Origin of the sequence: Phenylobacterium sp. (assembly GCF_030651755.1) — a bacterium.
Classification (GTDB): Bacteria; Pseudomonadota; Alphaproteobacteria; order Caulobacterales; family Caulobacteraceae; genus Phenylobacterium.
In genome coordinates this window covers 1-52,428 of record NZ_JAUSBZ010000011.1, presented here as the reverse complement: position 1 = coordinate 52,428, position 52,428 = coordinate 1, and the positions used below count along the sequence as shown (strand labels likewise).

The 52,428-nt window shown below is 68.6% G+C and carries 52 protein-coding genes and 1 tRNA gene; 27 read left to right on the top strand and 26 right to left on the bottom strand.

Annotation, left to right across the window (positions count from 1 at the left end):
• Window positions 1–187 precede the first annotated feature (187 nt).
• The 5 genes from Q7V15_RS00960 to Q7V15_RS00940 form a co-directional block, all read right to left on the bottom strand.
• Window positions 188–505 carry a GNAT family N-acetyltransferase gene (locus Q7V15_RS00960; RefSeq protein ID WP_304753028.1) on the bottom strand — a complete coding sequence of 106 codons (318 nt, stop codon included), beginning with the start codon at window positions 503–505 and terminating at the stop codon, window positions 188–190.
• A gap of 129 nt (window positions 506–634) precedes the next feature.
• Window positions 635–919, bottom strand: coding sequence for a hypothetical protein (locus Q7V15_RS00955; protein WP_304753025.1), 285 nt, complete (start codon window positions 917–919; stop codon window positions 635–637).
• Between the two features lie 192 nt (window positions 920–1,111).
• On the bottom strand, window positions 1,112–1,699 hold the full coding sequence (locus tag Q7V15_RS00950; RefSeq protein WP_304753023.1) for a histidine phosphatase family protein: 588 nt from the start codon (window positions 1,697–1,699) through the stop codon (window positions 1,112–1,114).
• A 22-nt stretch (window positions 1,700–1,721) separates the two neighbouring features.
• A complete protein-coding gene (locus Q7V15_RS00945; RefSeq protein ID WP_304753020.1) occupies window positions 1,722–2,480 on the bottom strand; it encodes a class I SAM-dependent methyltransferase in 759 nt (252 codons plus the stop codon).
• Between the two features lie 3 nt (window positions 2,481–2,483).
• Window positions 2,484–2,873: a PaaI family thioesterase gene (locus tag Q7V15_RS00940; protein ID WP_304753019.1), complete on the bottom strand. Its 390-nt coding sequence runs from the start codon at window positions 2,871–2,873 to the stop codon at window positions 2,484–2,486.
• 179 nt (window positions 2,874–3,052) lie between these two features.
• On the opposite strand from Q7V15_RS00940, the gene Q7V15_RS00935 reads away from it, so the two are divergent.
• Window positions 3,053–4,084 (top strand): aspartate-semialdehyde dehydrogenase, encoded by a 1,032-nt coding sequence (locus Q7V15_RS00935; protein WP_304753017.1) that lies wholly within the window; start codon window positions 3,053–3,055, stop codon window positions 4,082–4,084.
• A gap of 145 nt (window positions 4,085–4,229) precedes the next feature.
• Window positions 4,230–5,150, top strand: a complete 921-nt coding sequence (gene rarD / locus Q7V15_RS00930; RefSeq protein ID WP_304753016.1) for an EamA family transporter RarD — start codon at window positions 4,230–4,232, stop codon at window positions 5,148–5,150.
• 134 nt (window positions 5,151–5,284) lie between these two features.
• On the opposite strand, the gene Q7V15_RS00925 is transcribed toward rarD, so the two are convergent.
• Complete coding sequence (locus Q7V15_RS00925; RefSeq protein ID WP_304753034.1) at window positions 5,285–5,548, bottom strand: zinc-finger domain-containing protein; 264 nt, start codon at window positions 5,546–5,548, stop codon at window positions 5,285–5,287.
• A gap of 178 nt (window positions 5,549–5,726) precedes the next feature.
• Between Q7V15_RS00925 and Q7V15_RS00920 the strand changes: the two genes are divergently transcribed.
• Both Q7V15_RS00920 and Q7V15_RS00915 read left to right on the top strand, forming a co-directional pair.
• Window positions 5,727–6,677: an ABC transporter ATP-binding protein gene (locus Q7V15_RS00920; protein ID WP_304753013.1), complete on the top strand. Its 951-nt coding sequence runs from the start codon at window positions 5,727–5,729 to the stop codon at window positions 6,675–6,677.
• Between the two features lie 83 nt (window positions 6,678–6,760).
• Window positions 6,761–6,837: transfer RNA gene (locus tag Q7V15_RS00915), tRNA-Arg, on the top strand.
• Window positions 6,838–6,847: 10 nt separating this feature from the next.
• Here the strand turns inward: Q7V15_RS00915 and Q7V15_RS00910 are convergent.
• Window positions 6,848–7,132, bottom strand: coding sequence for a type II toxin-antitoxin system RelE/ParE family toxin (locus tag Q7V15_RS00910; RefSeq protein ID WP_304753010.1), 285 nt, complete (start codon window positions 7,130–7,132; stop codon window positions 6,848–6,850).
• Window positions 7,129–7,398 (bottom strand): CopG family ribbon-helix-helix protein, encoded by a 270-nt coding sequence (locus tag Q7V15_RS00905; RefSeq protein WP_304753009.1) that lies wholly within the window; start codon window positions 7,396–7,398, stop codon window positions 7,129–7,131. Before Q7V15_RS00905 ends, Q7V15_RS00910 begins: the two co-directional genes overlap by 4 nt.
• A 129-nt stretch (window positions 7,399–7,527) precedes the next feature.
• On the opposite strand from Q7V15_RS00905, the gene Q7V15_RS00900 reads away from it, so the two are divergent.
• The 5 genes from Q7V15_RS00900 (at window position 7,528) to Q7V15_RS00880 (ending at window position 15,225) form a co-directional block, all read left to right on the top strand.
• Window positions 7,528–10,965, top strand: coding sequence for a DNA methyltransferase (locus Q7V15_RS00900; RefSeq protein ID WP_304753007.1), 3,438 nt, complete (start codon window positions 7,528–7,530; stop codon window positions 10,963–10,965).
• A gap of 114 nt (window positions 10,966–11,079) precedes the next feature.
• The gene (locus tag Q7V15_RS00895; RefSeq protein ID WP_304753005.1) at window positions 11,080–12,366 is read left to right on the top strand and encodes a cytochrome P450; all 1,287 of its coding nucleotides are present in this window, start codon (window positions 11,080–11,082) and stop codon (window positions 12,364–12,366) included.
• Window positions 12,367–12,513: 147 nt separating this feature from the next.
• On the top strand, window positions 12,514–13,344 hold the full coding sequence (locus tag Q7V15_RS00890; protein ID WP_304753002.1) for an outer membrane protein: 831 nt from the start codon (window positions 12,514–12,516) through the stop codon (window positions 13,342–13,344).
• Window positions 13,345–13,651: 307 nt separating this feature from the next.
• Entirely contained in the window at window positions 13,652–14,218 is a 567-nt protein-coding gene (locus Q7V15_RS00885) for an AAA family ATPase (RefSeq protein ID WP_304753001.1), read from the top strand.
• 134 nt (window positions 14,219–14,352) lie between these two features.
• Entirely contained in the window at window positions 14,353–15,225 is an 873-nt protein-coding gene (locus Q7V15_RS00880; protein ID WP_304752999.1) for a hypothetical protein, read from the top strand.
• A gap of 70 nt (window positions 15,226–15,295) precedes the next feature.
• Here the strand turns inward: Q7V15_RS00880 and recQ are convergent, their stop codons facing one another.
• Entirely contained in the window at window positions 15,296–17,122 is a 1,827-nt protein-coding gene (gene recQ / locus Q7V15_RS00875; protein WP_304752997.1) for a DNA helicase RecQ, read from the bottom strand.
• Window positions 17,123–17,202: 80 nt separating this feature from the next.
• A complete protein-coding gene (locus Q7V15_RS00870; RefSeq protein ID WP_304752995.1) occupies window positions 17,203–18,942 on the bottom strand; it encodes an amidohydrolase family protein in 1,740 nt (579 codons plus the stop codon).
• 104 nt (window positions 18,943–19,046) lie between these two features.
• Between Q7V15_RS00870 and modA the strand changes: the two genes are divergently transcribed.
• Genes modA through Q7V15_RS00855 form a run of 3 tightly spaced genes read left to right on the top strand, consistent with a single transcriptional unit; the run spans window position 19,047 to window position 21,317 of the window.
• Window positions 19,047–19,907 (top strand): molybdate ABC transporter substrate-binding protein, encoded by an 861-nt coding sequence (gene modA / locus Q7V15_RS00865; RefSeq protein ID WP_304752992.1) that lies wholly within the window; start codon window positions 19,047–19,049, stop codon window positions 19,905–19,907.
• A complete protein-coding gene (gene modB / locus Q7V15_RS00860; protein WP_304752990.1) occupies window positions 19,907–20,575 on the top strand; it encodes a molybdate ABC transporter permease subunit in 669 nt (222 codons plus the stop codon). Before modA ends, modB begins: the two co-directional genes overlap by 1 nt.
• Window positions 20,568–21,317: an ABC transporter ATP-binding protein gene (locus Q7V15_RS00855; RefSeq protein WP_304752988.1), complete on the top strand. Its 750-nt coding sequence runs from the start codon at window positions 20,568–20,570 to the stop codon at window positions 21,315–21,317. Before modB ends, Q7V15_RS00855 begins: the two co-directional genes overlap by 8 nt.
• A 3-nt stretch (window positions 21,318–21,320) precedes the next feature.
• On the opposite strand, the gene Q7V15_RS00850 is transcribed toward Q7V15_RS00855, so the two are convergent.
• On the bottom strand, window positions 21,321–21,668 hold the full coding sequence (locus tag Q7V15_RS00850; RefSeq protein WP_304752986.1) for a winged helix-turn-helix domain-containing protein: 348 nt from the start codon (window positions 21,666–21,668) through the stop codon (window positions 21,321–21,323).
• A gap of 169 nt (window positions 21,669–21,837) precedes the next feature.
• On the opposite strand from Q7V15_RS00850, the gene Q7V15_RS00845 reads away from it, so the two are divergent.
• Window positions 21,838–21,969 carry a hypothetical protein gene (locus Q7V15_RS00845; RefSeq protein ID WP_304752985.1) on the top strand — a complete coding sequence of 44 codons (132 nt, stop codon included), beginning with the start codon at window positions 21,838–21,840 and terminating at the stop codon, window positions 21,967–21,969.
• A gap of 15 nt (window positions 21,970–21,984) precedes the next feature.
• Here Q7V15_RS00845 and Q7V15_RS00840 read toward each other — a convergent pair whose 3' ends face one another.
• On the bottom strand, window positions 21,985–22,512 hold the full coding sequence (locus Q7V15_RS00840; protein WP_304752984.1) for a COG3650 family protein: 528 nt from the start codon (window positions 22,510–22,512) through the stop codon (window positions 21,985–21,987).
• Between the two features lie 47 nt (window positions 22,513–22,559).
• Between Q7V15_RS00840 and Q7V15_RS00835 the strand changes: the two genes are divergently transcribed.
• The 3 genes from Q7V15_RS00835 to Q7V15_RS00825 all read left to right on the top strand — a co-directional run bounded on the left by Q7V15_RS00835 (window position 22,560) and on the right by Q7V15_RS00825 (window position 25,282).
• Entirely contained in the window at window positions 22,560–23,702 is a 1,143-nt protein-coding gene (locus Q7V15_RS00835) for a DNA cytosine methyltransferase (protein ID WP_304752981.1), read from the top strand.
• A gap of 75 nt (window positions 23,703–23,777) precedes the next feature.
• Complete coding sequence (gene cysK / locus Q7V15_RS00830) at window positions 23,778–24,767, top strand: cysteine synthase A (RefSeq protein WP_304752978.1); 990 nt, start codon at window positions 23,778–23,780, stop codon at window positions 24,765–24,767.
• A 17-nt stretch (window positions 24,768–24,784) separates the two neighbouring features.
• The gene (locus tag Q7V15_RS00825) at window positions 24,785–25,282 is read left to right on the top strand and encodes a very short patch repair endonuclease (RefSeq protein ID WP_304752976.1); all 498 of its coding nucleotides are present in this window, start codon (window positions 24,785–24,787) and stop codon (window positions 25,280–25,282) included.
• Window positions 25,283–25,381: 99 nt separating this feature from the next.
• Here Q7V15_RS00825 and Q7V15_RS00820 read toward each other — a convergent pair whose 3' ends face one another.
• From Q7V15_RS00820 to Q7V15_RS00810, 3 genes are all read right to left on the bottom strand, one after another.
• Complete coding sequence (locus Q7V15_RS00820) at window positions 25,382–25,837, bottom strand: OsmC family protein (protein ID WP_304752973.1); 456 nt, start codon at window positions 25,835–25,837, stop codon at window positions 25,382–25,384.
• Window positions 25,837–27,624: an acyl-CoA dehydrogenase C-terminal domain-containing protein gene (locus Q7V15_RS00815; RefSeq protein WP_304752970.1), complete on the bottom strand. Its 1,788-nt coding sequence runs from the start codon at window positions 27,622–27,624 to the stop codon at window positions 25,837–25,839. Before Q7V15_RS00815 ends, Q7V15_RS00820 begins: the two co-directional genes overlap by 1 nt.
• 79 nt (window positions 27,625–27,703) lie before the next feature.
• The gene (locus tag Q7V15_RS00810) at window positions 27,704–28,183 is read right to left on the bottom strand and encodes a MerR family DNA-binding transcriptional regulator (RefSeq protein WP_304752967.1); all 480 of its coding nucleotides are present in this window, start codon (window positions 28,181–28,183) and stop codon (window positions 27,704–27,706) included.
• A 199-nt stretch (window positions 28,184–28,382) separates the two neighbouring features.
• Between Q7V15_RS00810 and Q7V15_RS00805 the strand changes: the two genes are divergently transcribed.
• Window positions 28,383–30,839: a zinc-dependent metalloprotease gene (locus Q7V15_RS00805; protein ID WP_304752965.1), complete on the top strand. Its 2,457-nt coding sequence runs from the start codon at window positions 28,383–28,385 to the stop codon at window positions 30,837–30,839.
• Window positions 30,840–30,850: 11 nt separating this feature from the next.
• Here Q7V15_RS00805 and Q7V15_RS00800 read toward each other — a convergent pair whose 3' ends face one another.
• From Q7V15_RS00800 to Q7V15_RS00790, 3 genes are all read right to left on the bottom strand, one after another.
• Window positions 30,851–32,533 carry a lysine--tRNA ligase gene (locus Q7V15_RS00800; protein ID WP_304753031.1) on the bottom strand — a complete coding sequence of 561 codons (1,683 nt, stop codon included), beginning with the start codon at window positions 32,531–32,533 and terminating at the stop codon, window positions 30,851–30,853.
• A 212-nt stretch (window positions 32,534–32,745) separates the two neighbouring features.
• Window positions 32,746–33,171, bottom strand: a complete 426-nt coding sequence (locus tag Q7V15_RS00795) for a PaaI family thioesterase (RefSeq protein ID WP_304752963.1) — start codon at window positions 33,169–33,171, stop codon at window positions 32,746–32,748.
• Window positions 33,168–33,623 (bottom strand): PaaI family thioesterase, encoded by a 456-nt coding sequence (locus tag Q7V15_RS00790; RefSeq protein WP_304752961.1) that lies wholly within the window; start codon window positions 33,621–33,623, stop codon window positions 33,168–33,170. The genes Q7V15_RS00795 and Q7V15_RS00790 overlap by 4 nt, the downstream gene beginning before the upstream one ends.
• A 358-nt stretch (window positions 33,624–33,981) precedes the next feature.
• Between Q7V15_RS00790 and Q7V15_RS00785 the strand changes: the two genes are divergently transcribed.
• The gene (locus Q7V15_RS00785; RefSeq protein WP_304752958.1) at window positions 33,982–34,992 is read left to right on the top strand and encodes a ligase-associated DNA damage response exonuclease; all 1,011 of its coding nucleotides are present in this window, start codon (window positions 33,982–33,984) and stop codon (window positions 34,990–34,992) included.
• Between the two features lie 11 nt (window positions 34,993–35,003).
• Here the strand turns inward: Q7V15_RS00785 and Q7V15_RS00780 are convergent, their stop codons facing one another.
• The gene (locus Q7V15_RS00780) at window positions 35,004–35,270 is read right to left on the bottom strand and encodes a DUF3892 domain-containing protein (RefSeq protein WP_304752955.1); all 267 of its coding nucleotides are present in this window, start codon (window positions 35,268–35,270) and stop codon (window positions 35,004–35,006) included.
• Window positions 35,271–35,353: 83 nt separating this feature from the next.
• On the opposite strand from Q7V15_RS00780, the gene Q7V15_RS00775 reads away from it, so the two are divergent.
• Entirely contained in the window at window positions 35,354–36,976 is a 1,623-nt protein-coding gene (locus tag Q7V15_RS00775) for a cisplatin damage response ATP-dependent DNA ligase (protein WP_304752954.1), read from the top strand.
• A 144-nt stretch (window positions 36,977–37,120) separates the two neighbouring features.
• Here Q7V15_RS00775 and Q7V15_RS00770 read toward each other — a convergent pair whose 3' ends face one another.
• Window positions 37,121–37,651, bottom strand: coding sequence for an HAD family hydrolase (locus Q7V15_RS00770; RefSeq protein WP_304752951.1), 531 nt, complete (start codon window positions 37,649–37,651; stop codon window positions 37,121–37,123).
• A 108-nt stretch (window positions 37,652–37,759) separates the two neighbouring features.
• Between Q7V15_RS00770 and Q7V15_RS00765 the strand changes: the two genes are divergently transcribed.
• The 4 genes from Q7V15_RS00765 (at window position 37,760) to Q7V15_RS00750 (ending at window position 42,622) form a co-directional block, all read left to right on the top strand.
• The gene (locus Q7V15_RS00765) at window positions 37,760–39,631 is read left to right on the top strand and encodes a dipeptide ABC transporter ATP-binding protein (RefSeq protein WP_304752950.1); all 1,872 of its coding nucleotides are present in this window, start codon (window positions 37,760–37,762) and stop codon (window positions 39,629–39,631) included.
• A gap of 81 nt (window positions 39,632–39,712) precedes the next feature.
• On the top strand, window positions 39,713–40,822 hold the full coding sequence (locus Q7V15_RS00760; RefSeq protein ID WP_304752947.1) for a GNAT family N-acetyltransferase: 1,110 nt from the start codon (window positions 39,713–39,715) through the stop codon (window positions 40,820–40,822).
• Between the two features lie 82 nt (window positions 40,823–40,904).
• Window positions 40,905–42,113 carry a threonine ammonia-lyase gene (locus Q7V15_RS00755; protein WP_304752945.1) on the top strand — a complete coding sequence of 403 codons (1,209 nt, stop codon included), beginning with the start codon at window positions 40,905–40,907 and terminating at the stop codon, window positions 42,111–42,113.
• Window positions 42,114–42,139: 26 nt separating this feature from the next.
• A complete protein-coding gene (locus Q7V15_RS00750; protein WP_304752942.1) occupies window positions 42,140–42,622 on the top strand; it encodes an FKBP-type peptidyl-prolyl cis-trans isomerase in 483 nt (160 codons plus the stop codon).
• A gap of 9 nt (window positions 42,623–42,631) precedes the next feature.
• On the opposite strand, the gene Q7V15_RS00745 is transcribed toward Q7V15_RS00750, so the two are convergent.
• Window positions 42,632–44,350, bottom strand: coding sequence for an ATP-binding protein (locus Q7V15_RS00745; RefSeq protein ID WP_304752939.1), 1,719 nt, complete (start codon window positions 44,348–44,350; stop codon window positions 42,632–42,634).
• 202 nt (window positions 44,351–44,552) lie between these two features.
• Between Q7V15_RS00745 and argE the strand changes: the two genes are divergently transcribed.
• Window positions 44,553–45,731 (top strand): acetylornithine deacetylase, encoded by a 1,179-nt coding sequence (gene argE, locus Q7V15_RS00740; RefSeq protein WP_304752937.1) that lies wholly within the window; start codon window positions 44,553–44,555, stop codon window positions 45,729–45,731.
• Here the strand turns inward: argE and Q7V15_RS00735 are convergent.
• Window positions 45,691–46,728 carry a glycosyltransferase family 2 protein gene (locus Q7V15_RS00735; RefSeq protein WP_304752934.1) on the bottom strand — a complete coding sequence of 346 codons (1,038 nt, stop codon included), beginning with the start codon at window positions 46,726–46,728 and terminating at the stop codon, window positions 45,691–45,693. The two genes, argE and Q7V15_RS00735, sit on opposite strands and share 41 nt — an antisense overlap.
• A gap of 36 nt (window positions 46,729–46,764) precedes the next feature.
• Here Q7V15_RS00735 and rfbC point away from each other — a divergent pair, with 36 nt between their 5' ends.
• From rfbC to Q7V15_RS00720, 3 genes are read left to right on the top strand one after another with little or no spacing between them, the layout of a single operon-like run.
• A complete protein-coding gene (gene rfbC / locus Q7V15_RS00730) occupies window positions 46,765–47,322 on the top strand; it encodes a dTDP-4-dehydrorhamnose 3,5-epimerase (protein WP_304752932.1) in 558 nt (185 codons plus the stop codon).
• Window positions 47,322–48,158 carry an acyl-CoA thioesterase II gene (locus Q7V15_RS00725; RefSeq protein WP_304752930.1) on the top strand — a complete coding sequence of 279 codons (837 nt, stop codon included), beginning with the start codon at window positions 47,322–47,324 and terminating at the stop codon, window positions 48,156–48,158. The genes rfbC and Q7V15_RS00725 overlap by 1 nt, the downstream gene beginning before the upstream one ends.
• A 59-nt stretch (window positions 48,159–48,217) precedes the next feature.
• On the top strand, window positions 48,218–49,036 hold the full coding sequence (locus Q7V15_RS00720; RefSeq protein ID WP_304752927.1) for a crotonase/enoyl-CoA hydratase family protein: 819 nt from the start codon (window positions 48,218–48,220) through the stop codon (window positions 49,034–49,036).
• A 156-nt stretch (window positions 49,037–49,192) separates the two neighbouring features.
• Here Q7V15_RS00720 and queG read toward each other — a convergent pair whose 3' ends face one another.
• From queG to Q7V15_RS00700, 4 genes are all read right to left on the bottom strand, one after another.
• The gene (gene queG / locus Q7V15_RS00715) at window positions 49,193–50,326 is read right to left on the bottom strand and encodes a tRNA epoxyqueuosine(34) reductase QueG (protein WP_304752926.1); all 1,134 of its coding nucleotides are present in this window, start codon (window positions 50,324–50,326) and stop codon (window positions 49,193–49,195) included.
• A complete protein-coding gene (locus Q7V15_RS00710; RefSeq protein ID WP_304752924.1) occupies window positions 50,307–50,993 on the bottom strand; it encodes a glutathione S-transferase family protein in 687 nt (228 codons plus the stop codon). The genes queG and Q7V15_RS00710 overlap by 20 nt, the downstream gene beginning before the upstream one ends.
• 116 nt (window positions 50,994–51,109) lie before the next feature.
• Window positions 51,110–52,060 carry a cation diffusion facilitator family transporter gene (locus Q7V15_RS00705; protein WP_304752921.1) on the bottom strand — a complete coding sequence of 317 codons (951 nt, stop codon included), beginning with the start codon at window positions 52,058–52,060 and terminating at the stop codon, window positions 51,110–51,112.
• A 69-nt stretch (window positions 52,061–52,129) separates the two neighbouring features.
• Window positions 52,130–52,428, bottom strand: a 299-nt coding sequence (locus Q7V15_RS00700; RefSeq protein ID WP_304752919.1) for a citrate/2-methylcitrate synthase, incomplete at its 5' end; no start/stop codon positions are given.

Here is a 52,428-nt window from a genome sequence, read left to right as displayed (position 1 = left end):
GTCATCGGCGGGCGCGGAGGCGCCCGCGCCGCCCGCCGGCGCAAGGATCAGCATCGCCGCCAGAACCGCCGCGGCCCAAAAATCCCGCAAGGTTCGCCCCCGAACAAAACAGAAACAGCCCGACCTATCTACAATAGGTTGTCCGCCCCCGCCAAGTCTGATCAACGGGCGCGTGTGCGGCCCCGGCTCAGTCGAGGCCCAGGCTCTTGCGGTAGTCGGGATGGAGCAGGTCCTGATACTCGGCGTGCCGCTTGATGTAGCTGGCGAAAAACGGACAGACCGGCATCACGGGCTGATTGTGCGCCCGGGCGTAGTCCAGGGCCGTGCGGACCAGCAGGGAGCCGACGCCCTGGCCCTCGAACGCTGGGGGAACCTCGGTGTGAGGAAAGAGGATTCCGGTCTTCAGCAGCCGGTACTCGGCAAAGGCCACATGCTCCCCGAGGCGAACTTCGAAACGTCCCGCCTCGGTGTTCTTGATCACTTGAAAACGGTCGCTGTCAGCCATGCTGGACTCCCTTGGCGTGTGGAGGAATGGAAACACGCCCACAGAACGCAAGAAAGGCCGACGTCGCCGTCGGCCTTTCCAAAGTTCAGAGGTCGCTGGCGGCCGGTGAAGGCCAGCCCGCCGACTGGTCTAGCGCTGAGCCAGCTCCATGCCGGCCACGGCGGCCAGATCGGAGTCGCCGACCTTTTCCAGGGTGGCTTCCACGGTCGACTTCACGCAGCGGGCCTGGGCGGACTGACGGAAGGTCTCGGTGGTGGTTTCCCGCAGGCAAACCGTGCGGGCGGCGCTGACGATGTCGGCATGGACCTGCTCGGCGGACTTGCCGGCGACCTGGACCTTGACGCCTTGGGCGAAGGCGGGGGCCGAGAGGGAGACAGCCGCGATGGCGGCGAGAGCAGCGATACGAGCGATCATTTTATTCGTTCCCGAAGAGGGGTTGATGACAACCACTTTGCGGGGCGTTCCTCTGGCGGCCTTCGTCGTCGAGATGCGTCGTTGCCGGCCGCCTTGAGAGGAGGTTTAGCGCCACCTTCCCCTCGGTCACAAGCGACAATTTTGCGACGCAACATCGCAATGTTGCGCTGCGGTGAGATCAGGCGCCGGTGATCAGGTTTTAGGCGCCGGCGTCCCTGCGAAGGGGATGAGCGGCTCCAGCAGCCGGTAGGTTGAGGCGTCCAGCACGGCCACGCCTGGCAGGGTCAGATTGCGCCACACCTCGAGCGAGGCCACGGCGTTGTGAGCCGCGATGAAGCCGCTCATGGCCGTTCCATGGGTGACGACGGCGACAGCGCCAGCCATTGCGCCATGGGTGGCGAGGTCGATCGCCGCCTGAAACCGCGTCAGGACTGAGCGCGCCGACTCGCGGCCGATCACCACGGCGTCAGGGTTTTCAAAGTGGACCGCGATGCGGCCCTCAAGGGCGTCGGTCGAGACGAAGCCCAGTCCCGTGCGGTCGTTCTCCTGCAGACCGTCCAGGGGGCGGACGGGCAGTTCCAGACCCATGGCGACCAGGGCCGCGGTCTCCAGGGCCTTCGGTTCAGGACTGGCGAAGATGCGCGCCACGCCCCTGGCTCGACAGACTTCGGTGAGCCAGCCGCACCGCGTCCGCCCCTCGGCCGAAAGCACCCAGCGATGCGAGATCACCCCAGGCGTGATCTCCGGCGGCGCATGCTTGATCAGGAGGAGTTGGCCCATGGGCTTGCGGTCCTTACCGAGGTCAGCTTGGCCGCCAGTCGGCGACGAGCGTGTAGGTCCCGGGGATATGCGGGTCGGTCCAGTCCGGGTGTTCCTGAAACCGCGTCAGCCGGAAGCCTGCGGCCAGCGCGGCCCCCAGCACCTCGCTCAGGGTCCAGAAGCGGTACTGACATTCACCGAGAACCCGGTCTTGTCCCGTCGGATCAGGGACGGGCGCCCGGACGAGGGCGGCGGAAAAGTAGTCCGGCGCTTGGCCTGGGTAGGACTGGAAGAGCTTGCGCTGGAAGGGGTGAAACTCGTGGATGACCAGCGCCGCGCCCTCTCTGCAGAGCCGCCCCATGACCTTGAAGAAGGCGGTGATATCGAGGTGGTAGTGGAGGATGCCAAGCTCCATCACCAGGGCGTCGAACTCCCCCAGTCCCTGCTCCGGCGCCGTCATGATGTCGGACAGCACATAGTCGAGGCTTACTTGCGCCGCGCTGGCCAGGTCGGCGGCGTAGCGTCGGTTGTCTTCGGCGAAATCAATGACCGTTACCTGCGCGCCCAAAAGGGCGAGGCTGACCGCGAGGCGGCCGTGCGATCCCTGGACATTGCAGATCCGCTCTCCGGCGACCGAGCCCAGATGGGGCAGGATGCGCCTGGCGGCCTTAGCAGGGTCGGCCCGCAGGCGGGCGGCTTCCTCGGCGGGAGACCCAAGAGCCTCCTGCCACGCCTCATAGCGTGCGGCGTTCCAGGCCGCCCGGTTGGCCTGCATGATGTCGGCCGCTCGCTCCGACTCCATCGCCTAGGCCTCCACCGTCATCTGGGTCTGGAGGACCAGGGCCAGGAGCTTGCCGTCTTCGGCGGTGATGCGGGTCTGCCAGACGCTGGAGCGGCGGCCGATGTGCAGGGGCGTGGCCTCGCCGGTGACCGTGGACCCCACCTTGGCTGAGCCCAGGAAGTTGGTCTTGCTTTCCAGGGTCGTGGTGCGCGCCCCGGCCGGCAGGTTCAGGAAGCCGCCGATGGCGCCGAGCGCGTCGGCGAACGCCATGAAGGCGCCCCCATGCAGGATGCCGCCGGCGGTGCAGAGGTTCTCGCGCACCTCAAGCTGGCCCACCACCCTGTCCTTGGAGCGCTCAAGAATCTGAAGGCCCATCAGATCGGCGAAGGGCATGCCGGTGGACGGTTGGCTCATGTGATCTCTTCCTCTGGCGGTCCCGGGGGGTCTCGCCTCCGGGTTGCGCCGACCCATCCTAACCCCTAGGTGAGGGGGGACGAAGCTGCGGCCGAACGGGCCTTGCGGCGGCGTGCTTGCGCGCGTTCATGTGGCGGCGTAACGGAACGCACCGCCAAAGACATTCAGGAGAGAGTTCGATGGGTTACCGGGTGGCCGTCGTCGGCGCCACGGGCAATGTGGGCCGTGAGATGCTGAATATCCTCGAGGAAGTGGAATTCCCCGTGGACAAGATTCACGCGATCGCCTCGCGCAAGTCCATCGGCGTGAAGGTGTCCTTCGGCGACCAGACGGTGGCCTGCGAGGATATCGCCCAGTTCGACTTCTCCACCGTCGACCTGGTGCTGATGAGCGTGTCGGGGTCCTTCTCCAAGGAATGGTCGCCCAAGATCGGCGCCGCCGGCCCCATCGTCATCGACAACTCCTCGGCCTTCCGGATGGACCCGGATGTGCCGCTGATCGTGCCGGAGGTGAACCCGGACGACGTGTCCTACGCCCACAAGAAGAACATCATCGCCAATCCGAATTGCTCGACGGCGCAACTGGTGGTGGCGCTGAAGCCCCTGCACGACCGGGCGAAGATCAAGCGGGTGGTGGTCTCGACCTACCAGTCGGTCTCCGGCGCGGGCAAGGAGGGCATGGACGAGCTCTGGGACCAGACCAAGGGCGTCTTCGTCCTGGGCGCGCCGCCGCCCAAGAAGTTCCCCAAGCAGATCGCCTTCAACGTCATCCCCTTCATCGGCGCCTTCGGCGACGACGGCTACACCGATGAAGAGGCCAAGATGTGGAACGAGACCCACAAGATGATCGATCCGGCCATCAAGCTGACGGTCACCTGCGTCCGCGTCCCGGTCATGGTCGGCCACTCCGAAGCCGTGAACATCGAGTTCCACGAGCCCCTGGACGAGGACGAGGCCCGCGACCTGCTGCGCGAGAGCCCGGGCCTGGTGGTGATCGATAAGCGCGACGAGACCGGCTACATGACGCCCAAGGAAGCCCAGGGGGAATTCCCGGTCTTCGTCAGCCGCATCCGCAATGACCCGACGGTCGAGCATGGCCTGAACCTGTGGGTGGTGGCCGACAATCTGCGCAAGGGCGCGGCGCTGAACGCCATCCAGATCGCCCAGCTGCTGGACGAGCGCGGCCTGATCAAGACCAAGGCCATCGCCTAGAACGGCCTGGCGTCGACAAGCAGGGGCGGCCGTTCCGCGGCCGCCCCTTTGCATGTCCGTTTCCCGCCGGGCTGTCACCGATCTGCGCTTGTGAAGGCGGGACGAAGGTCTAGGTAGAGCGCCTTCCCAGCCGAAAGCCCGCCCCGTGGCCCCGCCGCCTTCGTCCGCCCCGACCAGCCCGCCGCCCGCCGCCTTCGCCGCGGGCCTATCGGCCTATCTGATCTGGGGTTTCATCCCGCTGGTCTTCCAGGTGATCGGCGGCTACGGCGTCGGCCCCTGGGAGACGCTCGCCCACCGCACCTTCTGGGCCATTCCGTTCGCGGGCCTGTTCGTCTGGATGGCCGGCCAGGGGGGCCAGGCCCTGGCGGTGTTCCGCAAGCCCAAGGTGCTTGGCCTGCTGGCCCTGTCGTCCCTGCTGATCGCCGCCAACTGGCTGGTCTTCATCTGGGCGGTGAACAACGGCAAGGTGCTGCAGACCAGCCTCGGCTATTTCATCAATCCCTTGCTCAGCATGGCGGCCGGGGCGCTCTTCTTCCGGGAGCGGCTGGACCGCATCGCCCAGGGCGCCATCGCCCTGGCCGCCATCGGCGTGGTCTTCCAGGCTGTGGCCATCGGCGGCCTGCCCTGGGTGTCCCTGACGCTGGCGGCCTCGTTCTGCGGCTACGGGATCGTGCGCAAGCAGGTGGCGGCCGACGCCCAGACCGGCCTGTTCATCGAATGCCTGCTGCTGGGGGTTCCGGGGGCGATCTTCGCCATCTGGCTGGCCCAGGCGGGCCAGGACCACTTCACCCAAGGGGTCGCCCCGGCCGCCTGGTTGGTCTTCTCCGGGGCGGCGACGGCGGTTCCGCTGGTCCTGTTCGCCTGGGCCGCCCGTCGCCTGCCGCTCTCGGCCATGGGCTTCATGCAGTTCCTGGCCCCGTCGATGACCTTTGTCCTGGGCGTCGTCCAGGGCGAGCCGCTGGGCTGGACCAAGATCACCGCCTTCGCCTTCATCTGGGCCGGCGCTGGCGTCTTCGCCTACGGCCTCTGGCGGGCCTCGCGCCGGCTGACCGCGGCGGCGGTCTAGCCGCGCGCAGCGCTGTTAAAGAGGATCACCCCAAAGGACACAAAGGGCGCGAAGACGCCCAGCCTATCTTTGGGAACCTCGTGTTCTTCGTGGTTCAATCTTTGAAGCGCCTGCGGCGCGCCGACTGGGGGCGGCTAGTGCCCGTGGGGGCCTTCGTAGACGCCGGGCGCCAGGCGTTCGTCCTCGGCGCCTTCGCCGGCTTCAGGGGCCAGCTCGAACCGGCGGTCGCAATAGGGACATTCGACAAAGGTCGCCCCGCCCATCTCCAGCCAGACCCGCGGATGGCCGAGCGCCCCGCCGACCCCGTCGCAGGCGATCCGGCCGGTGCGCACATAGACCACTTCCGGCGCCGGCCGCGCGCTGGCGGTCAGGGCGGTGACCGCCGGCTTGGCCGGCATGGGCTCAGGGCCGGTCTGGGCCTGGACGCCACGGTTTTCGGTCGGACGGGCCATAGGGGGAAATCTCCGCTCGGAAGCTTGGCGCAGGCGCCGCTCGGGCCTAGGTATGCGAGGCGGGCTTGGCCCGTCAATGATCGCGCCCGCCAACCGACCTTGCGCAGGCGCCAAAGGGGACCGCATGGACCTTCCGGAATTCGCCATCGAGGCCCAGGGCCTGGTCAAGACCTATCCGGCCACCAAGACCACGCCGGAGATGAAGGCCCTGCGGGGGATCGATCTGGCCATCCCCCGGGGCTCCATCTTCGGCCTGCTGGGCCCCAATGGCGCGGGCAAGTCGACCTTCATCAACACCCTGGCTGGCCTGACCAAGAAGACGTCTGGCACGGTGAAGATTTGGGGCCGGGACATCGACACCCACCCCCGCGACGCCCGGGCCGCCATCGGCGTGGTGCCCCAGGAGATCGCCGCCGATCCCTTCTTTACGCCGAGGGAATCGCTCGAGGTCCAGGCCGGCATGTACGCCGTGCCGCGCAAGGAGCGCCGCACCGACGAGCTGCTGGCGGCGCTGGGGCTCGCCGACAAGGCCAACGCCTATGTGCGCCAGCTGTCGGGCGGCATGAAGCGGCGGCTGATGGTGGCCAAGGCCATGGTGCACAATCCCCCGGTCCTGATCCTGGACGAACCCACCGCCGGGGTGGATGTGGAGCTGCGCCGCCAGCTCTGGAACTATGTGGTCGAGCTGAACCGCCAGGGGGTGACCATCGTGCTCACCACCCACTATCTGGAAGAGGCCCAGGCGCTCTGCGACCAGATCGCCATCGTCAACAGGGGCCAGGTGGTGGCCTGTGAATCCACCGCCAAACTGCTCTCCCGCCTGGACACCCGCAGCGTGGTGGTGACGCCCGAGACCCCGGTGGAAGAGGCCCCGACCCTGGCGGGCTTTGAGACGAAACTCCGGGCCGGCGGCGCCTTCAGCGTCACCTACCGCACCGGCCAGTCCAGCGTCGAACAGGTGCTGGCCGCCGTCCGCGCCGCAGGCCTGCGCATCCGCGACATCGCCACCGAGGATCCCAGCCTGGAGGACGTCTTCGTCGACCTCACCACCGACAAGACCCCGCAGGTGGCGTGAGGCGCCGCGAAACCCACCGCCCCCAAACCCGTTTGCGGTCCGGCGCCCTTTCGGCTAGAAACCCGCTCCGCCTCAGGCGCCAAGCACCCGTAGCTCAGCTGGATAGAGCGTTGCCCTCCGAAGGCAAAGGTCACACGTTCGAATCGTGTCGGGTGCGCCATTTCCATTTTTTAGGATAGGTCGCGGTTCTCCCGGCCGTGCCATATGCGCAGCACGATGATCGCCTCGGGGGTGACTTCGTATCGCAGCTCGTAGTCGCCGACGATGATCCGGCGAACATCCCGCGGGCCGTAGGCGTCCAGCCTCTCACCGATCTGCGGATGATCGCGCAACCGATCAGGCGCCCGGGCCAGTCGTTGGACGATCCGTGCCGCAGCCTCTGGAGCCACAGGTAGAAGATAGTCGTGCAGGCGAGCCAGGTCTGAGGCCGCGCTGCGGGTCCATTGGACCCTCATTTGGTCGGAGGCGGCAGGGGCGCATCCGCGGTCAGACTGTCGGCCCAGGCCAGGATCGCTTGCTGGTCGATGACCCGCCCCGCGTCCACGTCCTCAAGGGCTTCCAGCGTCATGCGATGACGCGCCTCATCCTGATCAACCCAGGCGGTCAGCGCCTGCTTCATGATCCAACCTCGCGAGCGGTCGAGGCGGAGGGCCGCCGCCTCGACCTTGTCGGCCAGGTCCAGAGGAATATGAGCGGTCACCACCTTGGTCGACGTCGCCATGCATCACTCCTAATCAGAGTGATTAGGATATCATCGATGATCTAGACGCCCAAGGGCGGTCTTGCGCAGCCGCGTTCACCGTCTAGGTTGAGCCTCGCCTGAAGTTCGGGCGACGGGGGTTTTGTCAGGTTGGACGTCGAGGCGTTTATCCAGCGCTGGTCGGGACGCGAGGGCGGCGCGGAGCGCGCCAACTACGCCCTGTTCCTGAGCGAGCTGTGCGACGTCCTGGGCCTTGCCCATCCCGACCCCGCCGACGCCAGCGCCCACCAGAACGACTATGCTTTCGAGCGCGCGGTCCGCCCGCGAGAAAGCGACGGGGGCGGGGCGCCCAAGCGGATCGATCTCTACAAGCGCGGCAGCTTCATCCTGGAAGCCAAGCAATCGCGCCTGCCGGGCAGGAAGAACGCTTTGCCCGCCGCCGCCGCTCAGGGGGCGCTGTTCAAGGACGAGCCCGAACAGCTCGGCCGCCGTGACCAGGTCCCGCGCTGGGACGTGATGATGCAGAACGCGCGCAAGCAGGCGGAAGGCTACGTCTTCCTGCTCGACGCCGATCATCCCGCGCCGCCCTTCATCATCACCTGTGATGTGGGCCATTGCCTGGAGCTCTATGCCGACTTCACCGGCACGGGGCGCGCCTACAACCAGTTCCCCGATCGCAAGGGTTTCCGGATCTTTCTGGAGGACCTGCGCGACGAGAAGATTCGCCAGCTTCTGGTGGCCATCTGGACCGATCCGCAATCCCTGGACCCTACCCGCCAGTCGGCCCGGGTGACCCGCGAGATCGCCGGGCGGCTGGCCCAGGTCAGCAAGTCCCTGGAGGAGGGCGGCGCGAACCCCGAGGACGTGGCGCATTTCCTGATGCGCTGCCTCTTCACCATGTTCGCCGAGGATGTGGACCTGCTGCCCAAGGGCAGTTTCCGCGACCTTCTCTCCCGCAGCGTGGAGGACCCGACCCACTTCCCCCACCGGCTGAAACAGCTGTGGTCGGACATGGACAAGGGCGCGGCCTTCAGCGCTGTGATCGACGCCCGGGTGCGGCACTTCAACGGCGGCCTGTTCGCCCAGACCACCGCGTTTGAGCTGAAGCGCGAGGAGATCGGCGAGCTGCTGGCCGCCGCCCGCGCCGACTGGCGCGAGGTCGATCCCGCCATCTTCGGGACCCTGCTGGAACAGGCGCTCGACAAGGACGAACGGGCCAGGCTCGGCGCCCACTATACGCCGCGCAGCTACGTCCAGCGCCTGGTGGAGGTGACGGTCATGGCGCCCCTGCGCGCCGACTGGGACGCCGTCCAGACCAAGGTGCTGTCGGCCAAGGACGATGGGGACGACGCCGGCGCCATCCAGCTGGTGCGGGATTTCCACCACCGGCTCTGCGAGACGACCGTCCTCGATCCGGCCTGCGGCACCGGCAACTTCCTCTATGTGTCGCTGGAGCTGATGAAGAAGCTCGAGGGCGAGGTTCTGCAGAACCTGATCGCCTTGGGCGACGCCCAGGCCGGCCTGTCCCTGGCCGGCGAGGGCCTGCGGGGCCGCGAGAGCGTCGATCCTCACCAGTTCCTGGGCCTGGAGCTGAACCCGCGGGCCGCGGCCATCGCCGAGCTGGTGATCTGGATCGGCTATCTGCAATGGCACTATCGCAATCACGAGAGCCACCCGGCCGAGCCGATCCTCAGGGCCTTCAAGAACATCAATTTCGGCCGCCGCGAGGGCTATGACGCGGTGCTCACCTGGGACGGCTATCCCCTGCCGAAGGTGGAGGTGAAGGACGGCGTCCGCGTCGAGACCTATCCCAATCCCCGCAGGCCCGAATGGCCCGAGGCCGACTTCATCGTCGGCAACCCGCCGTTCATCGGCGGCGCCAACCTGCGCTCCCGCATGGCGCCAGGCTATGCGGAGGCCCTGTGGAAGGCGCATCCGCAGATGAACGAGAGCGCCGACTTCGTCATGTACTGGTGGGACCGGGCGGCCGAAATCCTGCGACGCAAGAAGTCGCGCCTGCGCCGCTTCGGCTTCGTCACCACCAACTCCATCAGCCAGGTCTTCCAGCGCCGGGTGATGGAGCGCCACCTGAACGGCAAGCCGGCCCTGTCGCTGGTCTATGCTGTGCCCGACCATCCCTGGACCAAGGCGACGCGGGACTCCGCGGCTGTGCGGATCAGCATGACAGCTGCGGCGGTGGGCAAGCACGACGGTCTGCTGGCCGAGGTGACCGCTGAGGCCGGGCTCGATACCGACGAGCCGAAGCTGAGCTTCTGGTCGAAGCGAGGCAAGATCAATTCCGACCTATCGGTGGGGGTGGATGTGACGAAGGCCGTTGCCCTTAAGGCCAATGATGGCCTGTGTTCCCCAGGCGTGAAGCTGCACGGCTCCGGCTTTATTGTTACGCCGCAGGAGGCGGAACATCTGGGCCTCGGCCGCGTGCCGGGCCTGGACGCGCACATCCGGCCGTACCGCAACGGCCGTGATCTTGTTGGCAGGTCTCGCGGTGTGATGGTCATCGATCTCGACGGCCAATCTGCACCTGATGTTCGACGCCGGTTTCCGGATGTTTATGAGCACCTTCTTTCAACCGTTAAACCCGAAAGAGATCAAAACAACGAGCGCTACAGAAGGGAAAATTGGTGGCTCTTCGGGCGGAAAAACACATTGATGAGAGGCTTTGTGGGCGGCACCGTACGCTACGTCGCCACACCTGAAACGTCCCGGCACAGAATCTTCCAATTCCTCGGCAGCGAGATCACTCCGGATAACAAGGTGGTCGCAATCGGACTGCCCGCCGCCGAGATGCTTTCCATTCTAAGTTCAAGCCCCCACCGATGCTGGGCGGTGCATACTGGCGGTTGGCTAGGTGTCGGGAACGACTCTGTGTATGTAAAAAGCATCTGTTTTGACGCTTTCCCTTTCCCCGACATTGCCGATCTTCTGCGCACCGCACTGGCGGAGTTAGGAGAAGAACTCGATGCCACCCGCAAGGCGGTGCAGGCCGAGCATCCCGACCTCACCCTCACCGGCCTCTACAATGTGCTGGAGAAGGTGAAGGCTGGCGCGGCGCTCACCGAGGCCGAGGCCGATGTGAAGGCCCGGGGCCGGGTGCTGATCCTGAAAGAGCTGCACGAGCAGATCGATGCGGCGGTGTTCGAAGCCTATGGCTGGCCCGCCGACCTCGCCGACGAGCAGATCCTCGAGCGCCTGGTGGCGCTGAACGCCCAGCGGGCCAAGGAAGAGGCCGCCGGCCACGTGCGGTGGCTTAGGCCGGACTATCAGATCCCCCGCTTCGCCAAGGGGGTGGAGCGCAAGTCCGGCGAACTGGACCTGGGCGAGACCGTGGTGGCCATCGACAAGGCCCTGCCGGCCTTCCCCACCGACCGGGACGAGGCGCCGCTGGCCGTCGAGCAGGCGCTCATCCTGGCCGGCCGCCCGCTGGCGCTGGCCGAACTGGCGCGGACCTTCAAGAAGGGCGGCAAGCGCCTGGAGCCCCGCCTCGCCCGGGCGCTGAACACCCTGGTCCGCTTCGGCAGCGTCAGCCTGACGCCAGACGGCCGCTACGTCGCCCGCCGGGCCGCCTGACTCCTCCGCGCATTTTCCCTTGGTGAACTGTGTTTGGTTCGGCTCCATGGGCGCCGAAATGTTTTGGGCGCGGGGCCGGCAAGAGCCTCCGTCCCTCAAGGGTAGGAGACGGTCATGGCCGATGGATATGTGGACGTGCTGCGCGACAAGCGGGAGGCGGCGCGCAAGGCCGCCTATGAGACCCCCATCGAGGAACTGCACCCGGCGCGGGCCTCGCTGTTTCGCGACGACGCCATGTGGCCGACCTTCGAGCGGCTGCGGAAGGAATCGCCGGTCCACTACACGCCCGACAGCAACTACGGCGCCTACTGGTCGATCACCCGCTACAACGACATCCTGGCGGTGGACTCCAACCATCAGGTGTTTTCCTCGGCCAAGGGCATCACCCTGACGCCGAAGGCGGCCCAGGGGTTCCGCGACCCCAATGCGCCGTCGGGCGCCAATTTCATCGCCATGGACCCGCCGCGCCACGACGTGCAGCGCAAGACGGTCAGCCCGGCCCTGTCCCCCATGGCCCTGTCGGTCATGGCCCCGCTGATCCGTGAGCGGGCCGGCTTCATCCTCGACAGCCTGCCGGTGGGGGAGGAATTCGACTGGGTGGACCTGGTGTCCAAAGAGCTGACCACCATGACGCTCGCCACCCTGTTCAACTTCCCCTTCGAGGAGCGGCGCAAGCTGACCTTCTGGTCGGACACCATGACCTCGCCGCCCGGGCATGGGCCGGTGGCCGACATCGCCGAGCTGCGCCAGGTGATGGGGGAGTGCTTTTCCTACTTCACCGGCCTGTGGAACGAACGGGTCAACGCCGAGCCCACCGGCGATCTGATCTCCATGCTGGCCCATGGGGAGGAGACCCGGCACATGTCCATGGCCGACTTCCACGCCAATGTCGCCCTGCTGATCATCGGCGGCAATGACACGACCCGGAACACCATTTCCGGCTCGGTCCTGGCGCTGAACCAGAACCCCGACCAGTACGCCAAGCTGCGGGCCAACCCGGACCTGATCCCGTCCATGGTGTCGGAGACCATCCGCTGGCAGACGCCGCTGGCCCACATGGCGCGGACGGCGACCCAGGACTTCGAGATGGGCGGCAAGACCATCAAGGAAGGGGACAAGGTTGCCATGTGGTACGTCTCGGGCAACCGGGACGACACGGTGATCGAAAACCCCGACGCCTACATCATCGACCGGCCAAGACCCCGCCAGCACATGTCCTTCGGCTTCGGCATCCACCGCTGCGTGGGCAACCGCCTGGCCGAGCTGCAGCTGACCATCATCTGGGAGGAGATCATGAAACGCTTCCCCGACATCCAGGTCCTGGCCGAGCCCAAGCGCAGCTATTCGATCTTCGTGAAGGGCTATGAGGACATGCGCGTGGTGCTGCCCACCCGCCTGTAAGCCCTGTCACTCATCGGCCACAGTCGGGGGCCGAGTGAAGCTTGGCCGCAGGGAAAGGGCGCCCCTGCGGCATCGGCGAGCGCGCCGAAGCGTTGTCTGCGGTCCGAGGCCTGAGGGGGCTTCACGCAGTACGACGAGGATTACAGTATGAAGACCATGCTTTGCGCAGCCGCCGCCATCGGCGCCCTGACGGCCGCGTCCGCCGCCCAGGCCCAGACCGCAGGCGACTGGACCGGCGCCTATATCGGCGGCGTCGCCGGCTATGGCTGGCAGGCCGAGAATGATGGCGATGAATCCATCGTCTTCGACACCAATCTCGACGGGACCTATGGCGACACCGTGCGCACCGGGACCGGCGCCGACGCCTTCGCCGCCGGTTTCTGCGACGGCCAGACCTTCAATCCCACCCGCGCCGGCGGCTGCGGCGGCGACGAGGGCGGCCCGGAATTCGGCGTCCGCATGGGCTATGACTGGCAGTTCGGCAATATCGTCGCCGGCGTGCTGGGCGAAGCCGTGCGCACCGACGTGAAGGACAGCGTGACGGCGTTTTCCGGCACGCCCGCGGCCTACACCATGCGCCGTGACCTGAACGGCCTGCTCGCCGCCCGCGCCCGGGTCGGCTATGCGGTCGGCAACACCCTGCCCTATGTCACCGGCGGCTACGCCTGGGCCGACATGGACCGCAGCTTCTCCACCACCAACACCGCCAACACCTTCACCCAGGTGTCGGAGAGCAAGAAGTGGACCGACGGCTGGCAGCTGGGCGCCGGCGTCGAGCACAAGATCACCAATGATGTGAGCCTGGGCCTGGAATATCTCTACACCCGCCTGGATGACGACGGTTACACCGTCCGCGCCTCGGGCGGCCCGGCCGGCGGCCCCTTCACCTCGGTGAACGGCGCAGGCACGGACTTCAACCGCACCAATGACGAGTTCAACATCCACTCGGTGCGGATGGCGGCCACCTACCGCTTCTGATTGATCCTGTAGTCTGAAGGACGGCCCGAGCCTCTCGCAGGTTCGGGCCGTTTTTCGTTGGGGTGAAACCCAGGTCTTTCACCACAAAGACCACGAAGCACACAAAGCCGCCGCGTCTAACTTAGTGATCTTCGTGTTCTTTGTGGTTCCTCTAGATTTCGCCGATCCAACCCGTCATGGCCCGGCTTGACCGGGCCATCCATGAACACCTTCCTATCGGCCGTGTGCATAGGCCCTCCGATCAAGTCCGAGGGCGACGGTGGTGGGGCAGGCGCGTAGGCTCCTCCTCGCCAAGGCGGAGGGCGTCATGAAGCTGATCTTTCTCTATGGGCCGGCGGCCTGCGGCAAGCTGACGGTGGCCAGGGAACTTGCCGCCCTGACCAACTACCCCCTGTTCCACAACCACCTGGCCCTGGATGCGGTGACCGCGGTCTTCCCATTCGGCAGCGAACCGGCCATCCGGCTTCGCAGCCTCTACTGGCTCTCGATGTTCGAAGAAGCCGCCCGCCAGGACCGCCCGCTGATCTTCACCTTCGCCCCAGAACGCACCGTGCCCGACAGCTTCATCGCGGAGACCCGCGCGGCCGTCGAAGGCCATGGCGGCGCGGTGCTGTTCGTCGAGCTCGCCGTCTCGCCCGAGGAACAGATGCGCCGGGTCGAAAACCCCGACCGCAAGGCCTCAAAGAAGATCCATTCCCGCGAGGTGCTGCGGAAGTTCCGCGACGGCGGCGGCGCAGCCTACCCGCCCATCCCCGCCGACCTCGTCATCGACACAGAGGCCCTGGCGCCGGAGGCGGCGGCGCAGGCGATCGTGGAGGCGCTGAAGCTGGAGCCCCTGCCCGAGCCGCACGTCGCGTATCCCGATCCGGAGTGAGGCCCCTTGGCTGCCACCCACGATCCTTGCTCGCTTGAGACCCGGCAGCGTCCGAACCCGGCGAAGAAGGCAGCTTCCGCTCCCGACCCGTTGCGGACGTTGCCATCCAGGAGACCCATGTTCATTGTCGTGGAATGAACTGGATCGCTATCATAGCTGGGGTCACTGCCTCGCTGACCGTCACCTCTACGATGGCAGCATCATCTGGGTTCGATCCTAAAGCAGGCGAGCAGCACGAAATCATCGTGTCTTATGAGACGTCCCAGCAAGGCAGCGATGGCTCTTCTGGTAGCTTGAGTGGTCGAGACGCCATGCTGGAGCGCGTGATCGCCGTTAGCAATCTGGGGCTTGAACTGGAGTTCGATCTTCCGACGGACGCAGCCGAAGAGGATAGGGCGCGCACCTGGAAGTTTCCGGCGCGGATTTTCCATTCGTCAGATGGCACCATGCGATTGCTGAATGGTGATGATCTGGAGAAGCGCATCGACCGCTGGCTTACGGCGGCGGAAATGACGCGGGAAATGTGCGGGCGCTGGATTTTCACTTGGAATGCGTTTCGCATCGAATGCGACCCCGAGTCAGTAATCGCCGACATTGAAGCAATCAATCTACTCAGTACGGACCTCAGAGAGGGAGCCGTTTATCAGCAACCCGAAACTCTTGGCTCAGGCACGCTGTCGCGCATTTCAGATGGGCCAAACGGTGCGACTTACACCGTGAGGTTTGCAGTCGATCCCGATGCCGTCCGGAGGACTCGCGCCAAGAGTGACGTCGTTGTGGGCGAGATTATGCAGGACCCAGTGACACTGGAGACCGCGCTTGACGAGCGTTCAAATGAGTCAGTCTCCGGAACTGTCGAGGTCACTTTCGATGTCGATCCTTCGGGAAATCCAACCCGGCGGACCGTTGTCACGACGCTTGAGACCGTGAAGCCCGATGGTGTGCGGGAGACCGACCGTCGGACCGTGACAGTCGAGCGGAGGCTCGCCTCAGGGCGACCAGACTGACCGCGACACCCGGTCAGCAAAGGTCCGCTCACCACCCTTCGCTGACGTTATCGATGTCTGCTATTTCACCTCACCCCTCAAAACCCCGCACCACGGCCAGCACCGCCTCGCCGTAGCGGGCGAGTTTGCCTTCGCCGACGCCGGAGATGGCGCCGAGCGCCCGCTGGGCGGCGGGTCTGGCCTGGGCGATTTCGGCGAGGGTCCGGTCATGGAAGATGACATAGGGGGGCACGTGCTGGCGGGCGGCCTCCTCGCGGCGCCAGGCGCGCAGGGCTTCGAACAGGCCCTGGTCGGCGGGCGGCAGGGCCAGGTCGCTGGCGCTGGCGCGACGGCGGCCAGGCGCCTTCCGCTCGGCGCCAGGGGCGACCTTGCGCATCCGCACCCGCCGCTCGCCCCGATAGACGGCGCGCACACCCTCGGCTTCGCCCAGCGCGATCAGCGGGCGGTTGTCGTTGGGGTCCTCCCGCAGCAGGCCCTCGAACAGGAGCTGGTCGATCAGGTCGCGCCAGCCCGGCGCGGCCAGCTCCTGGCCGACCCCGAAGGTGGAGAGGCCGGCCTCGAAGTCGGACGGGTCCTTGGTCTTGCCCAGCAGGTGGTCCACCAGCCGGCCGCGGCCAAACCGTCCGCCCATCCGGTGGACGGCTGACAGCGCCTTCTGGGCGGCCTGGGTCGCGTCCTGGGTCTCCGGCGGGGAGAGGCAGACGTCGCACTGGCCGCAGGGCTCCACGCCTTCCTCGCCGAAATAGCGGCGGACGGCGGCGGCCCGGCAGCCGGCCCCTTCCAGCATGGCGTAGAGCTGGCGCACCTTTCGCACCTGCACCTGCTTGACCGCCTCGTCCATTTCCCGGCCGTCGATGCGCCTCAGCGCCCAGGCGAGGTCGGAGGCGCCATAGAGGGTGATGCCCTCGGCCGGATCGCCGTCACGGCCGGCCCGGCCGATCTCCTGCCAATAGGCCTCGATGGAGCCCGGCGGATCGGCATGGATGACGAAGCGGACGTCGGGCTTGTCCACCCCCATGCCAAAGGCGATGGTCGCCACCATCACCGCGTCCTCGGCCTCGAGAAACGCTTCGAGCCGGTTGGCGCGCACATGCTTGTCCAGGCCCGCATGATAGGCCTGGGCGTCGACGCCGGCCTGGCGCAGGGCCTCGGCGATCCGCTCGGTGCCATCGCGGGAGCCGGCATAGACCACGCCTGAGCGCCCCCGCCGCTCGGCCACCAGCTCCAGCACCCGCTTCTGGGCGGGGCCGGACTTGCGCTCGGCGAACAGGGCGAGCTCGGGGCGAGCGAAGCTGGCGACGAATTCCAGCGCATCTTCCAGGCGCAGCTCGGCGCGGATGTCGTCCCGGGTGCGGGCGTCGGCGGTGGCGGTCACCGCCAGGCGCGGCACATCGGGGAACAGGTCGGCCAGCCGGCCGAGCGTGCGGTAGTCGGGGCGGAAGTCGTGGCCCCACTGGCTGACGCAGTGTGCCTCGTCGATGGCGATGAGGGCCAGCGGCGTGCGCCGCAGCCGCTCCATCATGTGCGGGGCCATCAGGCCCTCGGGCGACACATAGAGCAGGTCGAGCTCGCCGGCCTCCACGCGCCGCCAGGTCTCGGCCCGCTCGGCGGGCTCGATGGCCGAATCCAGCCGGGCCGCCGCCACGCCGGACTGCTGCAGGGCGGCGACCTGGTCGGTCATCAGCGCAATCAGGGGAGAAACCACAAGGCCGAGCCCTGGCCGCAGCATGCTGGGGATCTGGTAGCAGAGGCTCTTGCCGCCGCCGGTGGGCAGGACGGCGAGCGCGCTGCGCCCGGCCAGGGCCTCAGTGATCACCTCGCCCTGAAGGCCCCGGAAATCTGTGTGTCCGAAGGTGCGGCGCAGGACCTCCCGCGCCTCGTCGAGCGAAGCGGTCATGGGCCGCCTTATGGCGTGCGTTGGCGGGCCGGTCGAAGAGAAAACCGCGTTTGAGCCGGCCCCTTCCCCCTGTGGCGCCCCTATTCGGCGGCCATCGCCACGGGGGCGCCCTGGGCGCCGCGCAGCAGGCGGCCGGGCAGGGCGCCGGTGGGCTCCCCGTCCCGCTGGGTGATCTCGCCGGCGACGATGGTGGCGAGATAGCCCCGGGCCCGCTGGATCAGCCGTCGGCCGCCGGCGGGCAGGTCATAGGCGACGCTGGGCGCCTCCAGGGCGAGGTTCTCATAGTCGATGATGTTGAGATCGGCCCGGTAGCCGGGCGCCAGCATCCCCCGGTCATAGAGGCCGACGGCCCGGGCGGTGTCGCGGGTCTGCATCCGCACCATGGCCTCCAGGTCAAAGCGCGGCCCCCGGGTCCGGTCACGGGTCCAGTGGGTGAGGTTGGAGGTGGGGAAGGAGCCGTCACAGATCATGCCCACATGGGCGCCGCCGTCCGACAGGCCGGGCACCGCATCGGGATGGCCCAGCATCTCGTAGCTGGGGGCCAGCGAGCCCTCCGCATAGTTGAGGAAGGGCAGGTAGAGCATGCCGCGGCCGTCATTGGACAACAGCTGATCCAGGGCCAGGGCCTCGGGACTCACCCCGGCCTTCTGGGCCTGGGCGGCTATGGTCTGGTTGGGCCTCGGCTCATAGTCCGGGACCTCGCCCATCAGGTACATATTGTCCCAGTTCCGCGCGGCTGAGGCGGCGAAGCCCGACGCGGCGCTCGCCCCCTCGCCCAGGAGGGCGGCGCGGACCTGCGGATCGCGCAGGCGAGCCACCCGCTCGGCCAGGGGCAGGTGGGCCAGCGCCTGGTAGGCCGGGTGCTGACTGAACGGGTTGAGGGTCAGCTCCAGCCCGAACAGGATGCCCACCGGCCGGCCGCAGACCTGCGCCTTCATGGGCAGGCCCGCGCCGGTGGCCTCGGTCAGGGCGTCCAGCAGCCGCCGCCAGGCCTGGGGCGCCTTGGGGGCTTGAGTGAGCGAGAAGGACAGGGGCCGGCCGGAGGCCTCGACGATCCGCCGGAACATGGCGAACTCGGCCTCGGGGTCGGCGAAGTCGGACACCACCTGCAGCACGCCCCTGCCAGCGCGAGCCAGGCCCATGGCGATGCCGGTCAGCTCATCCTCGCCCGCCGTCAGGGTCGGGGTCGGCTGACCATCGCTGGTGCGGTGATTCAGGGTGCGGGAGGTGGAGAAGCCCAGGGCGCCGGCGGCCACGGCCTCCTGGGCCAGGCGGGCCATGGCGGTGATGTCGGCGGCGGTGGCCGCCTCCCGGGCGGCGCCGCGCTCGCCCATCACATAGACCCGCAGGGCCGCGTGGGGCAGTTGGGCGCCGATGTCCACGTCGAACCGCCGCTGGGACAGGGCGTCCAGATAGTCGGGGAAGCTTTCCCAGTTCCAGGCCAGGCCCTGGGTCAGGACGGGGAAGGGGATGTCCTCCACCCCCTCCATCAGCCGGATCAGCCGGTCGTGGTCTTCGGGTCGGCAGGGGGCGAAACCCACCCCGCAATTGCCCATGACCACGGTGGTGACCCCATGCCAGGACGAGGGCTGCATATGGGCGTCCCAGGTGGCCTGGCCGTCATAGTGGGTATGGATGTCGACAAAGCCAGGGGTCACCAGACGCCCGCGGGCGTCGATCTCCTCAGCGCCTCTCCCGCGGATCTCGCCCACGGCGGCGATCCGTCCGTCCTTGACCGCGATGTCGGCCTCATAGACCGGCGCGCCGGTTCCATCGGCCACGGTCCCGCCGCGCACGACGAGGTCATATGCCCGTTCCAATTCGCCGCCTCCCTGGCGTGGACAGGTCTTTATCGCCCGTCCTTGCGGCGATTAGCTCCCCGAGGAGGCCCCGACGTCAAGGGCGGCGTGAATCCGTGACAGGGATGATCCGCGCGCTATATCTCACGGGATATTTCGACTGGAGCCTGGCCTTGCCCCGAGGTGTGACCCGATTTGAGGTGCTGGGCGGCGTCCTCGCCGCGGTTGGAGCGACCGTCGCGGCCAGTTGCGCCCCGCCCAGAGGCCGGGCCGGACCCACTGTCGCAGCGGCGGCCGACCTGCAGTTCGCCCTGCCCCAGGCGCTCGAGGCCTTTCGCGCCCAGGGCGGGGGACCGCTCCGACTGGTGTTCGGCTCGTCCGGCGCCTTCACGGCCCAGATCGAGCAGGGCGCGCCCTTCGAGATTTTCCTGTCGGCCGATGCGGCCTATGTGCGCCGCCTGGCCCAGGCCGGCCTGACCGACGGCGAGGGCGCCCCCTATGGCCGGGGGCGGATCGTCCTGTTTTCGCCGGCGGGCTCAGCCCTCAAGGTCGATCCCCAGATGGTCGATCTGGCCGCCGCCCTGGCTGATGGCCGCCTGCGCAAACTGGCCATCGCCAATCCCGAGCACGCCCCCTATGGCCGGGCCGCGCGGGAGGCGCTGATCCATGCCGGCCTGTGGGAGGGCGCCCAGTCCCGCCTGGTGCTGGGGGAGAACGCCGCCCAGGCCGCCCAGTTCGCCGCCAGCGGTTCGGCCCAGGGGGGACTGATCGCCTATTCGCTGGCGCTGGCGCCGGAGTTCGCCCGCCGGGGGACCTTCGCCCTGATCCCGGAGTCCTTTCATCAGCCCCTGGATCAGCAGATGGCGCTGTTGCGAGGGGCGAGCGCCACGGCCCGGGCCTTCTACGCCTTCCTCCAGGGGCCCGTCGCCCGTGAGGTCCTGGCGCGTTACGGCTTTGTCCTGCCCCAGGCCGAGGGGACCCGCTGATGGATTGGACCGCCCTAGTCCTGTCCCTGAAGCTCGCCGGGGCGACCACCCTGGTCCTGCTGCCCATCGGGGTGATCCTGGGCCGGGTGCTGGCCTTTCATGACTTCCGGGGCAAGCGCTGGGTGGAGGCGGCCATCACCCTGCCCCTGGTGCTGCCGCCGACGGTGCTCGGCTACTACCTGCTGATCGCCCTCGGGGTCGCCAGCCCGATCGGCCAGGCCTGGCAGGCCCTCACCGGCGACACCCTGGTGTTCAGCTTCTCGGGCCTGCTGATCGCCTCGGTGGTCTTCAACCTGCCCTTTGCGATCCAGCCCCTGCAACGCGCCTTTGAAGGCGTCGGCCAGGACCTGCGCCATGCGGCCTGGGTCGGCGGGCTGTCGACCTTCGCCACCTTCCGCAAGGTGGAGCTGCCGCTGGCCTGGCCGGGCCTGCTCAGCGCCGCGGTTCTGACCTTCACCCACACCCTGGGCGAGTTCGGCGTGGTCCTGATGGTCGGCGGCGCCATCCCCGGCGAGACCCGGACCATCGCGGTCAGCATCTATGACCGGGTGCAGGCCTTTGACACCGCGGCCGCCGGGATCATGTCGGCCTTCCTGCTGATCAGCGCCTTCATCGCCATTGCGGTGGTCTATGGGGTGGGCGCACGCGCGGTGCGGCTCCGTGGCTGAGGCTGGCCCAGGCGGGGCAGGCGAAGGCCTGGCGGTTCGGTTGCGCCAGGCAGGGCCCATTCCGCTGTCGGTGGATCTGGCCTGCGCGCCGGGCCAGCTGCACGCCCTGGTGGGCCCGTCAGGCGCGGGCAAGACCACGGTGCTCAAGGCGATCGCGGGACTCTACCGGCCCCAGGCGGGCCACATCACCTGCGGGCCGGCGGTCTGGTTCGACTCCGCCGCCGGGGCCTGGCTGCCGCCGCAGGATCGGCGGGTGGGGATGGTCTTCCAGAGCTACGCGCTCTTTCCGCATATGAGCGCCCAGGCCAATGTGGAGACGAGCCTCGCCCACAGCGCCCGGACCGAACGGGCCGCCCGGGCGCTGGCGCTGCTGACCCAGGTCGGGCTGGCCGACAAGGCCCATCGTCGCCCCGCCGACCTCTCCGGCGGGGAGCAGCAGCGGGTGGCCGTCGCCAGGGCCCTGGCCCGGTCGCCGGGCGTCCTGTTGCTGGACGAGCCCTTCGCCGCGGTGGACCGTCGGACCCGGCGGCGACTGCAGCAGGACCTGGCCGAGCTTCGGTCGAGCCTGCGGATTCCGATCCTGCTGGTCACCCATGATCTGGACGAGGCCAGCGCCCTGGCCGATCAGATGAGCGTCCTGCATGAGGGCCAGATCCTGCAGACGGGAACGCCGGAGGAGGTGATGCGCCGTCCGGCCAGTGAGCGGGTGGCGGAGATTCTCGACCTTTCGCCGGGGGTTTGAGGCTCAGTCCGCCTTCGGCCGCAGCGCCGCCTCCAGGACGGCCAGGTCAGCGGCTGCGGCTGCGGCGGTCTTGGTCTGCAGGGCGCGATAGCGGGCGATCACATCTTCGCCGAAGGGGGTCAGGACCGCCGCCCCGCCGCCCCGGCCGCCGAGCTGGGTGACCACGACGGGCTCCAGGAACATGTGGTTGAGGCGGTCGATCAGCAGCCAGGCGCGGCGATAGCTCATGCCCATGGCCCGGCCGGCCGCGGCGATGGACCCGTGTGCGCGCACCTGCTCCAGCAGATCGATCTTGCCGGGCCCCAGCCGCTCGCCATTGGCGAAGTCGAATTTCAGGCTGATCTCTGTCACGACCGGGGCTCAAGGGCTGGGCGCGCCGATCTGGCCGCGCGGCTGGAGCCTCCCCCAGGCGCAGGGCGGCGGCAAGGGCGGAACCCGCCGTGTTCCAGACCCGTTCTCAGGGGTGCTCGAACGCCGGGCCAAAATTGAGACAACGCCTCAGCGTCAGGAATCCCTACCCATGGCTTTGAAAGCCTTTTTCGTCCTGTTGGCCCTGGCCGCCGTTCTGATCGGGTTTGCCCTGCCGACCCCCGGGACCCGCGCCAAGGCTCCCGAACCGATCCCGCAGATCGCGACCCTCGATATCAGCTGACGGCCGCCGCGGGCCTCACCGCGCGGCGGCGCCCTCCCGCGGCATGGCGCCCTCCTTGCCCGCGCACCCTGACAGGGTCTCATCCCCGCTCTGGACCCGCGCCTGATAGGCATAGGTCAGGTCCGACATGCCGTCAGAACAGGGGGCTTCCCACAGGGTGATCATCATGTCGCCGCCGTCGGCGGTCCGGGTGCGCCAGATGGCCTGATCGCCGTCCAGGCTCGGGCCGGGATTGGGCGCCTTGCTCGGCGGCGCGTCGGGACGTTCCAGGGTGATTTCCGTCGCTGCGATCCGCAGGCCCCAGAAGGGCTCGGTCCCCACGGCCCGCATGTCGCCGGCGAAGGGTCCCGTGGCGGCCGGGGGCTCCGGGGCGACGGCCTGCGGCGGGACCAGCGTGGGGGCCGGCGCGTCGGCGGGAGCGGCGGCCTCATCCCCGTCCGGAGACTGGGGCTGGCAGGCGGCCAGGCCGAGAATGAGGGCCGGAACGATCAAGGCGCCCCGCAGGCGGGTCGGCGCGGTTTTGGCGTTGAAGACGGCGCGCATGACAGGGGTCCTTTCTCGTGGGCCGGGACAGGTTAGACTCCCCCGTCATGAGTCGAAACCTTCGCCCCAAATTCTACGAGTTCTTCGCTGGCGGCGGCATGGCCAGGCTTGGCTTAGGAGAGGCGTGGGACTGCGCCTTCGCCAACGACTTCGATCCGGTCAAGGCTCGCGCCTACCGCGCCAACTTCCCCGACGCTGAGGCCCATTTCCGCGAGGGCGACGTGTGGGCGCTTGAGACCTCCGACCTGCCTGACCAGGCGGACCTGGCCTGGGCCTCATCTCCTTGCCAGGACTTCAGCCTGGCGGGCGCCCGGGCGGGCCTGGCCGGCGGCCGCTCTTCGGCCTTCTTCGGCTTCTGGAAGCTCGTGCAGGGACTGAACGCCGAGGGCCGGGCGCCGAAGACCATCGTCATCGAAAATGTGGTCGGCCTGCTGACCTCCCACGGCGGCGCCGACTTTCAGGCCCTGTGCCAGGCCCTGGCCGATGAGGGCTACCACTTCGGCGCCCTGGAGATCGACGCCGCCCGCTTCGTGCCCCAGTCGCGGCCGCGGGTCTTCGTGGTGGCGACCAAGTCGGCCCCGCCGGCCTCATTGGTCGGCGAAGGCCCGTTTCATAGCCGCGCTCTGGTCGAGGCTCATGGTCGCCTGCCAGCTGACCTCACGGCCCGCTGGGTCTGGTGGCGGCTGCCGGCGCCGCCTTCGCGCAACACCGAGCTTGCCAGCGTGCTGGAGGATGACGGGGCGGTGGCCTGGCGCACGGCGGCCCAGACCCAGTTGCTGCTCGACCAGATGTCGCCCCTCCACCGGCGACGGTTCGAGGCCGAGCGGAGCGCCAAGGAACGGGTAGTGGGGGCGGCCTACCGGCGGATCCGCACCGAGAATGGCGTCCGGGTGCAGCGGGCCGAGGTGCGCCTGGACGGTCTCGCCGGCTGCCTGCGGATGCCGGCCGGGGGCTCTTCACGCCAGATGCTGCTCATCGCCGACGGCGGGGGCCTGCGCTCGCGCCTCATTTCCCCCAGGGAGTCCGCCCGCCTGATGGGCTTGCCGGAGACTTACGCCCTGCCCGGCTCGGCCAATGGCGCCCTGCAAGTCACGGGCGACGGGGTGGTGGTTCCGGTGGTGGCCTGGCTGGGGGAAAACCTGCTCGGCGCCCTGGTCGGGGGCGACGCCAGGGCCCTCGCCGCCGAATGACCGGCTTACAATTGCGACCTGAGCCCCTAAGTTCGCGTTCAAAGGGCATGACACGCGAATTGAGAAGGCAGGTCCATGGACGCCACTTCTGACAAGACCTACGACGCCGAGCGCCACCGCAAGGCGGGGCGGGGCCGCGTCTATGACTCCATCATCGACACCATCGGCGACACCCCTCTGGTGCGCCTGCCGCGCCTGACCGCGGCGCTGAAGCCCAAGGGCGAGGTGCTGGCCAAGCTGGAATTCTTCAATCCGATCGCCTCGGTGAAGGACCGCATCGGGGTGGCCATGATCGAGGCCCTGGAGGCGCAGGGGATTCTCAAGCCGGGCTCCACCATCGTCGAGCCCACCAGCGGCAATACCGGCATCGCCCTGGCCTTCGTGGCCGCCGCCAAGGGCTATCCCCTGACCCTGGTGATGCCCGAGAGCATGTCCATCGAGCGGCGCAAGATGCTGGCCCTGCTGGGCGCCAAACTGGAACTCACACCGGCCGAGCGCGGCATGGCCGGCGCGGTGGCCCGCGCCCGCGAGATCGTCGAGGCGACCCCGGGGGCGGTCATGCCCCAGCAGTTCGACAATGGCGCCAATCCGCTGATCCACCGGGTCACCACCGCCGAAGAGATCTGGAACGACACCGAGGGCAGGGTGGACGCGGTGATCTCCGGGGTTGGCACCGGCGGCACCATCACCGGCGTCGGCCAGGTGTTGAAGGCCCGCAAGGCCTCGCTGAAGATGATCGCCGTCGAGCCCGAGGCCTCCCCGGTGCTGTCCGGCGGCCAGCCTGGACCGCACAAGATTCAGGGCATCGGGGCGGGCTTCGTGCCCTCCATCCTCGACCGCAGCGTCATCGACGAGGTGGTGCAGGTGTCCAATGACGACAGCTTCGCCATGGCCCGGCGTGTGGCCCGGGAGGAGGGGCTGCCGGTGGGCATCTCGTCCGGCGCGGCCCTGACGGCGGCCTTCCATGTGGCGGCGCGGGACGACATGGCCGGCAAGACCATCGTCGCCATCATCCCGAGCTTCGCCGAGCGCTACCTGTCGACGGCCCTGTTCGACGGCCTCTAGAACCGGAGCGGCCGGGCGTGGGCGACGTCTATGACGCGGCCAAGCGCTCGGCCGTCATGCGGCAGGTCAAGGGCACGGGCACGGGCCCCGAGCGCACCCTGCGCCGCCTGCTGACCGGCCTCGGCGCCCGCTACCGCCTGAACCGCAGGGATTTACCCGGGTCGCCGGACATCGTCCTGCCGGGGCGCAGGCTGGCCATCTTCGCCCACGGCTGCTTCTGGCATGGCCATGACTGCGCCCGGGGCGCCCGCGTGCCCAAGGCCAACCGCGACTACTGGCTGGCCAAGGTGGGCCGCAACCGGGCGCGCGACGCCGCTGTGGGAGCGAGGCTTGCCGAGACCGGCTGGCGGGTCGAGGTGGTCTGGGAGTGCGAGATGAAGAACGAGGCGGCGCTGGAGGCGCGGCTGGCTGCGCTGCTGGATAGGGCGCCGCTCAGCTCCAGCCCTGGGAGGCGCGTCAGCGCTGTAAAGCGGGGACACAAAGGGCACGAAGGGGGCGCTAAGGACACAAAGTGAGGGCCGCCTCACCCTTCGTGCCCTTCGTGCAACCTTGGTGTCCTTCGTGTCCGATCTTGACGGCGCCTGCGGTCCCGAAGGCGTCGCGGGCGTGAAAGACTATGCCACCACCACCTCGGTCTTCACCGAATTGGCGATGAAGCACTCCTCGTGGGCCTCGTGATGCAGCCGCGCCAGGGTTTCGGCGTCCGGCGCAGGGCCATCCCATTCGATGGCGGGATGCAGGGTGACCTTGGTCACAGCCTGTCGACCCGGGCTGATCTCGCTCATCACGCCTTCAGCTGCGTCGGCATAGGACGCCACGGCCAAGCCCGCCAGCCGGGCGCGGTGCAGGAAGGTCAGCATGTGGCAGGCGGACAGGGCCGCCACCAGCATCTGCTCGGGGTCGACGGCGCCCTCCACAGACCACTTGTTGCCCACCACGTGGCTTGACGCCGTGCCCGGCACCGTCGTGCCCCGATCAAAGCCCAGCTCGTGGCCGCGGCTGTAGCGGCCGGCGGGGAAATCCTCGCCAGCCGAGAGCCGCCAGGTCACGCTGGCCCGATAGGTCGCCATCAGAAGGCCTCGGCCGGCAGGCTCATCAGGGTGTCGGCGCCGGTCTTCAGCTTGGTCAGGTGGGCGCCGGTCTCAGGCAGGATGCGCTCCACATAGTAGCGGGCCAGGACCAGCTTTGTCCCGTAGAAGGGGTCGGTGTCGCCCGCGGCGATCTTCGCCTGGGCGGCCTGGGCCATCATCGCCCACATATAGGCGAGCGCCGTCAGGCCGAAGAGGTGCATGTAGTCGGTCGACGCCGCGCCGGCATGGTCGGGATTGGCCAGGCCATTCGCCATCAGCCACATGGTGGCGTCCTGCAGCTCTTCCTTGGCCTGGGACAACCCCTCGATGATGGGGGCGAGCGCCTTGTCGTTCTCATGGGCGCCCACATAGGCGTCGATCTCGGCGAAGAAGCCCATCACACCGCGGCCGCCCTCGGCGGCCAGCTTGCGGCCCACCAGGTCCAGGGCCTGGACCCCGTTGGTGCCCTCATAGATCAGGGCGATGCGGCAGTCGCGCATGTACTGGCTGACCGGGAAATGCTCGGTGAAGCCTGAGCCGCCATGCACCTGGACGGCGTCGGAACAGACCTTGAAACCGCGGTCGGTGAGGAAGCCCTTCACCACCGGGGTCATCAGGGCCATGTAGTCGGACCCCTTCTGGCGGACGGCCTCATCGGGGCTGCCATGGGCCAGGTCCCCGTGCAGGGCGGTCCAGAACAGGAAGGCGCGGCCGGCCTCGATGACGGCCTTGGAGTCCAGCAGCATGCGGCGCACGTCGGGATGGACGATGATCGGATCGGCGGGGCCGTCCGGGTTCTTCGGTCCCGTCAGCGAGCGGCCCTGCAGGCGGTCCTTGGCGAAGCTGGCGGCGGCCTGATAGGCGGCCTCGGCCTGGGCGACGCCTTGCAGGCCTACCCCGATGCGGGCCTCGTTCATCATCACGAACATCAGGCGCAGCCCCTGGTTCTCCTCGCCCACCAGCCAGCCCACCGACTCCTCGTGCTGGATGACGCAGGTGGCGTTGCCGTGAATGCCCATCTTCTCTTCCAGGCCGGCGCAGAAGACCGTGTTGCGCTCACCGGGCCTGCCTTGGTCGTCCGGGATGAACTTGGGCACGATGAACAGGCTGATGCCGCGGGTGCCGGCCGGCGCGCCTTCGATCCGCGCCAGGACCAGGTGGACAATATTGTCGGCCATGTCGTGCTCGCCGCCGGAGATCCAGATCTTCTGGCCGGTGATGCGGTAGGAGCCGTCTCCCTGAGGGACCGCCTTGGTGCGCAGGAGCCCCAGGTCGGTGCCGCAGTGGGGTTCGGTCAGGTTCATGGTGCCGCACCATTCACCCGAGGCCAGCTTCGGCAGATAGAGGTCCTTCTGAGCCTGGGAGCCGCCCGTATGGATGGCCGAATAGGCCCCGTGCGTCAGGCCCGGATACATGGAAAAGGCCATGTTGGCCGAGGACGACATCTCGGAGAAGGCCAGGTTGACCACATGGGCCATGCCCTGGCCGCCATAGGCCTTGTCGGCGCCCAGAGCCGGCCAGCCGCCCTCCACTAGGGCCTTATAGGCGGCCTTGAACCCCTCGGGCGTGGTGACCGAGTGGTCGGCATGCCAGGTGCAGCCCTGCTTGTCGCCGACGCTGTTCAGGGGGGCCAGGACCTCGCCGGTGAAGCGGCCGGCCTCTTCGACGATCTGGGCGACCACGTCCATGGAGGCTTCGGAGAAGCCGGGCAGGTCCCCGTAGCGTTCGATCTGCAGGACGTCGCGCAGCAGGAAGAGATGGTCGCGGACGGGGGGCTGATAGGGCATGGGGGCTCCGATGTCGGCCGGGCCGGTCGCCCGGCCCGGTCAAGGTGTCTTCTGGTCGTGTTCTGAGAAGGTGGAGGCCCTATTTGGCGCCCACATGCTCCACGCCATCAAGGCGCTGACGCAGCATCTGATCATAGTCGGCCGCCCGGGGCAGCAGGTCGGGGCGAGTGGCGATCAGCTTCTGTTCGAGGTTGTTGCAGCCGACCTTGAGCTCATTGATCGCCCGGTCGATGTCTTCCCGCTGGCTTTCCAGGGCGACGATGCGTTCCTTGAACTTGCGCAGGGACTTGGCCATCTGGGCCGCCCCGCCGTCGTCCAGGTCATAGAGGTCGAGGATTTCCCCGATTTCGGCCAGGGACAGGCCGACCCGCTTGCCCTGCAGGATCAGCTTCAGACGGGCGCGGTCCTTGTAGGAATAGACCCGGTTCATCCCGTCGCGGGCCGGGGTCAGCAGGCCCTTGTCCTCATAGAAGCGCAGGGCGCGCGGGGTGCATTTGAACTCCAGGCAGAGCTGGCGGATCGTATAGGTGCGCTGGGGGCGGCGCAGGTCGGTGGGCATTTTTGGCGTCTCCGGTTGAGCCTGATTTTTAGCGGCTTGTTTCTGGCTGACAGCGTAAGCGGCATCTTACGTTAACGTCAAGGAGACGGGCGCCTGGAGACGAGGCGCCCGGCGATTCCAGCGCCGTTTTCGGCCTCTTTCGTCGACGGGCGCCCCTGCGGCGACCTAGGTTGCCCGCAGTCAACCTGGGGGCGTCTTCATGAACCGAAACACCTTGCTGGCGGCCGTCGCTGTCGCTGCGCTCTTCTCCTGCCCGCTGGCGGTTCAGGCCGCGCCGCGCCCCCTGGGGGAGGTCACCGCCGGTCTTTCCCGGACCGAGGGGTTGATCCCGATCTATGCCGACGCCGAACGGGGTCGGGTCCTGATGCTGTTGCCGGCCCCGGACGCCCAGGGGATCAGCGGCCGCTATATCCACGTCGCCAGCCTGCGCACGGGCCTGGGCTCGGCGCCCATCGGCCTGGACAAGGCGCGGCTGGGCCCTTCGCGGTTGCTGACCTTTCGCCGGGTGGGCGGCAAGGTTGTGGCCGAATATGAAAACCCCAGGTTCCGCGCCGTCGGCGCGCCGGCGGCCGAGCAGGCCTCGGCCCGGGACGCCTTCGCCCCCTCCCTGGTCTGGGCGGGCGAGGTGCTGTCCACTGACGCCCAGGGGCGCATCCTGATTGATATTTCCAGCTTCCTGACCCAGGACGTCTTGGGCGTCGCCGACGCCATGAAGAACTCCGGGGAAACGGGCTGGAGCCTCTCGAAGGACCTCAGCCTCGCCGACCCTTCCCAGGCCAAGACCTTTCCTGAGAATGTCGAGCTGGAGGCTATCCAGACCTATGTCAGCGAGACGCCGGGCCGGGAGGTGGCCAACATCACCCCCGACGCCAAGCGGATGACGCTCAAGGTCCGGCACTCCTTCGTCAAGCTGCCCGAGCCGGGCTACCAGCCGCGCACCTTCGACCCCCGCAGCGGCGGCAACGCCCTGCAGTTCCTGGATTTCGCCGCCCCCCTGGGCGAGCCGATCGTCAAGCAGTACGCCCTGCGCTTCCGTCTGGAGAAGACCGACCCCACCGCGGCGGTCTCGCCGGTGAAGAAGCCGATCATCTTCTACATGGACCCCGCGGCGCCCGAGCCGATCCGCAACGCCCTGATGGAAGGCGCGGCCTGGTGGTCTGACGCCTTTGAGGCCGCCGGCTTCAAGGACGCCTACCGGGTCGAATTGCTGCCGCCGGACGCTGACCCCCTGGACGTCCGCTACAGCGTCATCAACTGGGCCGATCGCGCGACCCGTGGCTGGTCCTACGGCCAGACCATCATTGATCCGCGCACCGGTGAGATCCTCAAGGGCGCCGTGGTGCTGGGCGCCCTGCGGGTGCGCCAGGACATGTTGATCTTCGAAGGTCTGGTGGGCGCCGACCAGACGGGCAAGGGCGGCCCCAACGACCCGGCGGAGGTGGCGCTGGCCCGCCTGCGACAACTGGGCGCCCACGAGGTCGGCCATTCCATCGGCTTTGCGCACAACTTCGCCGGCTCCACTCAAGGCCGCACCTCTGTGATGGACTATCCGGCCCCGCGCATCCTGCTGACCGACGGGCGGATCGACCTGTCGGACGCCTATGCGACGGGCATCGGTGATTGGGACAAGCTCAGCGTCGCGGCCGTCTATGGGCCGGAGGATCAGGCCCAGGCCCTGCTGCACCAGAACGCCACAGCGGCGGACGGCCTGCGCTACATCACCGACGCCGACTCCCGGGGTCTGGCGGTGGGTCAGCCCTGGGGCAGTCTTTGGGACGATGGCCCCGATCCGGCCGCCGAACTCGACCGGATGATGGCCGCGCGCAGGACCGCCCTGGCGAATTTCGGCCTTGGCGCCCTCTATCCCGGCGAGCCGGTGGCCGCCCTGCGCCGCAAATTCGTGCCCATCTATCTGATGCACCGCTATCAGGTGGAGGCGGCGGGCAAGCTGCTGGGCGGGGTCGACTTCGCCTATTCGGTGATCGGGGACGGCAAGGAGGCCTCGGCGCCGGTTCCGGCCCAGGCGCAGCGGACCGCGCTCACGGCCTTGCTGGCGGCCCTGGACCCGGCCGCCCTGGAAACCCCTCGGGGGCTCATGCCCCTGATGTCGGCCGGGGTGACGGGGCGGCCTGACCGTCAGACGGAGATTGAGCTCTTCCCCACCCTGGCCGGACCGATCTTCGATCCGTTGGCGGCGGCCGAGGTGGCGGCGAGCCTGCCCCTGGATGTTCTGCTCAACGATCAGCGCCTGGCGCGCCTGATCGAGCAGCACCGTCGCGACCCGTCCCTGCCGGGGGCCGATGAGGTGATGGGCGCCCTGGTGGGCAAGGTCTTCGCTGATCCCGCCGATCCCGTCCTTGTTCCCATCGCCCAGCGGACCCAGGCCCGCGCTGTCCTGGACCTGGGCCGGCTGGCCCAGGATCCGGGGGCTTCGCCAGGGGTGACGGCCCAGGCCAGCGCGGCCCTTCAGACGATCGCCGCCCGTCTGAAAGGCGCCCGGGGCGGCGACGCCGCGGCCCAGGCCCATCGGGCGCGGCTGGTCGCTCTGATCGAGAATCCGGCCGAGCTGCGACGCCTGGCGGCCGCCAAGGAAATCCGCCCCGAAACCCCGCCCGGCATGCCCATTGGATCAGCGGGCTGGCTGGACATGGACTGACAGAGAAGGCCTCAGCCGGCGACCAGCTCGCCGGCCAGGGCCTTGTCGATCAGGTCCAGGGTGCGCTCGACGCCGAAGATGGCCACGAAGGAGCCGAAGCGCGGCCCCTGGCTCTGGCCCAGCAGGACTTCGTACAGGGCGGTGAACCAGGCCCGCAGGGGCTCAAAGCCTCCGGCCTTGCCGGCCTCGAACACCTCGTTCTGGATCGCTTCGGCGTCGGCGCCTGTGGGCAGGGCCCGCAGGCGGGCGGCCAGGTCCTCGATCGCGGCGCGTTCCTGGTCGGTGGGGGCGCGGAAGGTCTTCGAGGGCTTCACGAAGTCCTCGTAGTAGTTGATCGCATAGCCCGCCAGGCGGTCGAGCAGCGGGTGGTCGGAGGGCGTCGCGCCGGGGATGTAGCGGCTGATGAAGCCCCAGAGGATCTCCTTGGTCGAGGCGTTGGCCGCCGAGACCAGGTTCAGCATCAGAGCAAACGAGATCGCCGCCCCCTCGGCCGGGGGGGCGCCGCGGTGGACGTGCCAGACTGGGTTGTCGATCTGCGGCTCGTTGGCGCCCTCGGCCTTCTTGCGATTGAAGGATTCCAGCTGCTGCAGGTACTCGTCGGTCGCCTTGGGGGCCACGTCGAAGTGCAGCCGCTTGGCCGACTTGGGCGACTGGAACATGTAGTAGGCCAGGCTCTCGGGCGTGGCGTAGCGCAGCCACTCTTCCATCGAGAAGCCGTTGCCCTTGGTCTTGGAAATCTTCTGGCCGCCCTCGTCGAGGAAGAGCTCGTAGTTGAAGCCCTCGGGCGGGGTTCCGCCCAGCACCTTGCAGACCTGGCTGGAGACCTTGACCGAGTCGATCAGGTCCTTGCCGGCCATCTCGTAGTCGACGCCGAGCGCGACCCAGCGCAGGGCCCAGTCGGGCTTCCACTGCATTTTCACATGGCCGCCAGTGACCGGGACCTCAATCCGCTCGCCGTCCTCGTCGGCGAAGACGATGGTCCCGCGGTCCAAATGGCGCTCCAGGGTCGGGACCTGCAGCACCTTGCCGGTCTTGGGGCTCACCGGCAGGAAGGGGGAATAGGTGGCGCGGCGCTCCTCGCCCAGCGTCGGCAGCATGATCTTCTGGATGGCGTCGAAGCGCTCCAGGGCGACCAGCAGGGTCGCGTCGAACCGGCCCGAGCGATAGGCCTCCGTCGACGACATGAATTCGTAGTCGAAGCCGAACCCATCGAGGAAGGCGCGCAGGCGGGCGTTGTTGTGGGCCGCGAAGCTCTCATGGGTCCCGAACGGGTCGCGGACCACGCTGAGCGACTTTTCCAGGTCCTCCTGCAGCATCTCCTGGTTGGGCAGGCCCGGCGGGACCTTGCGCATCCCGTCCATGTCGTCGGAGAAGGCGATCAGCCGGGTGGGGATGGCGTCGTCGGTCAGCGCCCGGAAGGCGGTGCGCACCATGGTGGTCCGCGCCACCTCGCCGAAGGTGCCCACATGGGGCAGGCCCGACGGGCCATAGCCGGTCTCGAAGATGACCGACCGCTGCAGGGGCTCCAGCGCAGCCACGGCCTCGTCGGCCTTCCCGGCATTGATGAGCGTAACGGCCAGATCCCGCTCGGCGTCGGACAGCCGCAGGCGCAGGATCCGCGCCAGCAGGGCGCGCGCCTGTTCGAACGGCCAGCTCTTGGCCCCTTGGGCCGAATGTGAAAGTCCCTGAAGCATGCCGCAGGCGGTAGCGCGCATGACCGCCTGCCTCAAGCGGCATTCCTCCCCATGGCCTGCGCGCACCGCGAAAAAAGACGCGACACAAAGCACACAAAGGGCCGCGAAGGACACAAGGCGAGGGAGCGGGGCGCCCTTCGTGTCCTTTGCAATCCTTCGTGCTCTTCGTGTGACCCCCTTAACGGCGCCTGCGGCGCGGAAGAAAGCGGCCCTTAGCCCTCCGTGGGCATCTGGAAGTGGCCGCGGATGGCGGCGACGGGCTTGGCGCGGGCCTCCTGCCAGGCCTCGACGTGGACCGATGAGATCCGGCGGCCGGCCTTCTTGATCTGCGCCCGGGCATAGGTGTCCATGGCGCGGCCGGGCCGCAGATAGTCGATGGTGACGTCGATGGTCTTGGCGGGCCGCGGCCCGCCGGTGATCACCGCCAGTTGGGCGAGCGCCGTCATCTCCATGAAGGCGCCGAGCACGCCGCCATGCAGGGCCGGCAGCAGGGTGTTGCCGATCAGGTGCGGCGAAAACGGCAGGATGGCGGTCATCTCGTCCCCGGCCAGCTCGGCCCGCATGCCGAGGAAAGCGATATAGGGGGTGCGCGCCAGGAAGGCGGCCAGCCGCTCGGCCGGGGTGGTGTCGGAGCTCATGCGCCGCCTCCGATCAGGGCGAAGGCCGCCTGGGCGGTGGCCACCGGATCGTCGGGGTCGCCGTCATGGGCCAGCGCCCGGACGAAGGCGATGGTGCGGGTCAGCTTGTAGCAATGGCCATCGGCGATCAGATCGGCCTGGGGTCTGGCCGGCCGCATATAGTCGATGCGCAGGTCCAGCGTGCCCTGGGGGACGGCGTCAGCCGCCCGGATCGACAGGCCGCACACATGGTCGAGCAGGGTGGTGACGACGCCGGAGGCGATGACCCCGGTCTCGGGGTCCCCCACCAGGTCGGCGCGCCAGGGAACCCGGATGGCGCCGCGGGCTTCACTGATGGAGACGAACTGGAAGCCCAGCGCCTCTGTCTGGGGCGTGCGGGTGACCATGTGCCGGGCCGCCTCCTCATTGAGGCTCCCGGTCATGGCGGCGATGAAATCGGGCGGCTTGACCATCCCTGAGGGCCTAGCGGCTTGCCCTCGGGGCGGTCAACGAAAACGGCGCCGCCCGAGCGTCTTAGAACAGCGGCAGGGTGTTGCTGTAGGCGGCGATGGCGATGGCCAGGACAGGGGTGGCGGCCAGAGCGATGTTGGCGAAGGCAAGGAGGTTGGAGCGGATCATGGCGGGTCTCTTCAGGTTTGTGTGGGTGGAGCGCGTCGGCCGCGTTCCGATGACCCGTGTATAGTTTCTCGCTCTTCGGAATACTCGTTAAGTCTTGGTCATGAGCTCGATTTCACAATGTGAATACTGTGTAATGAAGTGGACGTTTCGTAATCTGGCGGCGCGGCGCCGGGCGCACCATCTGGAGAGGCGATGATCAGACCGCAGGACCTGCTCTGTCCCCGCCCTGAGGGGCTCTATTGCGCGCCCGGCGATTTCTATATCGACCCGGTCCGGCCGGTGGCGCGCGCGGTGGTGACCCACGGCCATGCCGACCACGCCCGCGCCGGCCACGGCGCCGTGCTGGCCACGCCGGAAACCCTGGCCATCATGGGCGAGCGCTATGGCGCGGATTTCGCCGGCGCCCGCCAGGCCGCCCCCTATGGGGAGACGGTCGCCCGGGACGATGTGGCGGTGACCCTGGTCCCGGCCGGTCACGTGCTGGGCTCGGCCCAGGCGGTGGTCCGCTGGAAGGGTCTGACCATGGTGGTGTCCGGCGACTACAAGCGCAGGCGCGACCCCACCTGCCAGGCCTTCGAGCCGGTCCCCTGCGACGTCTTCATCACCGAGGCGACCTTCGGCCTGCCGGTCTTCCGCCACCCCGACGACGCCGGCGAGATCGCCCGGCTGCTGCGCTCAGTGGCCCAGTTTCCCGAGCGGACCCACATGGTCGGCGCCTATGCCCTCGGCAAGGCCCAGCGGGTGATCCGCCTGCTGCGCGAGGGCGGCTGGGACAAGCCGATCTATGTCCACGGCGCCTTGGAGCGCCTGAACCGCCTCTATGAGGACCACGGGGTGGACCTTGGCCCCCTGCTGCCCGCCACCACCGACAAGAAGCAGGACTTCGCCGGCGCCATCGTGGTCGGCCCGCCCTCGGCCCTGGCGGACCGCTGGGGGCGCCGGTTCAATGACCCGGTCCTGGCCTTCGCCTCAGGCTGGATGCGGGTCCGCGCCCGGGCGCGCCAGCGGGGCGTCGAACTGCCGCTGATCATCTCCGACCATGCCGACTGGGACGAACTGACCGCCACGGTGGACGAGATCCGCCCTGGCGAACTGTGGATCACCCATGGCCGCGAGGAAGCCCTGGCCCGCTGGGCTGAACTGCAGGGCATTCCGGCCCGGGCGCTGGCCCTGGTCGGCTATGAGGAAGAGGACGAGGCGTGAGGCGGCCGGGCTCAGATGCAGGGGGGCAGGGTCAGCAGGCTGTCGTTCCACTGGCCCCGGGCATAGGCCCGCAGGTACTTGCCGCTCGGGCCATTGAGCACATTGATCTCGGACCGCTCGCCTCCGACCTGGAGGTAGAAGGTGTCGCGGCCCCCCTCGATGGCGGCGATCACCTCGGCCTTGCTGCGCTTCCAGCCATTGCCGCCCAGATGGGTGATCCCCTCGTGGGGGTTCTTGCGGGGCTGTCTCGTGATGCAGGTCACGCGGGCGTCGGCCATGGTCAGGGGCTCACGGTCTTGGGCGGCTGTCGTCTCCGCTATAGCCGAACCGCTGCGGCGCGCCAGCCGGGGGCAGGCCTCTGATGCGCGCCTTCGCCGACCTGCTCGACCGCCTGTCGCTGACCGCCTCGCGCAACGCCAAGCTGACCCTGGTGCGGGACTATCTGGCCACGACCCCGGATCCCGACCGGGGCTGGGCGCTGGCGGCGCTGACCGGCGACCTCTCCTTTTCCGCCGCCAAGCCGGCCTTCATCCGCAAGGCGGTGGAAGAGCGGATGGACGCCATCCTGTTCCGCTGGTCCTACGACTATGTGGGGGACCTGGCCGAGACCGTCGCGCTCGTCTGGCCCACCCGCCCTGGCGCCAATCGCGAGCCGGAGCTGTCGGAGGTGGTGGATGCGCTCGCTGGCGCGACGAGGCCTGAGGTCCAGCGGCTGATCGAGGGCTGGCTCGACGCGCTGACCGACCCCACCGCCCGCTGGGCGCTGCTCAAGCTGATGACCGGCGGCCTGCGCGTCGGCGTCTCCTCGCGCCTGGCCAAACAGGCCTGCGCCGACCTGGGCGGGGTGGCGATCGCCGAGGTGGAAGAGGTCTGGCACGCCCTGCACGCGCCCTATGAGGACCTGTTCGCCTGGCTGGAAGGCCACGGTGAGCGGCCCTCGCCCAATGCGCCCGGCCGTTTCCGGCCGGTGATGCTGGCCCAGGCCATCGACGAGGCGGTGGACTTCGCCAGGCTCGATCCGGCGACCTACGTCGCGGAGTGGAAGTGGGACGGCATTCGCATCCAGGCCGTCAGCGAGGCCGGCGTGAAACGGCTCTACAGCCGCACCGGCGACGACATCTCCGGCGTCTTCCCCGACGTGGTCGAGGCGCTGGACTTCGAGGGCGCCCTGGACGGCGAGCTGCTGGTGCGCCGGGACGGCGTGGTCGCCCCCTTCGGGGACCTGCAGCAGCGGCTGAACCGCAAGAGCGTCGACGCCAAGATGCTGCGGACCTATCCGGCCGCCATCCGCGCCTATGACGTCCTGGCGCTCGAGGGCGAGGACCTGCGGACCCTGGCCTTCACCGAGCGGCGGGCGCGGCTGGAGGCCTTGGTGGGCAGGCTTAATGATCCGCGGATCGACCTCTCGCCCCTGCAGCCCTTCGAGAGCTGGAGCGAACTGGCCGCTCTGCGGGCCGAGCCACCGGAAGGCGACGCCCAGATCGCCGAGGGGCTGATGCTCAAGCACCTGACCTCGATCTATGAGGCTGGCCGGCCCAAGGGTCCCTGGTTCAAGTGGAAGCGCGACCCGTTCCTGATCGATGCGGTGCTGATGTACGCCCAGCGCGGCCACGGCAAGCGCTCCAGCTTCTATTCCGACTACACCTTCGGGGTGTGGACGATCGCGCCTGGGGGCGAGCGCGTCCTGACTCCGGTGGGCAAGGCCTATTTCGGCTTCACCGACGCCGAGCTGAAAGAGATCGACAAGTTCGTCCGCGACAACACCATCGAGCGCTTCGGCCCGGTCCGCTCGGTCCGCGCCGAGGCCCACAAGGGGCTGGTCTTCGAGGTCGCTTTCGAAGGCCTGCAACGCTCCACCCGCCACAAGTCCGGCGTGGCCATGCGGTTTCCCCGCATCAGCCGTCTGCGCTGGGACAAGCCGCCTGGCGAGGCCGACGAGCTGTCCACCCTGGAGCGGATGCTGGACCAGATGGAGCAGCGGTAGGGGCGGGCGCCTTGCGTCCTTCGAGGCTCGCTTCGCTCGCACCTCAGGATGAGGGAGGTGGGTATTGGCTGAAGCGCATCATTCCGTCCTCATCCTGAGGCGCCCGAAGGGCCTCGAAGGACGAGGACGGTCGCACGGCCTCACTCACGGAAGCCGGCCCTGGGCCTTCAGGAAGGCGCGCAGGTCGCCGCCTTCGAACAGCAGACCCTCGACCCCGGCGCGGGCGGCGGCCTCCATGTCGCCGGCCTTGTCGCCGATCATGAAGGAGGCGGCGCGATCCACCGGCCAGTCGGCCATGGCCCGCAGCAGCATGCCGGGATTGGGCTTGCGATCGGGGGGATCGGGGTGGCGATAGGCCTCGACCACCGCCTCGGGGTGGTGGGGGCAGTGGTAGAAGGCGTCGATCCGCAGGCCGTCGGCCGCCAGGTCTTCGGCCATGGCCGCGTGCAGGGCGTGCATGTCGGCCTCGGTATAGTAGCCCCGGCCGACGCCGGACTGGTTCGTGACCACAAAGACCCACCAGCCGGCCCGGTTGAAGGCGCCGATCACCGACCTGGCGCCCGGAATCCAGGCGAAGTCCGCCCAGCGCGACACATAGCCGTGGTCCACATTCAGCACCCCGTCGCGGTCCAGAAAAAGGGCGGGCCGGATCGGTTTCTGGGCGGTGGCGGACATAGGCGTCTCTCGGGAGTCCTGTGGGGGCCGTGGCGGAGCTTGCGGTTGTTTCACAAGCGGGCGGCGGCGGTCTATGGTCGCGATTGAAACGATCTGGAGTCCGTTCCCTTGTCCGAGCCCAAGTCCGAGCCCAAGTCCCCGTCCGCGTCGGCGACCGCCGCCCCCGTCCTGGCGATCGATGATCTGAAGGTCACCTTCGACACCCATGACGGCCCGGTCCAGGCGGTGCGCGGGGTGAGCCTGACGGTCGCCCGCGGCGAGACCCTGGGCGTGGTGGGCGAGAGCGGGTCGGGCAAGAGCCAGACCTTCATGACGGTCATGGGCCTGCTGGCCCAGAACGGTCGGGCCACCGGCTCGGTCCGCTTCCAGGGGGAGGAGATTCTGGGGCTGAAGCCCCGGGCGCTCAACCGCCTGCGCGGCTCGAAGATGACCATGATTTTCCCGGACCCGCTGACGGCCCTCACTCCCCATGTGCGGATCGGCGAACAGATCGCCGAGCCGCTGCGGCTGCACCTGGGCCTGTCGGCCAGCGACGCCATGGCGAGGGCGCGCCAGTGGCTGGACCATGTGCGCATCCCCGACGCCGCGCGACGCCTGCGCCAGTATCCGCACGAGCTTTCGGGCGGCATGCGCCAGCGGGTGATGGTGGCCGCGGCCATGGCCGGCGGTCCCGAACTGCTGATCGCCGACGAGCCGACCACGGCGCTGGACGTCACGGTCCAGGCCGAGATCCTCGACCTGATGGCCGAGCTCGGCCGCGAGACCGGCACGGCCATGGTGCTGATCACCCACGACATGGGGGTGATCGCCCGTCTCGCCGACCGGGTCTGCGTGATGAAGGACGGCGCCTATGTGGAGGAGGGGCCGGTGCGCGAGCTCTTTTCCTCGCCCAAGGTCCAGTATACCCGCGACCTGCTGGACGCGATCCCGCGGCTGGACCGCGCCGACCGCGGCGGCAGGCCCATGGTGACGCCGGTGGCGGTCGACGCCCCGGTGATCGTCGAGGCCCGGGACGTCAAGGTCTGGTTCCCCATGCGCCAGGGCTTCCTGGGGGGCATGCGCCAGCTGCGCGCCGTGGACGGCGTCTCCTTCGATGTCCGCCAGGGCGAGACCCTGGGGGTGGTGGGTGAGAGCGGCTGCGGCAAGTCCACCCTGTCGCGCGCCGTGCTGAATCTGGTCAAGCCCACCGACGGGGTCGTCACCCTGATGGGCCGCGACATCACCCACGCCCAGAAGGCGGAGATGCGGGCGGCCCGCAAGGACCTGCAGATCGTCTTCCAGGACCCGCTGGCCAGCCTCGACCCGCGCATGACCATCGGCGACTCCATCGCCGAACCCCTGAAAATCTTCGCCCCCCAGCTCGACCGGGACGCCCGGGACGCCGAGGTGGCCGGCATGATGGCCCGGGCCGGCCTCTCGCCCGAGCTGATCAACCGCTATCCGCACGAACTGTCCGGCGGCCAGAACCAGCGGGTGGGCATCGCCCGGGCGATGATCCTCAAACCCAAGCTGGTGATCTGCGACGAGGCGGTCTCGGCCCTGGACGTCTCGATCCGCGCTCAGATCATCGACCTGCTCATCGACCTGCAGAAGGAGATGGGCCTGGCGATGATCTTCATCAGCCACGACCTGGCGGTGGTCCGCGAGATCAGCCACCGGGTGATGGTGCTGTTCCTGGGCCGGGTGATGGAGATGGCCGACCGGGACAAGCTCTATGCCGATCCGCAGCACCCCTATACCCGCGCCCTGCTTTCGGCCGCCCCGATCCCCGACCCCGAGCGGGAGCGCAACCGTCAGCGGCTGAAACTGACCGGCGAGCCGCCGAGCCCGATGGATCCGGCCGCAGCTCTGCGGTTCCTGCCCTCGCGGGTCAGCGTCGATCCCCTGGCGCCCATCTATGTGCCCCGGCTGAGCGAGGTGGCGCCGGGCCATCTGGTCTCCGAATTCGACGTCGACTGGGAAAACCGCGGGGCGGCCTAGGCAGGGCCGTTTCGGCAACCCGGCGGAAACCCTTCTCCGCGTAGGGTGGCTTCAGCGCAACCCTGTCGAGTATCCCGCTCCATGTCCGCCCTGCAGATTGAGGTCGTCCGCCCCCAGGACCTGACGCCTGCGCGACTGGCGCGCTGGACGCAGCTGCAGGCCCAGCAGGACATCACCCATGACAGCCCCTTCCTGTCGCCTCACTGGGCGCGGGCGGTGGAGCGGGCCCAGGCCCGCGCGACGGGCGGGGCCCGGGGCGTGCGCGTCGCGGTGGTCACTGACGGCGATCAGGACCTGGGCTTCATGGCCGTTCATGTGGGCGGCGCCACCGCCCTGCCGGTGGGCGCGCCGCTCTGCGACTATCAGGGCCTTGTGGCCGCGCCCGGGATCGAGATCGGCGCCCGCGAGATCGTTTCGGCCCTGGGGGTGCAGAGGCTCGACTTCTGCCACATGCTCGACGGGACGGGCCCGTTCCAGGGCTTCTCCCACGGTGAGTCCCTCTCCCAGGTGGTCGATATCGGCGGAAGCTATGACACCTACGCCGCTGAACGCCGGGCCGCCGGGGTGGGTCTGCTGAAAGACTGCGACAAGAAGCGCCGCAAGGCCGAGCGCGAGCTGGGCGAGGTGGTGTTCACCCCCTTTAGCCGGTCCTCCAGCGACTATGACCAGCTGATCGCCTGGAAGCGGGCCCAGCTCAAGGCCACCGGCCAGTTTGACATCTTCCAGCCCGGCTGGACCCGGCGGCTGATCTCCGACCTGTTTGAGAGCCGCGATCCGGATTTTGGCGGGGCGCTGTTCTCCCTGCACATCGGCGGCAAGCTGGCGGCGGTTCACCTGCATCTGCGCGGCGCTCGAACCATGCATGGCTGGCTGATCGCCCACGACCCGCACTTTGACCGCTTCTCTCCGGGTCTGCTGCTCTTCCAGGACATTCTGCGCTGGATGGAGACCACCCCGTATCATCGCCTCGACCTTGGCGCCGGCGACTACCGGTTCAAGCGGGAACTGGCCAACACCCAGGTGAGCGTCGGTCATGGGTTCGTCGGCGTGCTTTCGCCGGCCACCCTGCTGCGCCAAGCCGCCTACAGCCTGCGACGGGCCGCAGAATCCCTTCCCCTCGGGGGCGTGTCCGAACTGCCCGGCAAGGCCATGCGCAGGGTCGACCGCCTCCGCGGCCTCCGCTCGGCCTGACATTGCGAAGGGGCCTCGCGACCGATAGGTTGCCGGCCTTTCCGCTGGTGTCCCCGGCGGCCTCCCCGGACCTCCGATCCTTATGACGCTTTCCATCGACGACATCCGCGCCGCAGCCGACCGGCTGAACGGCCATATCGAGCGCACCCCGTGCCGCCTGTCGAGAACGCTGTCAGAGATTACCGGGGCCGAGGTGTGGGTGAAGTTCGAGAACCTGCAGTTCACCGCCGCCTATAAGGAGCGTGGGGCGCTCAACAAGCTGCTCCAGCTCACCGACGCGGAGAAGAAGCGGGGCGTGATCGCGGCCTCAGCCGGCAATCACAGCCAGGGGCTGGCCTATCATGCGGCGCGCCTGGGCATCCCGGTGACCATCGTCATGCCCCGCTCCACCCCCTTCGTGAAGGTGCAGCAGACGAGGGCCTTTGGCGCCGAGGTGGTGCTGGAGGGAGAGGGCTATGACGAGGCCTCGGGCAAGGCCAAGCAGATCTGTGAAGAGCGCGATCTGGTCTTCGTCCACCCGTTCAACGACCTGGACGTGATGGCCGGCCAGGGCACGGTGGCGCTGGAGATGCTGGAGGACGTGCCCGACCTGGACGTCCTGCCCATCCCCATCGGCGGCGGCGGGTTGATCGCCGGCTGCGCCACGGCGGCCAAGCATCTGAAACCTGGCATCCAGGTCGTCGGTCTGGAGCCGGCCATGTACCCCTCCTTCACCGCCCGCATGCGCGGGGTGAACGGGCCGAGCGGGACCGGCGGGGCGACCATCGCCGAGGGCATCGCCGTCAAGCAGGTGGGGGATGTCAGCTATGGCGTCGCTCGGCCGCTGATCGACGAGGTGCTGCTGGTCGAGGAGCCCTTCTTCGAGCGCGCCGTGGCTCTCTACTGCAATGTGGAGAAGACCGTGGCCGAGGGCGCCGGTGCCGCAGCCCTGGCGGGCCTGCTGGCCTATCCCGAACGATTCCGGGGCAAGAAGGCGGGCCTGATCATCACCGGCGGCAACATCGACACCCGTCTGCTGGCCTCGGTGCTGACCCGGGAGCTGGTGCGTGAGCAGCGCCTGGTCTCCCTGCGGATCATCGGCGATGACCGGCCGGGCCTGCTGGGCAATGTCTCGGCGATCATCGGCCAGATGGGCGCCAATATCGTCGAGGTGGCCCATAACCGACTGGCCCTGGACGTGCCGGCCAAGGGGGCGGAGTTCGACATCATGATCGAGACCCGCGACGCCAAGCACACCCAGGAAATCATGGACGCCCTGCGCGAGCGGGGCTATCCGCCCCGCGCCGTCTGATCTTAAACCCGCCGAGGATGCCTCTGATGCGCGTTCCCCTTCTCGCCCTGGCCACGGCCCTGGCCCTGGCCGCCTGTTCGCCTCAAGGGTCCGGCGGGGCGCCGGAGGCCAAGGCCTTCATGGAACAGAACGCCAAACGCGACGGGGTCGAGACCCTGGAGTCCGGCGTGCAGTACGAGATCGTCCGTTCGGGCCCTGCCGATGGCCTGAAACCGACCAAGGCGGACGAGGTCAAGGTCCACTATGAGGGCAAGCTGGCCGATGGGGAGGTGTTTGACTCCTCCTATCAACGGGGCGTCCCGGCGGCCATGCCGCTGGCCGGCCTGATCCCGGCCTGGCTGGAGGTTCTGCCCCTGATGCGACCTGGCGACGAATGGATCATCACCGTGCCGCCGGAAATGGGCTATGGCGAGCGGGGCCAGGGTCCGATCCCGCCCAACAGCGTGCTGATCTTCCGCATTGAGCTGATCGACGTCCTGCCAGGTCCCGGTCGCATCCAGCGCGGTTGAGGCGTCGGTTCAGAGCGCAGCCTCCAGAATCCCGTAGAGACGACTGACATCGATAGGCTTGCTGACATGGCTGTCCATGCCGGCCGCCAGAAGCTCATCCACCTGGTGGGCCATGGCGTCGGCTGACAGGCCGATGATCGGTGTCCGCCGCCGGCTCTGAGCCCGTTCCCGGGCGCGGATCTCCCGGGTCGCGGCGAGGCCGTCCATCACCGGCATCCGCACATCCATCAGCACCAGGTCCCAGTCGCCTGACTCCCAGGCCGCCAGGGCCGCAGCGCCGTCGCCGACCACGACCGGCTCGATCCCCAAGGGCGCCAGCAGGGCCCGCAACACCACCTGGTTGATGTTGTTGTCCTCGGCCGCCAGCACGCGAAGCCGGCCCAGTTCGCCACCCCTCGCGGCGGGCGCCAGATCGACGGCGGGCGGGGTGTCCCCCAGTCGAGGCAGAGGCAGGAGAACCGTGAAGACAGAGCCGGTCCCTGGGGCGCTCGCCACGCTGAGGGTCCCGCCCATCAGGGCGCAGAGTTCGCGAGAGATGGCCAGGCCCAGGCCGGTGCCCCCGTGTCGCCGGGTGGTGGAGGCGTCCAGCTGGGCGAAGCGGGCGAACAGGCGGCCCTGCTGCGCCTCGTCCATGCCGGGGCCGGTATCGGCCACCCAGAGGCGCACCCCCTCGGAGTCCGCCTCGGCGCCCAGGGTGATCTGGCCCTGGTCGGTGAACTTCACGGCGTTGGCCACCAGGTTGTAGATCACCTGCCGCAGCCGGGTTGGATCGCCCTCGAAGACGCCGCAGGCCGACGGGGCGATGTCGGTCTTCAACGCCAGACCCTTGTCGGTGGCCAGGGTGACAAAGGCCGAGCGGGTCGAGCCCAACAGCGCGGCGAGGTCGAAGGCGATGGCCTCCACCTCCATCTGGCCGGCTTCGATCTTCGAAAGATCGAGCACATTGTTGAGCAGGGCGGTCAGGGCCTCGCCGGACTGGCGGATGACGCCCAGGCGTTCGCGCTGGGGTTGGGTCAGTTCGTCGCGGGCCATGATGTGCGCCATGCCCAGCACCCCGTGCAGGGGGGTGCGAATCTCGTGGCTCAAGGTGGCCAGAAAGGTGCTCTTGGCGGCGTTGGCCCGCTCGGCGGCCCGTTCGCCGGCCCGGGCGCGGTCCAGGGCGTCAGCGAGGGCGCCCTCTATGGCCTCCCGGTGAAGGGCGGCCTCCAGCACATAGGCGAACATGGCGCCGATGGCGGCGGCGGCGACAACCATCGCCAGCCAGGACGCCGCATGGGGGCTTAGCATCAGGCCGGCTAAGGCGATCAGGCCGATGGCGCCCAGGGCGCCGCCGCTGATCAGCCGGGAGGCGGGCAGCTCGGCGGCGCCGCTGAGGGCGACCGCGCCGATCATGGCCATGGCCGCGACCGCGGCGGTGGGGTCGCCTGTCATCAGCAGGGCCAGCGGCATGGCCCCGTAGCCTAGGGTCTCAATCACGGTGAAGGCTGCGAGCCCCCGTTCGGCGCGAGCCCCCGGCGCAGGAGCGGCCAGCAGGCGGCGACAGAAGATCTGGTTGAGCAGTTGGAGGGCCAGATTGGCCGCAAGCCAGATGGCGGAGAAGCTCGGCGGCAACCAGAGCAGGCTGCCTATGGCCGCCAGGAAGGTCAGGGGCAGGATCACCCGAGCGTCGCGCTTGCGAAATCTCGCCACATCGACCCATCGGGGAGCCGGAGGAGACTCAGTGCTCATGACAGTGATCCTGGATTGCGTCCCGACCGGTCGCCCGCAGGACGCGAGTCATATTGGTGAACGGCTCTTAACGCTGTGTGAAAAGCGTCCCTCTGGCGGCGACGCGATGGCGGTCGCCCACGGAAAAGGCGCCCGATCTGGGTAAAACACCGACAGCCGATGACGGCTGGAGCCGGCAGGCCCGCAGGTCTAGGCTTGCCCCATGTCATCCTCCCAGACCCTCACGCCCCGGGCGCTCGAACTCCTCGACCGCCTGGTGGCCTTCGACACCACCTCACGACTGTCCAACCTGGCCCTGATCGAATGGGTCGAGGCCTATCTCGACGGCCACGGGGTCGGGCATCGGCGGGTCCCCAACGCTGAAGGGACCAAGAGCAACCTGATCGCCACCATCGGCCCGGACATTCCGGGCGGCGTGGTGCTGTCGGGTCATACCGATGTGGTGCCGGTGGACGGCCAGCCCTGGACCTCTGATCCGTTTCGGGTGACGCCTCGGGATGGCCGCCTCTATGGCCGTGGCACCTGCGACATGAAGGGCTTCCTGGCCCTGTCCCTGGCCGCCGTCCCCGACATCCTGGCCGCCCAGCCGAAGAAGCCGGTCCACCTGGCCTTCTCCTATGACGAGGAGGTGGGCTGCATCGGCGCCCCGGACATGATCCGGATCATCGCCAGCGAACTGCCGCGGCCGGCCCTGGTGGTGGTCGGGGAGCCCACCAACATGGAGGCGGTTAGCGGCCACAAGGGCATCAACACCTTCCGGGTGACCGTGCGCGGACATGAGGCCCACTCCAGCCAGACCCAGCTGGGCGCCTCGGCCAACATGGTGGCGATCCGGCTGATGGGCATGCTGTGCGACCTCGCCGAGCAGCTGGAGCGCGATGCCGACCCGACCTCGCCGTTTACGCCCAAACACGCGACGCTCACGGTCGGCCAGGTGAACGGCGGCACGGCGGTGAACATCCTGGCCCGGGAGTGTGTCTTCCTGTTCGACCTGCGCAGCCCGCCGGGCCTGGACCCCCAGGCGGTGCTGGCGCCCTTCTTCGCGGCCTGCGAGGCCGCTGACGCTGCCCTCAAGGCCCGCTTCCCCGACACCGGGGTCGAGGTGGTCCAGCGCTCGCACACCCCGCCCTTAGCGCCAGAGACCGATGGCGTCGCCGAGGCCTTCGCCCGTCGGCTGGCTGGCGACAACGGTCCGGCCCGGGTGGTCGCCTTCGCCGCCGAGGCCGGCCAGTTCCAGGAGGCGGGCTTCTCCACCGTCATCTGCGGTCCCGGCTCCATCGATCAGGCCCACCAGCCCGACGAATTCGTCGAGGTCTCTCAGATGGAGCGGGGCGGGGCCTTCATGGCGCGCCTCGTCGACTGGGCCGCAGCGGGCGAATGACCGCCCGGCGGCCGGAAAGGTCCTTCGGGTCCCAGGTCATGGCCTGGGCGATCTGAAGCGCTGAGACCCGGCGCTGGGCCTGGGTCCGTCGCCGACTGCTCCAGATCGGGCCGAGCCCCGCCAGGGCGGCCTTGAACCCCCGCCAGGTCACCGCCAGCAGGGGGCGGTTCTGCGGCCGCAGGCTGACCACCGCAAAGGCGAGCAGGTGCAGGGGCAGGATCACTGGCAGCAGCAGGGCCGGGGTGTTCTTGACCAGCACCCAGAAACGGTTGCGCACGCCATGGAAGACGGCGAACTCCGACTTCGGTCCACCGGACGAGGCCGAGCCCTCATGGGCGATTACGGCGGAGGGGACCAGCAGGGTGGGCTCGTCGGCCAGCTGCAGACGGTAGCCGAAGTCCACATCCTCACAGTAGCAGAAGAAGCTCTCGTCCAGACCGCCGAGGCTCAGGAACAGGGCGCGCTCCACCATCATCGCCGCCCCGCAGGGGGAAAACACCTCGCCCTCAGGGGTGTCGCCCGGGTCAGGGGACAGATAGCCCCCGCGATAGGGAATGGCCGGCGCCGACATGACGTCGCCCAAGCCGTCCAGCACGCCGGGGTCCTGGGCCATGACCTGGCGGGAGGTGAAGGACAACACCCGGGGATGACGCCGGCTGGCCTCGACCAGTTGGGCCAGCCAGTCGCGATCGGGATAGGCGTCGGGATTGAGCAGCGCCAACCAGCGGCCGCGGGCCGCCCGCGCCCCCAGATTGACACCGCCGGCGAAGCCCAGATTGTCCCCGGCCTCAATGATGCGGGCGCCAGGAAAAGCCTGCGCCGCAGGCGCCGCCTCCTGCTGGGGAGAGGCGTTGTCGACGATGATCAACTCGAAATCAGCAAAGGTCTGGGCGGCCAGGGCCGCCACGCAGCGCCCCAGGGTCGCGCCACTGTTATAGGCGACGATGACGACGCTCAGCGCAGGGGGCGCCTTGTCTTCGCCGAAAGGCTCGTTCATGCGAAGGCGCGCTCCAACATCGACACATAGAGTTTCATGACCGCCATCACCCCACTCGCCCTGCCCGAGGTTCTGCTTATCACGCCCAAGCGCCATGGCGATGCACGGGGCTGGTTCGCCGAGACCTGGAGCCGAAGGACCCTGGGCGCGGCCGGTCTGACCTGTGACTTCGTCCAGGACAACCAGGCCTTCAACGCCAGGAAGGGCACGGTGCGGGGCCTCCATTTCCAGACCGCCCCCCACGCCCAGGCCAAGCTGGTGCGGGTCCTGCGGGGCGCCATCTATGACGTGGCGCTTGATGTGCGCCCGGGCTCGCCGACCTTCGGCCAGTGGGTGGGGGCCGAACTTACCGCAGAGGGCGGCGAGCAGCTGCTGGTCCCCCGGGGCTTCGCCCACGGTTACTGCACGCTCACCGACGACTGCGAGCTATTCTACAAGGTGGACGGCCTCTACGCTCCGGACTGCGAGGGCGGCGTGATCTGGAACGACCCGGACCTGGGGATCGACTGGCCGGTGACGGCCGACGCGGCCATCACCTCGGACAAGGACAAGCTCCTGCCCCGCCTGAAGGACATGCCGGAGGCCCGCTTCTGATGAGCGAACCGCAGAACGAACTGCTGGAAATCCTCAACCTCGAGCAGATCGAGCTCGATCTTTATCGCGGCCTGACCCCGGCCCGGCAGGGCCAGCGCATCTATGGGGGCCAGGTGGTGGCCCAGGCCCTGACCGCGGCCTATCGCACCATCGAAGACCGGCTGTGCCACTCCATGCACGCCTATTTCATCCGGCCCGGCGACCCGTCCATTCCGATCCTGTTTCAGGTGGACCGGGCCCGGGACGGCGGCTCCTTCTCGGTGCGCCGGGTGACCGCCATTCAGAACGGCAAGCAGATCTTCAACCTGGCCGCTTCCTTCCAGGTCCCGGAGGACGGCTTCGAACACCAGGATCAGCTGCCCGTCGTGCCGGCGCCGGAGGACCTGCTGAACGAGGAGCAGCTGCGCGAGGCCGATGGGATCCCACCCCGGGACCGGGACTGGCCCGTGGAGGTCCGCCCCATCGATCCGCAACGCCGTGACCAGACCGAGCCCATGGCCCCGCTCTACAATGTCTGGTTCAAGGCCCGCCAATCGGTGGGAACCGATGTGGCGGTCAATCAGTGCGCGCTCGCCTATGGCTCGGATATGAGCCTCCTGGATGCGAGCCTGCGGCCCCATCCGGTCCCCCACGGCCACCTGCAGGTAGCCAGCCTCGACCACGCCCTGTGGTTTCATCGCGCGAGCGACTTCTCCGACTGGCACCTCTATGTGCAGGACAGCCCCTCAGCCTGGGGCGGGCGGGGGTTCAACCGGGGCTCGATCTTTGATCGCCAGGGCCGTCTGGTGGCCTCGGCGACGCAGGAGGCGCTGATCCGCCATCGCCCGCCGGGCTGATCCGTGACAGTCTTTCGCGACACCGGCGGCGAAGCCGGGAGCCAAGCGGGAGGACGCTCATGAACGACCGGGTGAAGGTGGAGATCAAGGACGGCGTCGCCGACGTGCGCATGGTCCGCACCGACAAGATGAACGCCCTGGACGACGCCATGTTCTCGGCCCTGATCGAGACCGGCGAGGCGTTGAAGACCACCAAGGGCGTCCGCGCCGTCGTGCTGTCGGGGGAGGGGCGCGCCTTCTGCGCCGGCCTCGACATGGGCTCCTTCGCCGCCATGGCTTCGGGGGAGCGGCGCCCCAACACCGCCGATGGCCAGTCCCTTCTGACGCCGCAACGCACGCCCGGCGGCTCCAACCGCGCCCAGCATGCGGTCATGGTCTGGCGCGAACAGCCGGTTCCAGTGATCGCCGCCATCCATGGGGTGGCTTTCGGGGGCGGCTTCCAATTGGCGCTGGCCCCGGACATGCGGTTCGTGACCCCCGACGCCCGCATGGCGGTGATGGAGATCAAGTGGGGCCTGGTGCCCGACATGGGTGGCCTTGTGCTGATGCGCCATCTGGCCCGGGGCGACGTGATCCGAGAGCTGACCTATTCGGGCCGCATCTTCGACGGCGAGGAGGCCCATCGGCTGGGCTTCGCCACCCGGGTCTGCGCCGATCCCTTGACCGAGGCGCTCGCCTTCGCCGCCGACATCGCCGGCAAGAGCCCCCACGCCATCCGCGGCGCCAAGCGGCTGATCGAACTGGCCGAGACACCGGCCAGCCAGCACGACATCCTGCTGGCCGAGAGCGCCGAGCAGGGCGCGGTGATCGGCTCGGCGAACCAGAAAGAGGCGGTGATGTCGAACATGGAGAAGCGCGCGGCGGTCTACGTCGACTGAGTCGCGCTCATTGCGGCCGTCCTCGTCCTTCGAGGCCCTTCGGGCGCCTCAGGATGAGGACGGACTGAGGCGCTTCACCCTCCACCCACCTCCCTCATCCTGAGGTGCGAGCGAGAGCGAGCCTCGAAGGACGCACGGCCTCGCCACCTCCAGGTGTCAGGCGGGCGTCTGCTCCCACTCGGCCCGCACCGCCTCATCCACCTCCGACGGCAGGGCTAGCGCCCGCTCGCCCGCAAAGGCGTCGGGCGGCAAGAGTTGCGAGAGCGCCCAGATCGCGGCCCCCCTGACGACGGGGGCCGCATCGATAAGCCGCTCACGCACCACCTCGACCATTCCGGGGTCGCCGCTGTTGCCGAGGGCGTAGAGGACGTTGCGCACGAAGCGGTCGCGGCCCAGGCGCTTGACCGCGCTCTGGGTGAACAGGGCGCGGAAGGCGGCGTCATCCAGGGCGGCCAGGTCTTGCAGGCGCGGGGCCTTCAGCGCCTCGCGGGCCTGCAGCTTCGCCTCCCGGGCGCCCTGGGCGAACTTGTTCCAGGGGCAGACCGCGAGGCAGTCGTCGCAGCCATAGATCCGGTTGCCCAGCGCCTGGCGGAATTCTACGGGGATGGGGCCAGACAGTTCGATGGTCAGGTAGGAGATGCAGCGCCGCGCATCGAGCTGGTAGGGGGCCGGGAAGGCGTCGGTGGGGCACACATCCTGACAGGCCCGGCAGGAGCCGCAGGCGTCGTCGCCGGGGGGATCGGGCGCAAGCTCCAGGGAGGTGAGCACCGAGCCGATGAATAGCCAGGAGCCGAACTGGCGGGAGACGAGGTTGGTGTGCTTGCCCTGCCAGCCGAGGCCCGAGGCTTCGGCCAAGGGCTTTTCCAGCAGGGGGGCGGTGTCGACGAACACCTTCACCTCGGCGCCGAAGGTCTGGGCCATCCAGCTCGCCAGCTGCTTCAGCCGTTTCTTGATCAGGTCGTGATAGTCCGACCCCTGCGCATAGACCGATATGGCTCCGCGATCAGGGTGGTCGAGGACGGCGCGGGGATCATGTTCCGGACCGTAATTGACCCCCAGCATCACCGCCGAGCGGGCGCCCGCCCACATGGCCTGGGGGTGAGACCGGCGCTCGAGGGTCGTTTCCAGCCAGGCCATTTCCCCGTGCCGGCCCTCGGCCACGAATTCGGCCAGCCGCTCACCGGCGCTCCAGGGCTGGTCGGCCCGGGCCAGGCGGCAGTCGTCGAAGCCCAGTGTCAGGGCTTGTCGGCGGATCAGGTCTTCAGGGGTTTCAGAAATCGAGATCGTCATAATGGGCCGCGGGCGCGAGCCCCGGCCAGCGATCGGCGAGCAGCGGCCTAAAGCAGGGCCGGGACTTCACCGTCATGTACCACGTCTTGACCACCGCGAAGTCGCGCCAGGGCACATCACCGAAATAGTCGATCACCGACAGGTGCGCCGCCCCGGCGAAATCGGCCAGGCTGAGGCGCCGCCCCGCCAGCCAGTCCCGCTCGGCCAGCAGGCTGGCCAGATAGGTCATGTGGATCCGGAGGGCCTCGCGGCCCCGGCGCAGGGCGGCCAGGTCCGGCGCCCCCATGCGCAGAAGACGCTTTTCCATCTTCTCATGCAGCAGGAAGGAGCCGACCTCGTAGTCGAACTTGCGGTCGAACCATTGCAGCAGCCGGCGGGCCTCGGCCCGATCGACGGCTTCGCGGCCCAGCAGGGCGGGCTCGGGGTGGCGTTCTTCCAGGTAGTCGAGGATGGCGCGGCTCTCGCACAGCACTAGCCGACCCTCAGGTCCCTCTTCCACCAGCACAGGGGTCAGACCTGACGGGTTGAGCGCCGACAGGTCGTCAGGCTGTTCCCAATAGCGGACGACCACGTCCTCGAACGCCAGGCGCTTTTCGCCCAGGGCCAGTCGGACCTGTCGCGAGGCTGGGTCGAGCGGGAAGTGGTAAAGGGTGCGTTGGACGCTCATGCCGGCATTTCGCCGCGAATGCGGACAGTTTGATCAGGGCTCGATAAACCCCGCGGGGGCTTAAGACCGCGTTTACGAAGGCCGAGGCCGGCCCCCTTTTGGGTATTTCCACAGCTTCAGGTCGCGGCCGGCTCGGCGAAGGCGCCCCCATGGGGCTCGGCTCGGCCCCGGGGGTCGGCGTGGATCAGAATATCGGCCGCGGGGAAGTGTTTCAGCAGCCGGTTTTCGGCCTCGACGATCACCTGGTGGGCGGCGTCCAGGGTCAGGTCCGGATCCAGGTCAGCATGCATCTGGATGTGGACATAGGGACCCGAGGCGCGGGTGCGCAGTTGGTGGATATCGGTCAGGCGCGGGTCCTGGGTCATCAGCCGCACGATGAGCGCCCGCTGATCTTCAGGCAGTTCATGGTCCATCAGCTGGTGGGCGGCTTCGCGGAACACGCCGATGGCGGCCCAGACCAGAATGGCCGCGACGATCAGGCCCGCCGCCCCATCGAGGCTGACAAAACCCGCCATCGTCGCGCCGGCCACGCCCAGCAGGGCGGCGAGGTTGGAGGCCAAGTCTGAAAAGTAGTGGGCGCGATCTCCGGAGACCGCCACCGACTTCGTCTGACGCAACACCCGGGTCTGGGCGGTCACCAGCAGGCCGGTGAGCGCGATGGAGGCGGCCATGACGGCCATGGCCCAGCCGCCGTGACTGATCGGCTGAGGGTCAAGCAGGCTGGCGATGGCCTCCCGGCCCACCAGCGCGGCCGACGCGAAGACCAGGCCCGCCTGCATCAGGCTGGCGAAGGCCTCGGCCTTGCCGTGGCCGAACCGGTGCTCGGCGTCCGGCGGCGCCACGGCGTAGCGGACCGCAAAGAAGGTGATCAGGGAGGCGATCAGGTCGAGCCCCGAATCGGCCAGGGAGGCCAGCACCGCCACCGAGCCGCTGGCCAGCCAGGCGGCGGTCTTGAGACCCACCAGCAGCAGAGCCACCGCCACCGACAGCAGGGTGATCCTTCGGGTCAGGGCGGCGGCCTGGGTGGTGGTCAGGGCCGAGGCGGGCGGCGGATCGAGGGGCGTCATGATGCCTCGATCCTAAACCTTCACTGAACGCGGCCACAGGAGGATTTTTCGCGCCCCGCTGTCCGGTGATCAGGCCGCCCGGCGCGGTTCAGGCCCCACATAGACCGACTGTGGCCGCACCAGCCGGCCGCCGGCCAACTGCTCGCGGGCGTGGGCCAGCCAGCCGGCCACCCGGCCCATCGCAAAGACGCAGGTGAAGGCGCTGGGAGGGAAGCCCAGGGCCTCCAGGAGCAGGGCGGTGTAGAACTCCACATTGGTGTCCAGGGGCCGGTCGGGCTTGTGGGTCTTGAGGATGTCGAGGGCGGCGGCCTCCACGGCCTCGGCGAAGGCCACCCGGCCGCGGCCCCCGTCGCCGCTCGCCGCCAGGG

What these genes read in the sequence shown, in the direction of transcription:
- Q7V15_RS00705 (WP_304752921.1), bottom strand. Translation starts at nt 52,060, where the DNA reads ATGACGCCCCTCGATCCGCCGCCCGCCTCGGCCCTGACCACCACCCAG.
- Q7V15_RS00805 (WP_304752965.1), top strand. Translation starts at nt 28,383, where the DNA reads ATGAACCGAAACACCTTGCTGGCGGCCGTCGCTGTCGCTGCGCTCTTC.
- recQ (WP_304752997.1), bottom strand. Translation starts at nt 17,122, where the DNA reads ATGACCGCTTCGCTCGACGAGGCGCGGGAGGTCCTGCGCCGCACCTTC.
- Q7V15_RS00815 (WP_304752970.1), bottom strand. Translation starts at nt 27,624, where the DNA reads ATGCCCTATCAGCCCCCCGTCCGCGACCATCTCTTCCTGCTGCGCGAC.
- Q7V15_RS00720 (WP_304752927.1), top strand. Translation starts at nt 48,218, where the DNA reads ATGAACGACCGGGTGAAGGTGGAGATCAAGGACGGCGTCGCCGACGTG.
- Q7V15_RS00755 (WP_304752945.1), top strand. Translation starts at nt 40,905, where the DNA reads ATGACGCTTTCCATCGACGACATCCGCGCCGCAGCCGACCGGCTGAAC.
- Q7V15_RS00950 (WP_304753023.1), bottom strand. Translation starts at nt 1,699, where the DNA reads ATGGGCCAACTCCTCCTGATCAAGCATGCGCCGCCGGAGATCACGCCT.
- Q7V15_RS00795 (WP_304752963.1), bottom strand. Translation starts at nt 33,171, where the DNA reads ATGAGCTCCGACACCACCCCGGCCGAGCGGCTGGCCGCCTTCCTGGCG.
- Q7V15_RS00880 (WP_304752999.1), top strand. Translation starts at nt 14,353, where the DNA reads ATGAACTGGATCGCTATCATAGCTGGGGTCACTGCCTCGCTGACCGTC.
- Q7V15_RS00895 (WP_304753005.1), top strand. Translation starts at nt 11,080, where the DNA reads ATGGCCGATGGATATGTGGACGTGCTGCGCGACAAGCGGGAGGCGGCG.
- Q7V15_RS00935 (WP_304753017.1), top strand. Translation starts at nt 3,053, where the DNA reads ATGGGTTACCGGGTGGCCGTCGTCGGCGCCACGGGCAATGTGGGCCGT.
- Q7V15_RS00885 (WP_304753001.1), top strand. Translation starts at nt 13,652, where the DNA reads ATGAAGCTGATCTTTCTCTATGGGCCGGCGGCCTGCGGCAAGCTGACG.
- Q7V15_RS00845 (WP_304752985.1), top strand. Translation starts at nt 21,838, where the DNA reads ATGGCTTTGAAAGCCTTTTTCGTCCTGTTGGCCCTGGCCGCCGTTCTG.
- Q7V15_RS00745 (WP_304752939.1), bottom strand. Translation starts at nt 44,350, where the DNA reads ATGAGCACTGAGTCTCCTCCGGCTCCCCGATGGGTCGATGTGGCGAGA.
- Q7V15_RS00920 (WP_304753013.1), top strand. Translation starts at nt 5,727, where the DNA reads ATGGACCTTCCGGAATTCGCCATCGAGGCCCAGGGCCTGGTCAAGACC.
- Q7V15_RS00910 (WP_304753010.1), bottom strand. Translation starts at nt 7,132, where the DNA reads ATGAGGGTCCAATGGACCCGCAGCGCGGCCTCAGACCTGGCTCGCCTG.
- Q7V15_RS00940 (WP_304753019.1), bottom strand. Translation starts at nt 2,873, where the DNA reads ATGAGCCAACCGTCCACCGGCATGCCCTTCGCCGATCTGATGGGCCTT.
- Q7V15_RS00890 (WP_304753002.1), top strand. Translation starts at nt 12,514, where the DNA reads ATGAAGACCATGCTTTGCGCAGCCGCCGCCATCGGCGCCCTGACGGCC.
- Q7V15_RS00790 (WP_304752961.1), bottom strand. Translation starts at nt 33,623, where the DNA reads ATGGTCAAGCCGCCCGATTTCATCGCCGCCATGACCGGGAGCCTCAAT.
- Q7V15_RS00735 (WP_304752934.1), bottom strand. Translation starts at nt 46,728, where the DNA reads ATGAACGAGCCTTTCGGCGAAGACAAGGCGCCCCCTGCGCTGAGCGTC.
- Q7V15_RS00780 (WP_304752955.1), bottom strand. Translation starts at nt 35,270, where the DNA reads ATGGCCGACGCCCGCGTGACCTGCATCACGAGACAGCCCCGCAAGAAC.
- queG (WP_304752926.1), bottom strand. Translation starts at nt 50,326, where the DNA reads ATGACGATCTCGATTTCTGAAACCCCTGAAGACCTGATCCGCCGACAA.
- Q7V15_RS00945 (WP_304753020.1), bottom strand. Translation starts at nt 2,480, where the DNA reads ATGGAGTCGGAGCGAGCGGCCGACATCATGCAGGCCAACCGGGCGGCC.
- modA (WP_304752992.1), top strand. Translation starts at nt 19,047, where the DNA reads ATGATCCGCGCGCTATATCTCACGGGATATTTCGACTGGAGCCTGGCC.
- Q7V15_RS00710 (WP_304752924.1), bottom strand. Translation starts at nt 50,993, where the DNA reads ATGAGCGTCCAACGCACCCTTTACCACTTCCCGCTCGACCCAGCCTCG.
- Q7V15_RS00820 (WP_304752973.1), bottom strand. Translation starts at nt 25,837, where the DNA reads ATGGCGACCTATCGGGCCAGCGTGACCTGGCGGCTCTCGGCTGGCGAG.
- Q7V15_RS00775 (WP_304752954.1), top strand. Translation starts at nt 35,354, where the DNA reads ATGCGCGCCTTCGCCGACCTGCTCGACCGCCTGTCGCTGACCGCCTCG.
- cysK (WP_304752978.1), top strand. Translation starts at nt 23,778, where the DNA reads ATGGACGCCACTTCTGACAAGACCTACGACGCCGAGCGCCACCGCAAG.
- Q7V15_RS00750 (WP_304752942.1), top strand. Translation starts at nt 42,140, where the DNA reads ATGCGCGTTCCCCTTCTCGCCCTGGCCACGGCCCTGGCCCTGGCCGCC.
- Q7V15_RS00725 (WP_304752930.1), top strand. Translation starts at nt 47,322, where the DNA reads ATGAGCGAACCGCAGAACGAACTGCTGGAAATCCTCAACCTCGAGCAG.
- Q7V15_RS00760 (WP_304752947.1), top strand. Translation starts at nt 39,713, where the DNA reads ATGTCCGCCCTGCAGATTGAGGTCGTCCGCCCCCAGGACCTGACGCCT.
- Q7V15_RS00770 (WP_304752951.1), bottom strand. Translation starts at nt 37,651, where the DNA reads ATGTCCGCCACCGCCCAGAAACCGATCCGGCCCGCCCTTTTTCTGGAC.
- argE (WP_304752937.1), top strand. Translation starts at nt 44,553, where the DNA reads ATGTCATCCTCCCAGACCCTCACGCCCCGGGCGCTCGAACTCCTCGAC.
- Q7V15_RS00925 (WP_304753034.1), bottom strand. Translation starts at nt 5,548, where the DNA reads ATGCCGGCCAAGCCGGCGGTCACCGCCCTGACCGCCAGCGCGCGGCCG.
- Q7V15_RS00835 (WP_304752981.1), top strand. Translation starts at nt 22,560, where the DNA reads ATGAGTCGAAACCTTCGCCCCAAATTCTACGAGTTCTTCGCTGGCGGC.
- Q7V15_RS00955 (WP_304753025.1), bottom strand. Translation starts at nt 919, where the DNA reads ATGATCGCTCGTATCGCTGCTCTCGCCGCCATCGCGGCTGTCTCCCTC.
- Q7V15_RS00840 (WP_304752984.1), bottom strand. Translation starts at nt 22,512, where the DNA reads ATGCGCGCCGTCTTCAACGCCAAAACCGCGCCGACCCGCCTGCGGGGC.
- Q7V15_RS00800 (WP_304753031.1), bottom strand. Translation starts at nt 32,533, where the DNA reads ATGCTTCAGGGACTTTCACATTCGGCCCAAGGGGCCAAGAGCTGGCCG.
- Q7V15_RS00810 (WP_304752967.1), bottom strand. Translation starts at nt 28,183, where the DNA reads ATGCCCACCGACCTGCGCCGCCCCCAGCGCACCTATACGATCCGCCAG.
- Q7V15_RS00905 (WP_304753009.1), bottom strand. Translation starts at nt 7,398, where the DNA reads ATGGCGACGTCGACCAAGGTGGTGACCGCTCATATTCCTCTGGACCTG.
- modB (WP_304752990.1), top strand. Translation starts at nt 19,907, where the DNA reads ATGGATTGGACCGCCCTAGTCCTGTCCCTGAAGCTCGCCGGGGCGACC.
- rfbC (WP_304752932.1), top strand. Translation starts at nt 46,765, where the DNA reads ATGACCGCCATCACCCCACTCGCCCTGCCCGAGGTTCTGCTTATCACG.
- Q7V15_RS00960 (WP_304753028.1), bottom strand. Translation starts at nt 505, where the DNA reads ATGGCTGACAGCGACCGTTTTCAAGTGATCAAGAACACCGAGGCGGGA.
- Q7V15_RS00785 (WP_304752958.1), top strand. Translation starts at nt 33,982, where the DNA reads ATGATCAGACCGCAGGACCTGCTCTGTCCCCGCCCTGAGGGGCTCTAT.